Raw genomic sequence first — 57671 nt, 5'->3', positions numbered from 1 at the left:
TTAGTTCCTCTAATGGTGTCAAAACAAGGATGTTTAATTAAATTTCCGCTAAAGAGCAACCGAGTCTGTACATTATGTTCTTCAATATATTTAGTAACTTTGTTCCGTTCGATTCCAGTTTCAGGTTTGACGCTAATTAAAAATCCAAACCAAGATGGTTCACTATTGGTAGCAGCTTCTGGCAAAATAAGCTTATGTTGTACGCATTCTAGAGCTCTACGCAATCTCTCCCAATTATGACGCCGACGCTTGATGAAATCCGGAAATTTCTTCAATTGCTCACATCCAATAGCGGCTTGCATATCCGTAACTTTCAAATTATACCCTAAATGGCTATAGACATATTTATGATCATACCCTTTAGGTAATTCTCCATATTGCCCATCAAATCGATGACCACAAAAATTATCATGTCCTGACGGACAAATGCAATCACGTCCCCAATCTCGGAATGACAAAATTAAACGGTGTAATAAAGGATTATTTGTATACACACAGCCACCTTCTCCCATAGTCATATGGTGTGGCGGATAAAAACTAGATGTACCAATATCCCCCCAAGTTCCGGTATATTTAACTTCTTCTCCAATTGAATATTTAGATCCCAAAGCATCACAGTTATCCTCTATCAGCCAAAGATTATGCTGTTCACAAAATTCTTTGACCGTCTTTAAATCAAAAGGATTTCCTAATGTATGAGCGATCATAACTGCTTTTGTTTTATTAGATAACGCCTTTTCTAACTGAGTAACGTCTACATTATATTGCGGGACGGTAACATCTATAAATACCGGAACGGCTCCATATTGTATGATAGGAGTTACAGTTGTCGGAAATCCACAAGCAACAGTAATAACTTCATCTCCTTTTTTTATTTGGCGAGTGCCTAACTCTGGAGCAGTTAAAGCCATAAAAGCAATTAGATTAGCAGAAGACCCACTATTAACTAAATGAGCAAATTTAACGCCTAACCATTTTGCAAATTCACACTCAAATTGTTCTGCAAACCGTCCGGTAGTCAACCAAAAATCTAACATTGCATCAGTCAATGCACACATTTCCTTCTCATCAAAAACACGAGCAGCATAGGTAATTCGGTCACCTTCTTTATATTCTTTTTTATTTTCTTTAAATTCATGATAATATTCACTAACTAACGCTTTAATTTCTTCTCGTGCTTGTTTCTCATCTTGCCACTTTTTCATTTCTTTCATCCTTTCATAAGACCAAAAGCCTTAAATAAGTCATCATACACGTGATGGACCGATAAAATATCTTTAGGAATCTCAGAGAACCATCGCAAATTATGATTTTTTCTTAAAACACTATCAAAAAACTTTTCTTCATCCTTCATTTTACAAATATAGGGAATCGTAACATTATGTCCCCTCATATTAGGATAAACTAAAGAATAATTTTCACCTCTGATAACATCTCTTACCGTAATTGGCCCTTTACAAATATTTACATCCTGCCCTAGTTCTTTAATAGCGGTTTTATGTACTCGTTCTTCTAACAGCTCTCCAAACCGCATACATCCTCCCGGTATAGACCATCCTTGCCCAAAATATATATCGTCACGCCACGATAGCAACAATTCATTTTTCTTATTAAAAATGAAAAGATCAATATTTGCTACCGGTATAAGTGCTGATATCATTAAAAATACTTCTTCTGGCAATCCTTCTTTGGGAGTAGGACAGTGTTGCAATATATATTCTACATGCGCTAAAAGTTCTTCACTATTTGCCATTCATAAATTCCTCAATCTGTTTTTCCATAACTATAACAACATCATGATTATTTAAATATGCCTTACTCCATTCAACAGTATTTTTTACAGCGTCCTGGATATGCCAAACAGGCTGCCACTTTAGCTTTCTTTTTATTTTAGAACAATCTAATTTTAAAAATTTAGCTTCATGAGGAGCTGCAACATCACTCACATTTCTCCATACAGCATTTTCCCCCCAACAATTGCAGAACAAACTTACTAAATTGCCTGTCGTTACGCAATCAACATCATCAGGCCCAACATTATAAGTATCAGCTAACAACTTATCTTCATACTGTAGCATTGCCAATAATAAATAAGTATATACAGGTTCTAGTACATGCTGATATGGTCTTGTCGAGTATGGATTACGTACAGTAATCTCTGTTCCACGCTGCATAGCACGTACGCAATCGGGAATTATGCGATCTTTTGCAAAATCGCCTCCGCCGATTACATTCCCAGCACGACAAGTAGATATAGCAATATCTTTACCTTCAAAAAAAGCATTTTTATACGAACTCGTTACTAACTCTGAACAAGATTTACTATTAGAATAAGGGTCAAATCCGTTCAATACATCCGTTTCACGATACCCCCACTCCCATTCATTATTCAGATAAACTTTATCAGTAGTCACATTAACAACAGACTTTACACTAGGGCAACTCCTTATTGCCTCTAAAAGATTTATCGTGCCCATAACATTCGTTTCATAAGTATATACGGGATTTTGATAAGATTCTCGGACTAATGGCTGTGCTGCCATGTGAATAACTATATCAGGTTTAACCTCCAGCAATGTTGATTTCAATTTATCTAAATCTCGTATGTCCGCAATAACAGATTTTTTTAAACCTTTGGCAATATCAGCAAGCTCAAATAAATTAGGAGAAGTTGGAGGATTTAAAGAATACCCTATAACTTCAGCTTGTGCCATCATTAGAAATTTACACATCCACGAGCCTTTAAAACCAGTATGGCCAGTTATAAAAACCTTTTTTTCCTTATAAAAGTCAAACAAACTTTTCATCATATCTATTTATCCCACACTTTCCATGGCGCATTTCCCGAATTCCACATCTGTTCTAAGTTATCTTTTTCTCTCTTCGTGTCCATGCATTGCCAAAAACCTTTGTGTATGTAGCTCATGAGTTGTCCTTCCGATGCTAATTTTTCCAAAGGTTCCCTTTCAAATACACACGAATCACCCTTTAAATAATCAAATATTTCGGGCTGTAACACCATGAATCCCGCATTAATTGGAGCACTATCTAAAGCTGATTTCTCCCTAAAAGAATGTACTGAATGATCACTTTCAATATTCAGTATTCCCTTTGATTGGTCATACATTACTGCCGTTAACGTAGCAATTCTTCCATGCGATTTATGAAACGTAACCAACTTGTTTATATCAACATCACAAACTCCATCACCATATGTCATCATAAACGGCTCACTCCCAATATATTTCTGGATCCGCTTAATTCTCCCTCCAGTCATAGTATTTAAGCCGGTATCAACAACAGTAACTTTCCATGGTTCGCAGTGTTGATCATGCACAATCATTTTATTTCCTTGGGTAAAATCAAACGTAATATCTGAAGTATGTAAAAAGTAATCAGCGAACCATTCTTTAATTACATGTTGCTTATACCCTGCACAAATTACAAAATCATTAAAGCCATAGTGAGAATAACTTTTCATAATATGCCAAAGGATAGGCATCCCACCAATTTCTATCATAGGTTTAGGTTTATATTGACTTTCCTCACTAATTCGTGTACCAAATCCACCTGCTAATAAAACAACTTTCACAATATCCCTCCTATAAGCAAAAAAATAATAATCTGATAACTTATAATTTTTATTCTAAGCTTTTTTTATACATTCTACATACATCATTGGCACTACCTATGGCTTGCATCATCCCTTCCGACAACCACACCGCATAATCGCACATTTTTCGCACTTGCACCTCGTCGTGAGACACAAAAATCACAGTGGTTCCACCTGACATCATATCTTCCATTCGTTTGTAACATTTCTTCTGAAATTCATAATCCCCAACGGCTAAAATTTCATCAATAATAATGATATCTGCCCGGACAATAGTAGCAATCGAAAATCCAAGACGCGCAATCATCCCCGACGAAAAGTTTTTAATAGGTACGTCAATAAAACCTTTTAATTCTGAAAAGTCCACAATTTCGTCAAAGTGCTGTTCCATAACCTTTCGGCTATGTCCAAGAACGGCTCCATTTAAAAAGATATTTTCTCTGGCAGTCAATTCCATATCAAATCCAGCGCCTAATTCAATAAGAGGAGCAATGGTCCCACGAACTATAACATTACCATTTGTCGGCTTATATATGCCAGATATAACCTTTAAAAGCGTACTTTTGCCACATCCATTTTTACCAATAAGAGCCCAGGATTCACCTCTTTTAATATCAAAACTTACATCTCTTAAAGCATAAAATTCATGAAACTTCAATTTTCCTTTCGTCGCCATGATGACTAAATCCTTTAGCCCGGAAAATTGTTCCTGCGCCAAGTTAAACCGCATCGATACATTTTGGATACTGACGATTGGTTCATTATTCACTTGTCCAGCCTCCAACTATACATATAATAAAAATTTATTCTGCAATTTTCTAAATATTAGCATTCCCAAAATTAATGTTCCAACACTTAATTCCAAACACAATATCGTATCATCAAAGGTAGGTACCATGTTGTTCAATATAATTTCCCGAAAATATGAGACGATATATAATAAAGGGTTCCAAAACAACATCCATCGAAAATCATCTGGCACAATAGAAATAGGGTAAAAAATAGGCGTCAAATAAGTCCAAGCAGTCGTAAATACACCATATAAATGAAACATATCACGTAAATACACGGCAACAGCTGACACAATTAAACTGACCCCCAAGGAAAATATAAATAAGAAAAATAATGGCACCGGCAAAAGAAATAATGTTGGAGTCAACGCTACACCTGTCACTATCATAACGATAAAAATAGCTACCATGCTGAACAGCATCGTTACAAAGCTTGACATTACTTGCGCCAACGGAAAAATCGGTTTAGGCACATACACTTTTTTCAGTAAAGCTGCATTGCCTATAATCGAATACATAGCTGCCGTTGTAGATTCAGAAACAAAGCTAAATACAACCTGTCCAATAATTAAGTATAATGGATAGTTTGGAATATCAAAGCGAAATACATAAGAAAATACAATAGTCAAAATCCACATCATCAACAGCGGATTCATCAAACTCCAAAGATACCCTAAAAAAGACCGTCTATATTTGATTTTTAAATCCCGCACTACTAACTCTCTTAACAGCGGGATATATTTATGTAACTGTGATATATCGCTATTCACTTACTTTCCAACCTTTCTATGGCATAGTTTTCGTTGTATAAATTTTCCGCCTTTTTTCAGCCAATTTTGTTTTTCCAAAAAAGAAACCTTTTGCTCTACGTAGGGCACATGATTAGTTTCTAGCCATACATCCAATAAGCGTTCCGCAAGAAATCCATATACCCTAGCCTGATAGGTATCGTATTGGCTGATATTCAGCTGCTTTTCTAATTCAAAAAGCAAGCTGAACAGCCAAAAACAATATGCATCATAGTAGTCTCGGCGCATGACGAACATATTGAACCGATGGCCCCATGTCCGCTGCATCACTAGCTCAAATGCCGGGTCATACTGCGGACACTGCTGATGAAGTAATTCTTTGACGGCCTTTAAATCGCCAGCATAGTGGGCGTGTTCATACTGGCTCTGTGTCGTTTCGATAACGTAATTGCGCTTTCCCGGCACAATGATCGGTACATCCTGCAGAAGCCGCTGAAAATCGTCGCCACGGAGAATATTCCTTCGTTTAGCCTCTGTCGTCATAGCCCACTGGGTATGGGAAAAATAACGGCGGTAATGCACCAATCCAACGTAGTCTGCATCCAGATTTTTCCAAGCCCAATATAAGGCCGTCAATTCGCAGAAGTTTGGATTCTTCTCACTTATATTATCACCAGTATCATCCCTTGTATAGCCCAAATCGGCTTTTCCCGCCGCTCCGACATGGATCGGCAAGTACACGTCGTCATCAGGCATCCAGTATTTTTTATGGGCAGCAATCAAAATTTTTATATTCAACGGCACGTCTACCTTTCTTTTCAAAAGTGTTGTTTAACACATTAAATGTGTTGTTTAGCACACTAAATTTGTTGTTTAACACACTAAATGTGTTGTTTGACACATTAAATGCGTTGTTCAGCACACTAAATGTGTTGTTCAGTGTCTATGAGTTACCACATCTACTAACCTAATATGCGCCTTTTTTCCCTAGCACGACGCCAATCGTCCGCCAAATTAAGACAATATCAAACCAGACGTTCCAATTTCGAACATACCAAGTATCCATCTGAACTCGTTCGTCATAGGTCACGTCATTGCGGCCGCTGGTCTGCCACATGCCCGTAATGCCGGGGCGCACCATGTAGAAATCATTAATATATCGGCCGTATTTAGGGACTTCCGCTTTAATAATAGGCCGCGGGCCTACGAGGCTCATGTCCCCTTTCAGCACGTTGATTAGCTGGGGCAGCTCATCCAAGCTGGTCTTGCGAAGGAAGGCGCCGCTTTTCGTGATACGCGGATCGTTTTTCAGTTTAAATTCACTGTGCCATTCTTCTCGCGCTTTGGGATCAGATTCCAGCAGTTCCTCTAATTTTATATCAGCATCCATACACATGCTGCGGAATTTATAACAGGAAAACTCTTTTCCGCCCCGCCCTATACGGCGATGCTTAAAAATAACCGGGCCGGGCGAATCTTTATAAATCCAGAACGCAATCGCCGCCAATACGGGGGAGATACAAATCAAGCCTGCTATCGTGCAGATCAAATCAAAGGCACGCTTGAGAAATCTATTATACCACTGAGCCAGATTATTACGGAAGCTGAATGTAACGATATGCCCGTCAATCAAGCTCTCCATATCCAAGGTCGCCAAGGGCATTTTTCCCATGTCAGGAATAAAAGCAACTCTCTTTACTAATGGCTGCAGCCGGTATATAATCCCCTGAACATCTTCATTTTTAAGACCCGGCGCAATGACCAGCACATGCTTTACGCCGGTTTGCCTGATGACGTTCTCCGCATCAGAAAACGTCCCCAAATGAGGCATCATAGCCAATACCTTTTTTTCCGGTACGTTATCCTCTAAAAAGCCAATAAAATCATATCCTAAGCCGGCGTCTTTCTGCAAATATTCCAACACCAAGGCCGCCGTCTTTCCTGCACCCATGATTAAAATTGGAACTTGCAGCACCTTTACGTGGTTTAGTACTTTTTTTATGATATACCGGCCTATAACGAGAAACGTAAAAGCAAAAATACACAGTAGCCCGACGAATAACCGGGAGGTCTGCGACGCTGTTTGCGCGAGATACATGACAAAAACCAATAATCCAATAGAATATAGGTTGACACTAAAAATCTCAGACATAATCCGCCAGAACTGTGTGCGGCGAGTATATAATTCATGAGTCTGCATAAAAATAATGTACACAAACGGGATAATAACGTGTATGCTCAACCATGACAGGCGCAACGTCGTTTCCGGCACTAGGAGATTACGCAAATGAAAAGAAACCATTTCAGCGCATAAAATGGCCGCGTAATCAACTACCAGCAGCACCACTGGCATCAATATCGCGCTATGTTTATTTTTTATCGATATAGAAGAAGATAATTCATGTTTCTTCATGTCGGCTGCACTCACTTTAGCATAATTCAAAATTTATCAAATTACATTATACCTTAATTATACTCAGTCGTCTACGCCCCCCGCTGACTGCAACAAAACTGTAACAAATAAAGGAAACAAGGGAATTTAAATGTTTTAACTACACTCATATGACTATCACATTACTTAATTCTTACATTCCTTTTACACATGCCTGTCCGCTATAAGAGTCAATGTCATATTTTCATGCAGATGAACTGCTTCATTCGGCAAATTCATCATATCATTTTTCAAACCCTCTGCCACACTTTTCATCAAGACCACTTCACCACGTACGGTTTGATGCTGCAATATATTATAATAGAAAAAAAGAAGAACAGCCTGAGCCGTTCTTCTTTTATTTGTACTGCCATATTTCGTTGTCTTACTCTTCGTCTTCTACCATATCGCCATTGTGATATACGTCCTGGACGTCGTCCAGGTCTTCCAGGGCGTCGATGAGTTTTTCGAGTTTTTCTGTGCCTTCGGCGTCCAAGGTAATGGTGTTGTCCGGAACCATGGTGATGGATGCGTGTTCCGTTTCGATGCCGGCATCGGCCAAGGCTTTTTCTACGTCATCAAAAGCTTCGGGCGTCGTTACGATTTCGAATTCTTCGCCTTCGGTCTTGACGTCGTCGGCGCCTGCTTCGAGGGCTACTTCCATGATCTGGTCTTCGTCGGCGTTTTCCTTGCTTACGACGAAGATGCCCTTGCTCTTGAACATCCAGCCTACGCAGCCTGTTTCGCCGAGGCTGTTGCCGTATTTGGAGAATACGTGGCGGACTTCGGCGGCCGCGCGGTTGCGGTTATCCGTGAGGACGTTGACCGTTACTGCAACGCCGGCCGGGCCGTAGCCTTCGTACGTAATTTCTTCGTAGTTCTGGCCTTCTGTAGCGCCGGCGCCTTTCTGGATCGCCCGCTTAATATTATCTTTCGGAATGTTGTTTTCTTTTGCTTTTTGGAGAGCCAATTTCAAGCGCATGTTGCCGACCGGGTCCGGGCCGCCCATACGAACGGCAATGGTGATTTCACGGCCGATTTTCGTGGTGATTTTGCCGCGGATGGCGTCGTTCTTGCCTTTTTTGCGCTTAATATTTGCCCACTTCGAATGTCCAGACATTCTAATGCCTCCCTCTTATTTCCACCACTCCTCGCCGGCCAGGCGGTCTAAAATAATGGCCGCCGCCGAGCGTACTGACAAGTGGTTATACTCTCCTGCGCCGTATACGGGCTCCAGGATATAATCAAATTGCTCCATCGTCTCTTTCGTCATGCCGTAGCCTGTCCCAAAGAGCAGCAGCACCGGCGTATCGTCTTCTTCGCGCTTGCGGCGCAGCTCCTTATAGGAAATGGTATTGGCATAGGTCCGCGCGTCCGTCGTCACGACGTAAGGGCGCTTTCCCTCCGCCACTTCTACGGCCTTGACGGCTTCTTCAATAGACGGGCGGATGTCAACGATGTCGAAAGCCTGCGTACGGTAGGCATTGTATTTCCTGCCGGCCGGGCTTTCCCAAAAGTCCATGATCTTATGCACCATGTCCAGCTGTCCCGGCACATGATGGATAATGAAGTATTTTTTCACGCCATAGGTCTTGGCCGAACGGGATATGTCGTGGAGATCATAGTTCGTAATGGCCGTGGCTATGACGTTGAAATATTTGTCATATATGGGGTAGTGCACCAATCCTACGTACAGAGACGATTTCATCGGCTTTCTTCTCCTTCCAGCTCCGCCAATATGGCCTTGTCCTTCGCCGACAGGTCGCAGGTTTCCAGCAGGTCGGGCCGCTTCTGCAGCGTCCGCTCCAAGGATTTGCGGCGCCGCCAGGCGTCTATCTTAGCGTGGTCGCCGTTTCGGAGCACCTCCGGGACGGTCAGGCCGCGGAATACGGCCGGCTTGGTATATTGGGGATATTCCAGCAGAGAAGCGTAAAACGAATCGTCGGCCGCGCTTCCGGCTGCGCCGAGGACGCCGGGAATCATGCGGGCTACGGCATCGGTAATGGTCATCGCCGGCAGTTCGCCGCCGGTCAAGACGTAGTCACCGACGGAAATAGTTTCATCGGCCAGGCTTTCTTCTATGCGGTAATCTACGCCTTCGTAGTGGCCGCACAGCAGGATGAGCTGGTCGTACGTCGCCAGCTCCCTGGCCTTGGCCTGCGTGAAGGTTTCACCGGCAGGCCCCATGAGGATGACGCGCCGTTTCGGCACGTCGCGGCGCACGGCTTCTACAGCCGCAAAAAGCGGCCCTGCTTTCATAAGCATGCCGCAACCGCCGCCATAAATCGTGTCGTCTACCATATGATGACGGTCATAGGTGAAATTTCTCGGATTGGTTACATCCAGCTCCAGCAGGCCGGCCGCGCGGGCCCGTCCGATAATGCTATGCCGGTAAAAGGCCTCTATCAATTCCGGGAAAAGTGATATTATATCGATTCTCATTCGTCTACCCATTCAGGCGGGTCGAGCACCATTTTTCCAGACTCTTCGTCAATGGATTTTACGACATCGGGAATGGCTGCAAAGAGCATTTCCTTTCCTTCGTCGTCGGTCACGACGTATACGTCGTTGCTGCCCGTCCGCAAGACGTCGGTAACAGTCCCTAATTTCACATCCTGCAAATCGTAGGCCGTCATGCCGATGATGTCGAAGATGTAATGCTGGCCTTCTTTCAGAGGCATCAAATCTTCTCTCGGCACCTGGAGCTCCTTGCCCCGGAGCAGCTCGGCGGCATTGCGGTCGTCGACGCCGACGAACTTCATAAGGACGACGCGCTTATGGAGCCGCGCGGCGGCAACTTCGTACTTCCTGCCGTCGATGTAGCCGTATTTCATTTGCAGGAAACGCTTCGGAAAATCCGTATCGGGATAAATACGAACATCACCCCGCACGCCGTGCGGGGCAACTATTTGACCGATTGTAAAGAAATCCAATCCAGCCATCGTATTTTATTGGCGAATGGCAACGATCTTGTCGTCTTCGACCAAGATTTCCGTTCCCATTAATTTACCCAAATCATCGCCGACTTGGACGACTACGGTCTGTTCAAGCGTGCCTTGTCTGATTTCGGAACCGATTGCTAACTGTTCAGCTTCGTTTCTGTCATGCTGCGCTTTTGCTTTGGCAGCCTGGAGACGCTGTTTTTGTTCTTCTACGCGGGCCCGCAGGGAAATCAAGCCCTGGGCGTCGATTTTCGCCTGTTCGGTCATCATGCGTTTGGCCTGGAATTCCAGGTTCTGCATTTCCCGATCGATATCACTCAGCGCCTGGTCCGTATTTCTGAGGATTTTGTCCTTCAGTGCCTGGGTTACCTTGGCTTTTACGGCGACAGGAACGCGCAATGTAATCTGATCCATGGTTCCTCCTATACGATATCAACGGATACTTTCTTGTTCGCCTTCACTGCCGCAGCCTTGACAACAAGGCGCAGCGCTTTCGCGATTTTGCCTTGTTTGCCAATGACTTTGCCCATATCTTCGGGCGCGACATGAAGCTGATATACTTCGAGGCCTTTTTTCTGAATTTTCGTAACTGTAACTGCTTCGGGCTGTTTGACGAGCGCCTTGGCAATACATGCAATTAATTCTTCCATATGTCTCAGCCTCTCTTACTTCTTCTTGGATGCTTCAAACTGAGCCATGATGCCGGCTTTTTTGAAAAGGGAGCGAATCGTATCGGTAGGCTGTGCACCTTTGCCGAGCCATGCTACTGCTTCTTCAGCGTTGACTACCAAACGGCTGTCAACGTCTTTAGCCGGATCGTACGTGCCAATCGTCGCAACCGGACGGCCGTTGTTGCGGGCGTCGCGGGAATCAGCTACGACAACGCGATAAACGGGTTTCTTTTTAGCACCTAAACGAGCCAAACGAATTTTAATCATTGAAATTCACCTCCTCTATATGGTATCCCTATGGGGAATCAGCTATTTAAAAGGGCAAGCGGGGCAGGAAGCCGCGCCGTTTCCCCTGCTGTGCTTTCTTAGCCTGCTTCATCATTTTCTGCATCTCCGTAAACTGCTTGAGAAGGCGGTTTACATCCTGTACGCGGGTGCCGCTGCCCTTGGCGATGCGCCGCTTGCGGCTGTCCTTGATGAGCATTTTCGGGTTCGTACTCGCCCGTTCCTGGGCGGTCATGGACGTGATAATCGCTTCAATGCGCTTGAACTCCTTGCCGTCCATGTCGATTTTGTCGAGTTCTTTTTTATATTTGCCAATGCCGGGAATGAGGCTCATGAGGCTGCCCATATTTCCCATTTTCTTGATCATCTGCAGTTGGCTGAGGAAATCATCGAAGGTAAAGCTGCCGCTCTTCATGGTCTTTTTCATGTTGGCCATGGATTCTTCGTCGAAGGCGGCCTGAGCCCGTTCGATAATCGTTTCTACGTCGCCCAAATCGAGGATTCGCGACGCATAGCGGTTCGGATGGAATTCTTCCAAGCCGTCGAGCTTTTCGCTGACGCCGATGTACTTGATCGGCTTGCCCGTTACGGCTTTAATGGACAAGGCAGCGCCGCCGCGGGCGTCGCCGTCGAGCTTGGTCATGATCATGCCGTCGATACCGAGGGCATTGTCGAAGGCCGAGGCTGCTGTTACGGCATCCTGGCCGGTCATGGCGTCTACGACGAGGAGGATTTCATGGGGATGAACCTCTCCCTTGATGTTGACCAGCTCGTCCATGAGGACTTCGTTGATGTGCAGGCGGCCGGCCGTATCGATGATGACGATATCGCGGAGATGGCTCAAGGCGTAAGGAATGGCGTCCTTGGCAATCTTCACCGGGTCCTGGCATCCTTCTTCCGTATAGACAGGCACGTCCAGCTCCTGCCCCAATACCTGGAGCTGCGTAATGGCAGCCGGTCGGTATACGTCGCCGGCGACCAGCAGCGGGCTTTTGCCCTGCTTTTTCAGCCGCCGGGCCAGCTTGCCTGCCGTCGTCGTCTTACCGGCGCCCTGCAGGCCTACGAGCATGACGATTGTCGGCGGCTTGGACGCGATGGCGATGCGGCTCTGCGTCCCGCCGAGGAGCTCTGTCAGCTCGTCGCGGACAATTTTAATAACGGTTTGGGAAGCATTCAAACTGCCGAATACTTCTTCGCCTACGGCTTTTTCCCGTACGCGCTTGATAAAATCTTTCGTAACGGCAAAGTTAACGTCGGCTTCCAGCAATGCGCGGCGCATCTCTTTCAGCGCTTCGCTTACGTCTTCCTCCGACAGCTTGCCCTTGCCGCGAAGCTTTTTGAAGGCCGCTTGAAACCGTTCTGACAAACTTTCGAATGGCATAAAAAGCCTCCTTTATAGCTCGATTTCTTTCAATATATGCGCAGCTTGTTCAATCTGCTCGGCCGTCCCCTGCTCCAGCAAGGCTGCGGCCTGTTCCAGCTTTTCCCGGGCCGCGTCGTTCCGGGCCAGCAGGTGAAGCCGTTCTTCATATTCTTCCAGCGAACGCGATGCCCGGCGCAGCATGTCGTACGCGCCTTGTCTGGAAATGTTCAGCTCTTCGCCGATTTCTGTCAGCGACAAGTCCATTTCAAAATACATTTCCATACAGCGCCGCTGCCGCTCCGTCAAAAGAGGCCCGTATATATCAAGGAGCCGTCCCTTGCGCACTACATCTTCCAGCATGTTGTCACCGCCTCCGCATTCAGCGTACTGTGATAGTATACATAAAAAGGAGATGCCTGTCAAGTAGTTTTACTTGTCAGATGTGATTTTATCGGCAGTTTTATGCTGTCCCAATGCTGGGACTGCCTGCTGCGCCTTTTTCACGTTGACCCGGACATTATAAAAAGTGCTTCCCCGTCCTTTATCGCTCAGGCGCTGCGACGTCAGGGCGTTGACCGACCGGTCGCCCGGGCAGCGCTCAATCCACCACAGGCCTTCCGATACGACCTGCCCTGGAGCCGTCCGGTTCGTTATATGGAGGGTAAATAGGGCTTCGCCCCGGCTGTTCCAAGCGACGACCTTCTCGCCGTCGCCGAATCCCTGCCGGGCTGCGTCATCGGGATGCATGAATAATACCATCGTGCGAGAACGGGTCAATTCGTCCCGTTCGTTGAAGGACGAATCCAATACGCGCGGGTCCGTACCGTTGGTAAAGTAATAGTCGCCCTCTTCCTCACAGGCAGGGAAATAATCGGGCATCGCCGGCGTCTCCCCGTCGTTCTTGATTTCGATTTTTCCCGACGGCGTACCGAAGGTCAGCTTGTACCCCTCCGGCAGTCCCAGCTCGACGGGGTCGCCGCGGCGCAGGGCGTTCCTGTCGACGGGAACGGGCCAGGAACTCGTCGAATCGATAAGCGCCTCGACGAGATCGTCTTCACTTTGATGGAAAAACGGATCGTCTATTCCCATTGCTTTCGCCAAATCGCAGGCCACGCGCCAGTTGGACCGGCATTGCCCTAAGGGTTCGATGACGGCCTTTCCTCGTCCGACGACGTAGCTGCCGTATGAATAATAGAGGTCGTCATGCTCCAGCGACGTCGTCGCCGGCAAGATGATGTCAGCGTAGCGGGCCGTATCGGTCAGGAACCGTTCGTGGACGACGGTAAACAAATCTTCCCGGGACAATCCGGCGATGACTTGATTTTGGTCAGGAGCCGTGCAGGCCGGATTGGATGAATAGACAAAAAGGCTGCGGATGGGCCGCTCTGTCTGCAGCAGGGTCGAGCCGATTTCACACATATTAACACGCCGTACCGGCTTTTTCCACTCGTCCTTTGTCACGACGGACTGGTCGAAGGCCGTACTGCACGACGTCGACATCATCAGGCCGCCGCCCGTATATTGCCATGCGCCGCTGGCAGCAGGCAGACAAGCGATGAGCCGCACGGTCATGGCTCCGTTCGTATAGCGCGACAATCCCGCGCCGAGGCGAATAAAGGGAGCCTTCGCTCTGCCGTAAGCCGCGGCCAGCTCTTCCACGACAGCTGCCGGAACGCCTGTCGCGTCCTGCACATAGGCCGGCGTATACTTCGGCAGCACGTCCCTCTGCAGCTCCGTCCAGCCCTGCACGTATGCATGGATAAACGCCTCGTCGCACAGGCCGTCCCGCCGGAGACAATGCAGGACGCCCAAAGCCAAGGCCCCGTCGCTGCCCGGCCGGTCTGGATAAACCGGTCGGCCCGCCGCGCCGTCTCGGTAGCGTACGTATCAATGCACCAGACCTGAGCACCCCGCTTCTTCGCTTCCCGCACATCTTTGAGAAAATGGAGGTTCGTCGACAACATACTGATGCCCCAAAGGATGATGAAATCGCTGTGCTGCGCTTCCTGAGGCCTCATGCGCAGCGTATGTCCCATGACGCAGTTCCATCCGTAGTTCTTAGCGGCCGAGCAAATCGTCCGTTCCAGCTCAGACGCGCCGAGCCGATAAAATAGGCCGTGGTATGCATTATGCTGGACCATGCCCATCGTGCCGGAAAAAGAATAGGGCAATATGGCTTCACCGCCGTATACATTTAGTATGTGCCGCCACCTTTCGGCAATGTTTCGCAGCGCCTCGTCCCAGGACACCGGCTCAAATTGACCGGAGCCCTTTGGACCGGTCCGGCGCAGCGGCGTCAGCAGCCGCCTGGGAGAATACACTGTCCGCTCGTAATGAGCCATTTTCGGGCACAGCATGCCCCGGGTAAAGGGATGCTCAGGATTACCGGCCACCTTGACGACGACTCCCTTATCTCTGTAAGCCAACAGCCCGCAGGCATCGGGACAATCATAAGGACAAACGGTTTTGCAGATTTCCATAGTCTCACCTCGTATGCACTAGTCTATATCCGCATTGTATAAAACAGATGTATGTTTGTCAAAATCAACGAACCTTCTGTATACGCAAAAAGCGTTCTGCCGAGAGAACGCCTTTTATGTACATATATTATTGTATTAGAAGAAATCGTTTTTCTTTCCATATGTCAGCCAGCGTCACATTCGATATGGCGTCAAAAAGGCCGATATGGAAGCTGCCCATGCCCTTGGATTCCGCTGCCGCCTGCTCGCCGGCAATGCCCATAGCCGCTGCAGCCAGCACCGCAGCGTGCCACGGCTTGCGGGCCGACATGTACACCGCCGTCAGTACGCCGAGCATGCAGCCTGTGCCTGTCAGCTTCGCCAGGACCGGCGTGCCGTTGGCAATGCCGCAGGCTTGCGTTCCATCGGTTACGACGTCGACAGGACCGCTGGCCAATACGACAGCCCGATGGGCCGCCGCATAAGCGCCGAATTCTTCAGCCGCTGCGGCAAAGGTATCTGCCGTCACGGCATCGGCCGCGCCGGCGTCGACGCCCGAGCCATGAGAGTCTAACCCGCAGAGAGCGCGGATTTCCGAGCTGTTTCCCTTGATGACGGCCGGATGATATGTCTCGATAAAGTCATGGGCAAAGCGGCGGCGCAGGGTACTGCACGATACGCCTACGGCGTCGATGAGGATGGGTATGCCCAGCTCGTTGGCCCGCGCTGCTGCCCGCTGCATGCCTTCCATGCGGTCGTCGGCAATATTTCCCAAGTTCACGGCCAGTACGGAAGCCAGCGACACGAATTCCGCCGCTTCCTCCGGGTGAGACGCCATGTTGGGACTGGCCCCGACGGCCAGAACCAAATTGGCGCAGTCGTTCATCGTAATGGGATGGGTAATGCAGTGAATGAGCGGCTTCGTCTCTTCAACATGGCGAAGGATAGACGCAAAGGACTCATACAGATTATTTTCGTTTTCCATTTTCATATACCTGAATACCTAATTTCTGCTGGAATTCGCGGAGCGTGCCGCTGCGGGACAAGGCCATGAGCAGGCAAAAGGCGATGGAACCGCCGATGAGGGTCCCGCTGATGAACATGGGCACGTAGTACATCCACGACAGGCCCGTACGGCCGTAGAAGATTTCCATAACCGGGTAAGACACGACAGCGCCGATAATGCCCGTGCCGATGATTTCACCGATGACGGCGCCGATAATCTTGCCCTTCGACGCCCGGTACAGCAAGCCCGACAGGACGGCGCCAAAAACGGCGCCGGTCAGCGCCAGCGGCGGAATTCCCATGATCGTCATGCGGATAATGCCGATGAGAGTCGCGCACAGCAGGGCATACCACGGTCCCATGAGAACGGCGCAGACGATATTGATCAAATGCGCCATGGGGCACATGCCTTCAATACGCAGAATCGGCGAAATGACAACGCCCAGACCAATCAGCATAGCCAGCAGCACCAGCCGCAGCACTTTTTTATCTTTTTCCATAAAAAAACTTCACTCCCTTTAGTGTATTCCCGGCATATCTGCGGCAACACGAGGAGCGAAGTTTTTATGATTGCAGCTTAAATACACGGCTCCCGCCTGCAGACGCCAAGGCATCGGTCGGTACTCCCTAGTACCCTCTCACCCCGAAACACGGGTTCCCTCGCTATGTATTGAAAAAAGACTCAGGGCGCTCCCCCTCAATCTCAAGTCTTAGTATAGCAAAATCGAGGGAGATGTCAATTCTATATGCACAGATTCTCTTTTATTTCCAGAATTCCACTTCCGACAGGTTAAGGCCGATGGATTCGGCTTTGAAGACCGGATTCTTGCCTTCGGCGCGCTGGCGCTGGTAATCCTTCAAGGCTTTGACGGCGACGTTGCCCAAAATGAGGCAGGCCGGGATGTTGATAAGGCACATGAAGCCCATGAGAATATCAGCAATAGCCCATACGGCGGCCATAGACATGCCGGCGCCGACGAAGATGGCGACGACGCAGACGGCGCGGAAGGCCGTCATGAACTGCTTAGTCGGTTCGCCGCGGTGGATGAAGTTGATGCAGTTATCGACGTAGAACAGGTTGCCGATGAGCGTCGTAAAAGCAAATAATACCATGCTGAAGGTAATCAGCATCGGGCCGAAGCTGCCGTATGCCGCAGTGGCGGCCTGCTGAATGTATACGGCACCGGCCGCTTCTTCCGTAATGGGCACGCCGGAGCACAGGCCGAGGAAAGCCGTCGCGCTGCAGACGAGCATCGTGTCGATGAAGACGGACAGCATCTGTACCAAGCCCTGCTTTACGGGATGGCTGACGTGAGCCGACGCAGCGGCGTTCGGAGCCGAGCCGATACCGGCTTCGTTGGAGAACAGGCCACGCTTGATACCGTAAATCATGCACGAACCGGCGACGCCGCCCAGAATCGCTTCAAAGTCAAAAGCGTCGGCAAAGATCATGGCAAATACGCGGGGAATTTCACTGATATGGAACAATACGACAAACAAGGCCGCTAAAATATAAATCGCGCCCATGACGGGAACCATGACCGACGTCACCTTGACGATGCGCTTGCCGCCGCCCATGACGCAGTAGCCGACGAGAAGGGCGATAATGGCGCCGAGAATCCACGGCGTCGACGTCTGGTCATAAAAGCCGTATACGGCAAAGGTAGACTGGAGGTTGTACGAAGCCAGCATGTTGAAGCCGCCGGCATAGGTCAGAATCAAAAAGACGGCGAAGATGACGCCTAAGGTGCGGTTATGCATGGCCGTTTCGATATAGTACGCCGGGCCGCCGTAGCTTCCGCCCTGGCTGTCGCGCCGCTTGTACACCTGGGCCAAGGTACTTTCAATAAAGGCACTGGCGCCGCCGATAAAGGCCAGCAGCCACATCCAGAATACCGATCCCGGACCGCCCAGGCAGACGGCCGTCGATACGCCGATGATGTTGCCCGTACCGACGCGGGAAGCTGTAGAAATCATGAGGGCCTGGAAGGAGGAAATAGCTCCCTTTTCCACAGGCGCTTCCATGACGACGCGCACGCTTTCGCCGAACATGCGAATCTGAACGAGTCCCGTCTTGGCCGAAAAAATCAAGCCGGCTACGCTGAGGACGACAATCAGCACGGGATAGTACATAAAGTCATCTAAGGCTAATAATAAATCCATACTGCGTCTCGCACTTCCTTTCTCTTTGACATCTCGGCGCATCTTGTCTATCCCGGGAGTGCAGACGATAGGACAGTACGGCCTGGTCAATCAAATAATAAAATCTTTTTTCACTATACAAAAATCGTAATACGTTTTACGATGATTGTCAATAATTATACAAGAATAACCTATATCAAATTGATATGTGCGATGCTTTTCCATTGCGTATTGCATATCCTATACAAGCGGACAAGAGGCTGAAAACTTGTAAGTTTATGACCGCCTTCGTAATTTATAGTTTCCAAAGTGCGGTTCCATTTATTTTCTTTACTTCAGCCCTGTAGTATAATAAAAAAAGAAAGAAAGGTGATTATATATGTCCTTACTGCCAAATCTCATTGCGCAAGCCATTGCCTTCGACCGAGGCGACGCCCGGCGCATCCACCATTTCCTCAAGGTTTACGCCTATGCCGACACGATCGGCCGCTTGGAAGGCCTCCCGGACGACGTGCAGGAAACGCTCGCCGCGGCGGCAATCCTCCATGACATCGGCATCCACGCCGCCGAAGAAAAGTACGGCAGCTCCAGCGGCAAATACCAGGAGCTCGAAGGACCGGCGCCGGCGCGGCGTATCCTCTCGTCTTTAGGCTGCGGTGAAGGGCGCATCGACCGCGTCTGCTACCTCATCGCCCATCACCATACGTACGACGGCGTAGACGGCATGGATTATCAAATCCTGCTGGAAGCAGACTTCCTCGTCAACGCCTACGAAGACAACCTGCCCAAAGATGCGATCCGCACGTTCTGCCGCAAGGTTTTCCGTACAGAAAGCGGCATTCGGCTGCTGCGACAAACATTTGATATACAGGATATATAAAAGGAGGAGTTTTCCATGACCAACGTAGACAAGTTCATTGATATGGTCCAACATTCGGATAATATCGTATTCTTCGGTGGCGCCGGCGTATCGACGGAAAGCGGCATTCCCGATTTCCGCAGCGTCGACGGCTTATATAATCAGAAATATAAGTACCCGCCTGAAACGATCTTGAGCCATTCCTTTTACGTCAGCCAGCCCGAAGAATTTTACCGGTTTTATCGCGACAAGATGCTTTGCCTGGACGCCCAGCCCAACGCCGCCCATATAAAATTGGCCGAATTGGAACAGGCCGGCAAGCTGAAAGCCATCGTCACGCAGAACATCGACGGCCTCCATCAAAAAGCCGGCAGCAAAAACGTCCTCGAACTGCACGGCAGCGTGCACCGCAATTTCTGCCAGCGCTGCCATAAATTCTTTGACGCCGAATACATGCTCCACAGCGAGGGCGTGCCGAAGTGCGATGCCTGCGGCGGCCCCATTAAGCCCGACGTCGTCCTGTATGAAGAAGGACTGGACAACGACGTCATCGAACAGTCCCTGTACTATATCAGCCATGCCGACATGCTCATCATCGGCGGCACATCCCTCGTCGTCTATCCGGCAGCCGGCCTGGTCCGCTACTACGGAGGCCATAAGCTGGTCCTCATCAACAAATCAGCGACGGATATGGATAAGTCGGCCGATTTAGTCATCAACGAGCCTATTGGCGAAGTATTCAGCCGCATTACTGTATAAGCAAAAGACAAGGGGCTGTTACACTTCTGATTATGTGCAACAGCCCTTTTTCGCTGTTTCAAATACCTCTTTTATCACTTAATGATCAATCAGGAGATATATCTATGGAAACCACAATAATCACGTTAACGGACGATTTATTTATCGGCAAAGGGTATCACAAAAAATGCTATCGCCATCCCCATGATCCCGGCTTATGCATAAAAATGGCCTACAGTGACGAGGGACAAAAGGATTTAGATAGAGAAATTAAGTATCTAAAAGTCCTGAAACGCAAAAATAAAAATTATGATATCCTGCCGGCCTATTATGGGCCTATAGAAACCAACCTAGGCACAGGGCATGTATATGAGTTCATTCAGGATATTAATGGAGGCCAATGCAAAACTTTAACAGACTATTTGCAGGATCCAACATTATTAAATTCCAATGTATCCATGTTAATAGAAGAACTTCAAAAATTAAAAACAGACTTAATTGAAAATGAAATCATTACGATGGATATTTTTCCCACAAACATTCTTGTCCAATGGAGGGGGGAATCCAATTATCGTCTCAGAGTCATCAACGACATGGGCAGCCCAGCACTGATTCCACTAGAATATTATTTTAGTTCCATTGCAAAGGCTAAAATTATCCGCCACTGGAATCGATTCATACAGCATTTGGAACGTAACTATTCCGATCCCGCCATACTTCCACTTATCCAGGCAATAAAATGATAAATTAAGAGCTAATGCACTTTTCCGCAGTTCTTTTATCATATCTGTTTGGCAGCAAAGATAAAGGAGACATGTCCTCTTCGGCTGTCTCCTTCTTTTATGCATACGCACGCATTATTATGAGTTGTAATTCCATTTCAGCAAAAAGGCCGAGTTGACGATGACTATAACCGAGCCGGCATTGTGCACTAGGGCGCCGACGACGGGGTTTAATATGCCGACCATGGCTAAGGCGACGGCAATGAAATTCAGGGTCATGGAAAAGGTCAGGTTGCATTTAATCGTAAACATCATCCGTTTCGATAAGGCCACTAAATGGGGCAGTTCTTTGACTTCATCGTCTACGAGGACGATATCGGCGGCGTCGATGGCGATGTCGCTGCCAATGCCGCCCATAGCGATGCCTACATCGGACTGTTTCAGGGACGGCGCGTCGTTGATGCCGTCGCCAATCATGCAGATGCGTTCCTGCCTGTTTTGGTAATCCCGAATATGACGGAGCTTGTCTTCCGGCAGGCATTGGGCATGTACGTCCTGAATCCCTAGCTGGGACGCGATGGCCTTCGCGGCGTTTTCATTGTCCCCAGTCAGCAGCACCGGCTGTACGCCTAATCTTGTTAAATCCTGCATCATGGCTGCACTTTCCCTGCGCACCGTATCGGTCAGGGCCAAGAAACCGGCAAATGCGGAGTCAACGGCAACGTATATGACCGTACTGCCTTGGGCAATATGCTCTTCGGCCCTATCTTTTGCTTCTTTCGATAGGACAGCGCCAACCGCTTCCATCAGGGATTCATTACCAGCACAAACCTTTTTTTCCTCTATGCAGGCCGTTACGCCGGAGCCGACAATCATGTGAAACTGCTCCGCCCTCGGCAAGGCTGTGCCGTAAAGCTGCTGGAATCCCCGCACGACGGCTTTGCCCAAGGGATGTTCCGACGACGCTTCCGCTGCAGCTGCCAGCCGGTACAGCTGTTCTTTGCCAATAGCCGTTCCTGCCGCCCAGACAGCTGTCACCTGCGGCATTCCATACGTCAAGGTGCCGGTCTTATCAAAGGCTATTTTCGATACGCCGGCCAGACGTTCCAGGGCATCGCCTTCGCGGACGAGGAACCCGTGCTTCGTCACGTTGCCGATACCGGCCATAATAGCTGTCGGCGTAGCCAATACAAGGGCGCAGGGACAAAATACGACGAGAATCGTAACGGAACGGATTATTTCCCCAGTAACAAACCAGGTTGCAGCGGCAGCCGACAACGCGGCGACGACAATCCATGTCGCCCAGCGGTCAGCGATGCCGACGATCTTGGCCTTTCCGGCGTCAGCCGACTGGACGAGACGGATCATGCGCTGAATAGAGCTGTCTTCGCCGACCTTCTTCGCTTCCATCGTAAAAGCGCCGAATTGGTTTACCGTACCGCTCGCCACAGTATCGCCGGCTTTTTTATCTACCGGCAGGGATTCGCCGGTCATGACGGCCTGGTTCACTGACGTCTGGCCGGACAGGATGACTCCATCGACGGGAATCGTTTCGCCGGGAATCACGCGCAGGATATCGCCGACCTGTACATGACTGGCTTCGATGAGTTCTTCCCTGCCGCCGCGCAGCACCCGGGCCGTCTGCGGCGTCAAGCGGACGAGCTTTTCAATTCCAGCCCGGGCTTTGGAGACGGTCATTTCTTCCAGCAGCGCGCCGAGCTGCATGATGAAGGCAACTTCACCAGCGGCAAAATCTTCGCCGATGATAACTGCCGCGACTAAGGCAATCGATACGAGTACGTCGGCTTTAATGTCAAATTTCGTAATCAGCCCAATACAGGCCTCTAAGATAATCGGCACGCCGCACAGTACGATAGCCACCCATGCCGGCTCAAAGGGCAGGGACCATAGATCAAAAATGCTGACAACCAGGGCAATCCCCGATATAACCAGCAAAACAATATCCTTTTTCATACCGCCTAATTCCAAAAACCATTCGAGTCGCTCAACCATATCATATCCCTCCTAAATAGGTATACCCCTATATGTATATCTTTTATGTGTTCATTATACATATAGGGGTATAGGCAGTCAAGTAAAATAAAAAAGAGACAGCGCGTCGGAATCTCTCCTTCACGCTATCTCTTATGGTTTTCTGACAACAAGTTTACGCGTGGGCGTTCGTCGTCGCCGCTACGTGTTCTCTCGTCTTTTCTACGGCAGCTTTTGTTTCGGCATTTTTAGGCATGGACCATACGATGACGGCAGCCAGGAATACCAATACGGCAAAGATGTACATGCCGGCATCGCGGCTGTAGTTCTGAATCATGTAGCCCAGCAGCATGGGAGCGAAGAAGCCGCTCAAATTGCCCAGGGCGTTGATGGCTCCGCGGGCACCGCCGGCCACTTCGGGCTGGAAGGTTTCGGCGACGATAGTCCACAATACGGGATGGCCCGACAGCCAGAAGAAACCGCAGAGGCACAGGAAGGCAAAGGACAGCCAACCCGAATAGGACGCCGTAAATACGGAAGCGATGATGCACAGGCCGACGCAGACGTACGGAATGATGCAGTACTTGCGGCGGTTCTGGCTCTTATCAGCCATGCGGCCGAAGAAGACGATGCCCAGGGCAGCGGCGATGTTCGGCAGCGCCGACAGCCAGCCAACCATACCGATATCAGCTTTCAGGATATCCTTGATAATCGTCGGCAGCCAGAAGCTCAATACGTAGAAGGCGCAGCAAATGAGGAAGTATACGGCAACCATTTTCCACAAGTTAATATCGAAGACCAATTCTCTGTAGCTCGTCTTCGTCGCGCTCTTATTCGTGGCGGCAGCGGCTTTTTTCGCGGCCGCTTCGGCAGCCAGTTCACTTTCAATCCAGTTGCATTCTTCTGCGCTCAGCCATTTCGCCTTGCTCGGACGGTCGGCGATGAGGGGCATCCACAAGAAAATCAAGGCGATGGAAGCTACGCCTTCGATGATGAACATTTCACGCCAGCCCCAGGTCGCGATGAGCCAGCCCGAAATGGGGCCGGAAATAATAGCCGATAAGGGGAAGCTCAGCAAGAAAATCGAATTGGCGCGGGCTCGTTCCGCCGGCGGGAACCAATGAGAAATAATGACTAAAATCGCCGGAAAAATACCGCCTTCAGCGATGCCCAAAATAAAGCGCACGACGTTGAATTCAAAGGACGTGCTGATAAATCCGCAAATCGTCGCGCAGCCGCCCCAAATGACGATCATGGCCGCAATGAAATGCTTGGCGCTCTTCCGTTCCGCCAAATGGCCGCCCGGAACCTGCAGGAGCAAATACCCCCAGAAGAAAATGCCGATTGCCATGCCAATCGCCACAGCGTCAAGCCCCAAATCTTCCATCATACCGCCGGCCATGGCAAAGGAAATATTGGCACGGTCGATGTTGGCCACAATATATACCAGCACTGTCGCCGGCAAAATGCGCCACCATCGCGTGTTTGGAATCTTCGTTTCGTTTGTCATACTACCATCTCCTTCAAACTCTCTGTTCTTCCTATAGTACAACTCAAAATAAAAAAATCTTTCATCTCACAAGAGACGAAAGATTTACTCACGCGTTACCACTCTAATTCACGCCATACGGCATGCCCTCAGCAGGTACGGACAATGTGTCGATACCCTCCTGTCTGTTAACGGCCAGGCCCCGGCTCCGCCTACTGCAATGTTCAGGGAGCTGCTTAGAGACGAGTTCACTTCCATTCCGTTGCCGCTTCCCACCAGCCAGCGGCTCTCTGCAAACTTTCTGGAACTTACTATTTCTCTTCAACGCATTTTTATTTTGACTTGATGTATGCATATTACCACAACTCATGGCCTTTGGCAAGCAGTTTTTTGAAATTTTTCAGTAAACTTTTAGGTTAATCGTTTTATTTATCTTGCCTATTTTAAGTTAATCGTTTAAATAATAAAGAAAGCCGCGGCAAAGGCCCTTACTGGACACGGGCTCCGCTGCGGCTTTTCATGTACTTTTTATTTAATATTAGCAAACCGTTCGACGGCTTTCGTAAACTTTTCGATGGTCTTGTCCGGGTCGCCGTGGGCAATGCCGTCGCGGACGCAATGGCGGATGTGACCTTCTAAAATAACCTGTCCGCACTTATGCAGGGCCGATTTCGCCGCATTAATCTGCGACAGGATATCTTCGCATGGAATATCTTCGTCGATCATGCGGTCGATAGCCTGTACCTGGCCGATGATCTTCTTCAGCCGGCGGTGCAAATTCTCTGCATCCATGCATTGTTTCATGTAGCATTCCCCCTTATGTGCTGACTAAAAATATACGAGCGTTACGCCGGCGCCGCCGCCTTCTACGTCGTCGAGGGCGTACTTCTTGACGAAGGGCTGGCCGTCTAAAAACTCGTGGATTTGACGGCGCAGGGCGCCGCTTCCCTTGCCGTGGATAATGCGCACCGGGCTGAATCCGGCAGCCAAGGCCTGATCCAGGAATTTTTCCACGTCCGGCAGCGCTTCCTGATAAGTCTTGCCGATGATATTGAGCTCCGTTGCAACGCTGGCCGTGCGGATAGGCCGGAAGGAAGACGAAGCGCTGGCCTTGCGTTCCGCCTGCTCTTCCCTCTTGATTTCATCCAGATAGGGGGCGCTGACATCCTGCAGCTTGACGCGAACCGTCATGCCCCGGACCGATACGGTCAGCTTCTTGCCGTTGATTTCCGTGACCGTACCCAGTCCGTCCAGGGAATTGATAAATACACTTTGGCCTACTTCAAGCTGCGACGGGTCGACAGGATCGCGGCGCGGCTTTTCCTTATCGGGCAGGGAAATCTGCTGAATCGCCCGGCGGGCCTGGTCGATAGCCTTGGCCTTTTCCTTGTCGGAGCTGTCCTTGGACTGCTGCTTGAGCTTGCGGATGATCCGTTCCGCTTCGACGCGGAGATTGCGCTTCAAATCAAAGGCTTCGCGGCGGCTCGAGTCGATAATATCCTGCCGCTTGGCCGATACCTTTTCCTTTTCCCGGCGCAGCTCGTCTTCTATGCGGCGCACGTCAGCCAGCTTCTGTTCCAGCTCGGCCTGCTCTTCGTCCATGCGCTTGGACTGGCTGTTGAGCTTGGTTAAAATAGCTTCCATATCGACGTCCTGGGCCTTGCTGCGGAGCTCTTTCGCCTTAGCCAGTATCTCCGCCGGCATGCCGAGGCGCTCGCTGATGCTGAAGGCATGGCTGCTGCCGGCGGCACCGATGCGCAGCTTATATGTCGGCCGCAGCGTTTCTTCGTCGAATTCTACGTGGCCGTTTTCAATGCCCGGCGTATTGTAAGCGTAGTTTTTCAAGTCGTTGTAATGGGTCGTCACCATGACGTACGCCCCTTTCCGATACAAGGCGTCCAGTACGGCGATGGCGATAGCACTCCCCTCGGCCGGGTCCGTGCCGGAGCCCAGTTCGTCGGCCAGAATGAGGTCGTCGGCCGTGCAGTGGCGCAGGATGTAGACGATTTGCTTCATATGGCTGGAGAAGGTACTGAGGTTCTGGGAAATATCCTGTTCGTCGCCAATATCGGAAAAGACGTCGCGGAAAATGGGCAGCTCCGAATCTTCGCCCACAGGGATGAACAGACCAGCCTGATGCATGAGGACCAGCAGCCCCAGCGTTTTCATCGAGACGGTCTTGCCGCCCGTATTGGAGCCCGTAATGAGGAGAATGCGGTATTCACCGCCGAGAATGATCGTATTTGGCACGACGGCCTTCGCGTCGATGAGAGGATGACGGGCCTGGACGAGGCGGACGATTCCCTTCGGCGAAACGGCCGGCCGGCAGGCCTTCATCTGCTGGGCCAGCTGCGCCTTGGCAAAGGTGAATTCCAGTGTGGCGACGCATTTCGTACTGTCCATGAGGTCGTCATACTGGCCGCTCACAAGGGCTGTCAGGCGGCGGAAAATACGCTCGATTTCCTTTGTCTCGCCGATGCGTGCAGCCTGCAAGTCGTTGTTGGCGTTGACGATAGCCAAGGGTTCGATGTACAGCGTCGAGCCGCTGGCCGACGTGTCGTGGACGATGCCCGGAAAGGCATGGCGGTATTCCTGCTTGATAGGCACGACGTAGCGGTTGTTGCGGACCGTTACCAGGGCGTCCTGGAAATACTTTTGATATTCTTTATTCTGCAGCACGCCCGTTACATACCGCTTCGTCTGCCGTTCCAGCTCGACGATGCGGTTTCGCAGGCGCATGAGCTCCGGCGACGCGTTGTCGCGAATCTGGTGATTTTGGTCGAACACGCCGGCCATTTTATGAGAAATAAGGGAAAAATCGCCGATACCTTCGGCTTTCTCTGCCAGCTGGGGATATTCCTCCCCCTTATCCATGAAATACTGGCGGATGTCGCCGTACCGCCGGACGTTGTTCCAAATATCGATACAGTCCTGCCCTTCGAGCGTCACGTCGCGCCGGGCCTTTTCCAAGGCCGGACGGATGTCGACGATGCCCCCCATCGGTACGGACGCCTCGCTCTGCAGACAGCGATAGGCTTCTTCCGTATCGTTCAGGCTCCGGGCTACTTCCTCTGCCTCACATACCGGCTTGAGCCGGCGGGCAATCTCCTTGGACATGCGCGACGGCGCGAGGCGTACGAGCATGTTTTGTACTTGATAAAAGCCGAGAATACGCAAACTTCGTTTATTCATCTATTTTTGTTACTCCTGATTTATAAAATACCGCGGAAAAAATGGCCTCGCGTAACGCCGCGGTCTTCCTTGCCGAAGACCATCGTTTCCAAGCCGTCGCGGAGACGAACATACTGCTTCGTCGTGCGGCCTATCCATTCGGGAGAGCATCCCCGTCCTTCAATGCGCAGTACAGAAATGCCGGCCCGCTTCAGCTCGTTGAAATAGGGAACCATATCCAGCTCTTTGCTGTTCAGGATATGGCTGCGGCAATACTGGTCCGTCACGACGGGAAATTGTTCATTCCGCCGGTCTTCCAAGGCAAAGCCGCCTTTCATGCAGGGAGCGGAACAGCCGGTCTTGCGGCCCGTTCCGGCGAAGGCCGCGACGGCGCACGATTCGGTAATCATCATTTCCAGCCGTCCTGCTGCAACGGCTTCGACGGGGCAGCGGACAGCTTCGGCTATCTTCCCTATCTGCCGCAGCGTCGCTTCGGCAGACACGGTAATGCCGGCGCAGCCCAGCCGCACGTATTCGCCTGCCGCCGCGCTGTTGAATATATTTAACGGCCAATCGGCATATACGGGTATATGGGCCTCCATATCCCGCAGCATGGAAAACACGCTCATAGAACCGGCGTACACGCCGTCAACGCCGCTCTGCAGGGCCTGTTCCAGCTCACGCCGCACCAACCCGTTGTGCCGCTGCGACACGACGCGGGGCGTCGCCGCCCACAAGGAAACGCCCCGTTCATGAGCAATGCGGACGGCTTCCAGCCATTGGGCGGCAGAAAACGAATGGTGATGGTACGATTCACCGCCGAAAATCACCCGGTCGGCGCCGCTGTCTGCGGCAGCCTGGACGGCGTCTATGGAATCGCAGCGGACGGCTATGGATAAGGGTATGGGCTGCCCATTGCCTGAGGCTTGGACAAAGCAGTCGTCAGACGGCGTCCCGGCCGACGGGCGGACGTACTCCGCCAGAATATCTTCGGTCAGCTTGTCGGCACATTGGCGGCGCAGCTCGTTGAGCACGCTGGCCGGAATCATATACGATTCATCCCAAATCCCAGCGTCGGCCAGCATAAAAGGCGTATCGCCGAGGCGATCGAGCTGGCTCTTCACCCATTCAGCCGTGGCTGGACGCTTTTTAGCCTTCTGCACGACATAGTCCGATACGACGTCCGCCGTATGACCTGCTTCATCCCAGCCTGTCAGCCGCAGCCGCCCTTCGCCGTCTGCATCGACGTGGCAGTACAAGGCGATGCGCCGCTGCAGCCCTTCGGCATGGCTCTGCCGGTCTTCCTTGCGGGCCAGCCGGTATATGGCGCCGGTCAGCAAATCGCTGCGGCGCATTTCCAGGACAAATTGCTTCTTATTGGAAAACGTACCGACGGCAGAGCGGACTTCATCGATACATTCCCGTCCGTCAGGCGCGACGATTTTGATCATATCGCCGGCAGCCAGCGGCTCGTCCAATACGGCGTCGACGACGTTATCCCTATACGCCGAGGCCATACCGACGCGCCGGCCCTGATTGCCACCACTCTGCTCGGTAAGGGTATGGCGGCCTACCGTTCCGGCGAGGAAATCGTGCTGATACGTACGGTTAAAGCTTTCCGCCGTCAGCTGTACAGCGTCAGCCATAGCATGTTTTCGCTCCTGAGCCGAGCGGCAATGGCTGTCCATGACGCGGCGGTAAGCCTGCACGACGGAACGGACATAGCCCAGCCCCTTCATGCGGCCTTCGATTTTAAAGGAAGACACGCCGGCGTCCATGAGTGCGTCGATATATTCGAGGCTGTTCAAATCCTTCAAACTCAGGATATAGGCGTCCTCCTTCAGCAAGGGGCTGCCGTCTTTCGTCAAATTGTACGGCAGGCGGCACGGCTGGGCGCAGGCGCCGCGGTTGCCGCTGCGGCCGCCGATAAAGCTGCTCATGAGGCACTGTCCCGAATAGGACATGCACGACGCGCCGTGAATAAACACTTCGATAGCCATCGTCGTATGCCTGCATATTTCCCGGATTTCATCAAGGGATACTTCCCGGGCCAGGACGGCCTGCGTAAAGCCGAGTCGTTCCAAAAAGCGTACGCCGTCCAAATCGGCGACGGTCATCTGCGTACTGCCGTGCAGGGGCAGATTGGGCACGACCTTGCGGGCTATGGCGGCAACGGCCAAATCCTGCACGATGATGCCGTCTACACCGATAGAATCCAAATATTTCAAATAGCCCGTCAGAGCCTTCAGCTCCTTATCGGCCATGACGATGTTGACGGTCACATATATCCGTACGCCGAACACATGGGCAATGCGCACGGCTTCGGCTAATTCCTCATCGGAAAGGTTATGGGCAAACTTGCGGGCGTTAAACGACTTGCCGCCTAAATACACGGCGTCCGCCCCGGCGTCAATAGCCGACAGCACATGATCCAGCGAACCTGCCGGCGCTAATAATTCTGCCATGAGTCCTCCTTTACAAGCCAATCCAAGTAATACATATAGGCTATTATATCATAGATTATGTAAATAGGCTGTACGTTATTTGTCAGCAAACATTCACAAAAAGAGTGATTGCCCGCCTCTCAGGCAATCACCCTCTCCTATCGTTACATATATTATCTTCGTATAGCCTGGTAGATATCAGACACTACGCCGGCCGTCACGTCATAGGCCGTAGCCTTTACGGAATTTGTCTTCATCGTCATGGCCGTGAATTTCGCAACGTCTTCGGCGCTTAACTCCACGGCGTCGGGCATGAGGTCTTTCATAAAGGCTCCAAAGTCTTCGGCGTCAGAAAATCCCAGGATTTCCCATACCCGTTCCGCCTTGTCGGCCATGGATTCTTCCATGAGCTTCATGTACTGCGGCAGGAGCAGGCCGTTGGCCCGGCCGTGGGACAGGCCTTTATAATAGGTCAGGGGATAGCCCATGCCGTGAACCAGCGTCGTGCCGGCCTGAGAAATGACGATGCCGGCCAAGGTCGAGGCGTACATGAGGTCTTCGCGGACAGCGTAAGGCAAGTGGCCGCGCAGGTTCATCAGATGAACGCCGAGGAACCGCATGGCTTCTTCGGCCCACACGTCGCTGACCGGCGTCGAAGCTTTAGCCATATAGCCTTCTATGGCGTGGGATAAGGCGTCGATAGCCGTATCGATCGTGACAGCTTCCGGCACCTCCATCGTAAAAGACGGGTCAGCCAGGGCCAGCTTCGGATATAAGAGCGGCGACTTGACCGATTGTTTCGTGCCGGCGCTGTGATTCGTCAGCACGCTGATCTTCGTCACTTCGCTGCCAGTACCCGACGTCGTAGGCACGGCGACGATCGGCAACGGCGCTTTATACGGACCTCTGAACAGGGCCGCGTCATCCAATTCATTCGTACACAGCAGGGCAATGACCTTGGCCGCATCCATAGGCGAGCCTCCGCCGATGCCGACGACGAAATCGACGCCCTCCTGCCGGCCCAAAGCCGCGCCCTTGCGCACCGTTTCGACAGACGGATTGGCTTCTACGTCGTCAAACAAGACCCTTTTGATGCCCAAGGATTCCAGCAGGGATACGACGGCAGCCTGGGAGCCGTTTTGCTTTGCCGAACGGCGGCCCGTAACGAGCAGGGCCTTGCTGCCCAAGGCTTTGACGTCGTCGCCGGCTTCGGCTACGCAGCCTTTGCCAAAGTATAGTTTTGTCGGCATCTCATAGGAAAACATAGTTTATTCCCCCTGTATCTTCTTGTATTCTGCCCCTAAATCAGCATACAGCTTGACCTCGCTTTGTACGCCGTCGACTTCTTCCTGCGACAGCTCGCGGACTACCTTGGCCGGCATGCCGTATACGAGGGAACGGGGCGGAATGACCTTCTTTTTCGTAATCATCGTGCCAGCGCCGATGATCGATTCGTCGCCGATTTCCGTAGCGTCCATGAGGATGGAACCCATGCCGATCAGGCAGCCCTTGCCAATCGAATGGCCGTGCAGGATGACGTTGTGGCCGACGAGGGTATTGTCGCCGATGATCATGGGCAGGGCCGGATAGGTGTGAACCGTCGAATTGTCCTGAATGCTGACGTTTTCACCGATGATAATCTGGCTTTCGTCGCCGCGAATCACGGTGTGGGGCCAAATATTCGCGCCGGCTTTAATCGTAACGTTGCCAATAATGACAGCCGATTCGGCAATATATGCCGTCGGGTCTATCTGCGGCGTATGTCCGCCGAACGAAATAATCTGTGCCATAGTCTGAATCCTCCTCAAAGAAATATTACTTCCCTTCATCCGCCGCCATATGGCTCCAGGCGTCGGCTACGTCGGCAAATTCCTGCAAGCTCATCGTTTCGCCGCGGCGGCTGCCGTCTATACGGCTGGCTTCCAATATGCCGGCAATCTGCTCTTTCGACAAGCCCGCCGATTTAAGGGTATTGGAAAAGGTCTTGCGGCGCTGGGAAAATGCCGTCTTGACGACCTGGAAAAACCGTTTTTCGTCCTGCACCTGCACGGGCGGCGTCTGCCGCACATCCATGGATACGACGGCCGACGTAACCTCCGGAGCAGGCATAAAGCATTTCGGCGAAATTTCAAATAACATCCGGGGATCCGTGTAGTATTGGACCGACACGGACAAGGCCCCGTATATCTTGCTGCCCGGCGCGGCTACCATCCGTTCGGCAACCTCTTTCTGCACCATGACGACGATTTTTTCAATGGGAAGCTTCTGCTCGAGGAGCTTCATGATAATCGGCGTCGTAATGTAATAGGGCAGATTAGCGCAGACCTTAAAAGGCTTATGGTTCATCGTTTCGGCAATGTCGATGCGCATGATATCGCCGTGGACGACGCGGACATTATCGTAATGCTCCAGCGTCTTGTCCAATACGGGCAGCAGGTGGTCGTCCAGCTCAACGGCGGTTACAGCCGCCCCCGTTTCGGCCAGCGCCTGGGTCAGGGTGCCGATGCCCGGCCCGATTTCCAGCACGGGATCGCCGGGCTTGAGCTCCGCCGCTGCGGCGATATCGTCGACGACAGCGTGGCGGATGAGAAAATTCTGGCCCAGCTTCTTGTTCATGCGCAGGCCGAAGCGATTGACGACGTAGCGTACTACGTCGGGATTGGACAAATCAACGTCTTTCACTGTCGTCTACCTCCTCTATCTTGGCGAGGGCCTCTTCCCATTCGGCGCGGGTAACACCGTAGTGATTGAGGCGCTTTAAAAATTGCTTGGCATTGCCGTAGCCGATGCCAAGAATGGCCCCGACGGCAGCCCGGCGGTCCGCCGCTTCGGGAGAGCCGTTCAAATCAGCCAATACGACGTCGGCCATCGTAAACTGTTCTTCCGGCTCGTACACGGCGCAGCGCGTCTTTTCCAAGGCCAGGCGAATCGCTTCGGGCGACGCCTGTTCTACGCCCAGGTCGCCGTTGGCGATGGCGTCCTTGCGGGGAATGAAGGCATGCTTGGCGTCGGGAAAGCGCTCAGTCAAATACTTGCGGATGCGCTCGCCGGCGCTGTCCGGGTCGGTCAGGATGATGATGCCCCGCTTTTTATAGGCATACTGTATCTGCCGGATCGTATCCGGGCGCAGGTTAAACCCATCGGTCGTAATCATGTCGGCGTCGATGCCGCTGGCCTGAATGCGGGCCACGTCAGAGCGGCCTTCGACGACGAGGACTTCCTTAATCATTCCGTTCTCCTTCGGCATGGTCGCTGATATACTTGGCAGCGCTCATGACGGCCAATACGTTGTGTTCAAAGACGATGCCGCCCTGAAGATAAATCATATAGGGCTCGCGAATGGGACCGTCAGCCGATAATTCAATGGACGAGCCCTGTACGAAATCGCCGGCAGCCATGATGATCTTGTCAGCATAGCCGGGCATGTCGTCGGGAATCGGCGTGACATGGGCGTCGACTGGCGAGAAGGACTGAATTCCCTGGCAGAACAGGCACATGTTCTGTTCATTTTCCAGGTAAATCGTCTGAATCAAGTCGTACCGTTCTTCTTCTGGCAGCGGAGATACCTTGAATCCCAGCTGGGCGAAGACGGCTGCCGCGAAGACGGCTCCTTTAATGGCTTGGGCCGTCACATGGGGAGCCATGAAAAAGCCCTGGAAGAACAAGCGGTAGCCTGCCGCATAGGAGCCAAGTTCATCGCCCAGTCCCGGCGCTGTCAAATAGTCTGCCGCCGCCGAGACCAAATCTTCCCGGCCGGCAATGTAGCCGCCTGTCGGCGCGATGCCGCCGCCGGGGTTTTTGATGAGCGAGCCGGCGATAATATCGGCGCCGGCTTCAATCGGTTCTTCTTCGGCGGCGAATTCGCCGTAGCAGTTGTCGACAAAGCAGATCGTCTGCGGGCTTACGGCTTTGACGGTCTGAATGATTTCGCGGATGTCGGAAATCTTCAAGGACGCCCGCGTGCTGTAGCCGCGGGAACGCTGAATCAGCACCAGCTTCGGCTGCGCCGCCCCTACTTTTTCCCGGATGCCTTCCAAATCATAGGCGTTGTCCTTCAAAGGCACTTCATCATATATGACGCCCTTTTCCTTCAGGGAATGCGGCGTTTCGTGGGCATAGCCGATAACGCTCTGCATCGTGTCGTACGGCGCGCCGATGAGGGATATCATCGTATCGCCGTGCTGCAGGAGAGCGCACAGCACCGTAGCCAGGGCGTGGGTCCCCGATACGAAATGGGGCCGTACGAGGGCTTTTTCCGCCTTAAATACGTGAGCGAATACTTCGTCCAGCTTTTCCCGTCCCATGTCGCTGTATCCGTATCCGGACGTACCTGCAAACTGATACGACGAAATCTGGCATTCTCTATACGCCTGCAGTACCTTCTGCGTATTATGCAGGCAAATCGCGTCAATCCGTTCAAACTGAGCGGCGCAGGCCGCCATAGCCTGCTTTCTGATATGTTCCAAATCGATAGACAAAAACTCAGATCCTTTCTCCTGCTGCGTTCCCTGCATCCTGTCTTTGCTCTTTGCAGGAACGATTCTAATTTATTCTCACAATATGTATATATTATCTGCCTTCAATCCAGGCGATGACGTCGTCAGCCAGCGCCGCTTCCGAAGGGTACTGTTCTTTTTCAAACCAGCGTATATAGGGCATACGGCGATACCAGGTCATCTGCCGCTTGGCAAAGCGCCGTGTCCGTATCTTAATGCGCTCCGCCGCATCTGCCAGCGTCATCTTTCCCTGGGCGTACAATGCCAGCTCTTCGTAGCCGATGGCCTTCATGGACTGGCACTGCGGCGATACGCCGGCGTCCAGCAGCCCTTTGACCTCTTCGGGCCAACCCGCTTCCAGCATCAAATCGACGCGCCGTTCAATGCGCTCGTACAATTCGCTTCGCGGCAGGGACAAGCCGACGACGAAAGCGTCGTACACGAGGCCTTCCGCCTTTCCGGCCCGCACAAGCTGCCGGCCTTCGCCCTTTTCAATCGCCGCCATGAGGCGCACGAGGCGGTTCGTATTCGACAGCAGCTCATGCCAGTCCGCAGGCTGCCACTCCGTCTGCTCCGCAATATAAGCTTTCAGCTCCTCTTCCGGCAAAGCGGCGATGCGCTCTCTGGCCTTCTGCCGCAGCGCCTCGTCGGCGCCGGAGCTGTCAAAGCTGTAGCCTTCCAGCAAGGCCTGGACATACAATCCTGTACCGCCGACGAGAATGGGGATGTTCCCCTTCGCCGCTACGTCGGAAATAGCCTTCCGGGCCATCTGGCAGAACAAGGCCGCCGAATAGGGCTCGTCCGGCTCGGCGATGTCGACGAGGTGATGGGTATAACGGCGCAGCTCGCCGGCCGTCGGCTTGGCCGTACCGATGTCCATGCGCTTGTAAATCTGATAGGCATCGCCGGAAATGAGCTCCGTATGAAAATGTTCGGCCAGGGAAAAGCTCAGGGCCGTCTTGCCGACGGCCGTCGGGCCGATAATTGCAATTACTTTCTCCATTTATGCCTCCCCGTCTAAGACGGCGTAGCCGACGCGGCTGTATTTGCCGCCGTACCGCTTCATCTGCGGAAACGCCTGTTCCAGCTCGCGGAAATACCGGCCCTTGACGACGACGCGCCGCCGCGCTTTTTTGACGGCCAGCCGCAGGGATTCCACCGTCAGCGGCTCGTGATCCATAATAGGCCGCACGGGCTGGAATTGGCAGCTCGACGCCACGGGCCGGCTGAACATAGGGTCAAAATACAATACGTCGTACGGAGGGGCCGACTCGTCTTCTAAATACTCTTTATAATTTCCCCGCCGCACCTGGATGCGCCGCAAGGCCGCCGTCACATCGTCCATTTCATGACAAAAGTACCGGCATCCCCATTCCGTCACGGCTTCCAGCAGCGGCGAAGCTTCCAGCCCATGGACGACGGACCCGGCAGGCAGGGCAAAGGACGCCGTAATCGCGTCGGCGCCAAAGCCGCAGGTGCAGTCGAGGAGCCGTATCGGCCCTTCCGCTCCGATAGCTTCGAGCAGATGATCTGTCTGCCCCCTTCGAATATGCTGAATGCGAAGCTCTGCCATATTCAGACTGAAAAAGTGAGTGCCCTCAGCCCTCTTGAGCTGCGGCCCCCGCGACGTATACACGAGGATATCTTCTCCGTACGCAGCCTGCAATTCTTCCATCGTCCGGCCCCGGCGCGGCACGAAGGCGGCGCCGATTTCATCGGCCCAGACGCGGGCTTCCTTGGTCAACGTATCTTTTGCCTTCAGCGAAGGCGTTACATATATTTTTTCCATCGCTACGTCCGTTTGAATAATTTCGCCAGCTCGTCCGGCGTAAAGCGCACGATAATCGGCCGGCCATGCGGGCATACATAGGGCTTATCCGTATGGAATAAGTCTTCCAGCAGCTGCTTCATCTGGCGGATATTCAGCGCGTCGCCGGCTTTGATCGCGCCGTGGCACGATAAATACGCCAGGGAACGATGGCGCAGCGCCGCCTTGTCCACGGCGTCGTTTTCGTGAAGAGCCCGGCAGATATCCTCGAGAGAATCGGCTATCTGGCTCGTCGGCAAGTCGCAGGGAACCTCTTCCACGCGCAGCGTCGACGGCCCCGCCTCGGAATAGGTATAGCCCAAATCGGCGAATACGTCCGGCCGTTCCAGAAGCAAGGTCATGTCGTCGCCGTCGACTTCCACGAATTCCGCCGTCAGAAGCTGCTGGCTGGGCATTTTCTCCGCCCGCCGGCAGAATTTGTCGTATCGTATCCGTTCATGGGCTGCATGCTGGTCTATGATGTACAAATCCTGGCCCTTCTTGGCGATAATGAAGCAGTCGGCTACCTCGCCCAGAGGAATAAATACGTCTTCATCGCCGTCGAAGGTAATGACCGGCGCGTCGTCCTGCGCCGCCTGCCCCTTCGACGCCAGTTCGCGGCTAAAGGCGTCCCAATCGTCAGCTGAAGACCGGGAGGGCTCATATGTATTGGCCGACGACCGCGCAGCCGTTCTGCCCGTCTCGTCCTGACGGCTGTATACGGGAGTCACGACATCTCTCGTTTCCCACACGGGCATACGCCTCGGTTCCTGTACAGCGTCGGCGCGCCGCTGCGGCAGGGGCGAAAGGTCCTCAAAGGGAAGTTCCTGGGCTTGTGCCGGCGGAGCCGCCGTCTGCTCTTTCAGCTCCAACGCCTCTTCCTCCGCTTCCCTGCGCTGTATCTGCTGCGGCGGCATATCGATGTTCGTCGCAATGTCTTCCGGCTTTTCCTGGGCTACCAGGGCCGTAATGATACTGTGGTATACGGCCCGATACACGGCCTGTTCGTCGGCAAATTTTATTTCCGTCTTGGCCGGATGGACGTTGACGTCTACCGCCGCCGGGTCCATGTGAATGTGAATCATGGCGAAGGGGTAGCCCGATTTGGGCAGCATGGCGTGATAGGCGTTTTCCACGGCCTTAAATATGAGGGGGTTGTGCACGATGCGGCCATTGACGATGCAGGTTTGCCAGGCCCGCGTGCTCTTTAATACCGACGGCTTGCCTACGTAGCCTTCGACGGCGATGTCGCCGTCGTCATGGGAAATGGAGAAGATTTCCTTCGCCAGCGCCGCGCCGTAAATATTGGCTATCGTTTCCTTCAGCTCGCCGCCTCCGCCTGTATGCAGCGTCGTCCGGCCGTTATTCGTAAAGGTAAAGGCAATGGACGGATGCGATAAGGCCAGCTTGGTAATCATTTCGCTGATCTTAGAGCTTTCCGTTCGCTCGCTCTTCAAAAATTTGCGGCGGGCCGGCGTATTGTAAAATAAATCGCTCACTTCCATCGTCGTGCCTACAGGCGCGCCGATCTGGTCTTCGCTGGTAATTTCGCCGCCGTCGAGAAGGAGATGCGTAGCAAAGTCGTCGTCGGGCCGGCGCGTCGTAATCTGCATATGCGATACGGCGGCGATGCTGGGTACGGCTTCGCCGCGGAACCCCAGCGAGCTGATGGCAAAGATATCTTCGACGGCGCTGATCTTGCTCGTCGCATGGCGGATAATGCACTTGCGCGCGTCTTCGGGACTCATGCCGCAGCCGTCATCGGTAACGCGCATATACGACTGACCGCCGTCGGCTATTTCCACTTCAATAGCCGACGCGCCGGCGTCGATGGCGTTTTCCACCAATTCTTTGACGCACGACGCCGGCCGCTCTACGACTTCGCCGGCGGCAATTTTATTGCGCGTCGCCTCGTCAAGCAAATTTATAATAGAACTCAATTCATGCCGCTCCCTTCTTTAGCTTCTTTCTGCAAGGAGTAGAGAAATGAAATCGCTTCAATAGGCGTCATACTCGACACGTCGACGGAGAGCAGCCGCTCCAGCACGGGGTCGGTAAACAGGCTGTCCGCCGGCGGACGGCTTTCTTTTTTAGCTGCCGGCGCAGGCGTCGCCACGGCTCCCTGGGACTCCAGTTCCGACAGGATGACGTCGGCCCGCTTCAGCAGGCTTTCGGGAAGGCCGGCCAGCCGGGCTACGTGCAGGCCGTAGCTGCGGTCGGCGCCGCCGGGAATGATGCGCCGCAAAAATTTTATATTCTTGCCCCGTTCCTTTACGGCTACGGTGTAATTCTTTATCTTTTCCGACGTGTCGGCCATGTCGGTCAATTCGTGATAATGGGTGGCGAAGAGCGTCAGGGCGTGAATATGCTTCAGACAATACTCGATGACAGCCCGGGCGATGGACATGCCGTCAAAGGTACTCGTGCCCCGGCCGATTTCGTCGAGGACGAGGAGACTGCGCTCCGTCGCGTGGCTCAAAATATAGGATACCTCTTTCATTTCCACCATGAAGGTGCTCTGGCCGCTCAGGATGTCGTCGCTGGCGCCGATGCGGGTGAAAATACGGTCTACCGGGCAGATAGACGCCTCGCGGGCCGGGATAAACGAGCCGGTCTGGGCCATGAGTACCAGTACGGCGACCTGCCGCATGTACGTTGACTTACCGGCCATATTGGGGCCAGTAATGACCAGGATTTCATGGCTGCTGTGGTTCAGCGTCACGTCGTTCGGCACGAACAGCTCGTCCTTCAGGAATTTTTCAATAATCGGATGGCGGCCGTCCTTGATCTGCACGGCCTGCTTCGTATTCAGGCCCGGCCGTATATAGTGGTTGTCATGGGCGGCGCAGGCCAGGCTGTACAGGCAGTCGACGCGGGCAATGGCCCGGGCGGTCTGCTGCATTTCCCGGATATGGCCCTGTATGTCCCTGCGGAGCTGGCCGAAAAGCTGGTATTCCAGCTCCAGCATCCGTTCCTGCGACGTCAGCACCTTGACTTCAAACTCCTTCAGCGCCGGCGTGATGTACCGTTCGGCGTTGACCAGCGTCTGCTTGCGCACATAGTAATCGGGAATAGGCTTCGTATTGGCGTGGGAAATTTCGAAGTAATAGCCGAATACCTTCGTATAGCCGATTTTCATCTTGATGCCTGTCTTTTCTTTTTCCTGCTCTTCCAATTCCTTCAAATAGGCCTTGCTGTTGGCGGCAATAGAGCGGATTTCATCAAGCTCAGCCGAATAACCGTCGCGGATGACGCCGCCGTTGCGGATAACCAGTCCCGGATCGTCCTTGATGCTGCGGCACAGCAGGTCGTACATATCGTCGTGCGTCTGGATCCGGCCGCACAGGCGCTGGAGCAGTTCCGAGCCGGCCTGCTCCAGGATATGCCGGAGCTGGGGTATCGCCGCTAAAGATTCCCGCAGAGCCACCAGGTCCTTCGGGCTGGCCGTCCCCGTTTCAATACGGGTCAGGATGCGTTCGAAATCGTAAATCCGGTCCATCGTATCGGCCAGGTCCTGCCGCATGATTTCATGGCTGAGAATCTCTTCGACGGCGTCCTGCCGCATCGTAATATCGGCCATGTGCACCAGCGGCGCTTCCAGCCACTTGCGCAGCAGCCGGCCGCCCATAGCGGTCTTCGTCTTGTCCAAAATCGACAGGAGCGTGCCCTTGCGGCCGCCGTCGCGGACGTTCTGCGTAATTTCAAGATGGCGCAGGCTGGCGGCGTCAATGACCAGACGACGCTCGTTGTCAATGCGTTCCAGCGAGTTGATATGGCCGATATCAGACTGCATGACTTCGCCGACATAGGTCAGGAGCATGCCGATGCAGGCCGCCGCGCCCTTCGCTTCCTCTACCGCTTCCGCCCCAAAATACCGGACCGCGACCGCTTCGTAGTCGGCGGCATCGTCAGCCGCAAAAGGCGTCACTGCACACTGGGCCAGCCGGCTGCGCAGATAAGCCTGGACAGCGTCCATATATTCGTCCATATGGGCGTATATGAGCTCGCTCGGCTCATATACCGAAAAAATATCAAACAGCACGTCGTCCATGGCGCCGGCGTTGCATAGGGACCACAGGCATTCTCCCGTCGTCACGTCCATCAGGGCGACGGCAATCGACGTGTCGCGCGCGCAGACGCAGCTGATATAGTTGTTCTTTTTCGAGGCTACGGCGTTTTCCAGGGTAATTGTCCCCGGCGTGATGACCTTGATGATCTTGCGCTTGACGATGCCCTTGACCGTTTTCGGGTCTTCCATCTGCTCGCAGATCGCCACCTTGTAGCCCTTGTGGACCAACCGCTCGATATAGGTGTCGGCCGAGTGGAAGGGCACGCCGCACATGGGAACCCGTTCCTTATTTCCGACGCCCCGTCCAGTCAGCGTCAAATCCAATTCCCGCGATGCCGTCAAAGCGTCGTCGTTAAACATTTCATAAAAATCGCCAAGCCGGAAAAACAATATCTTATCCGGACATTGAGCCTTGACCTCCAAATACTGCTTAAGCATAGGAGTCAACTTTACTGTATCAGCCAACGCGCTGCCTCCTTAATGAATTAAATGTCCTTTCAATACCCAGGTCTGCCCCTTATCGACGGCGACCTTTACGGTGTCGCCTACGTCTGCGGACCCGTCGTGTTCCCATATAATCATCTTATTGCCCGTCGTCCGGCCAAACCAGTGGTTTTCGTCGTTTTTAGTCGGCCCTTCGACGATGACTTCGTATTCCTTATGCTCCATAGCCTGATTCAGCTGCAGGCTGTATACGTTCTGCACGTCCATGAGGCGCTGCAGGCGGCGGCTCTTTTCCTCCTGAGGAATCTGATGCTCCATCTTGGCTGCCGGCGTTCCCGTGCGGGGCGAATAAATAAAGGTGTAAGCCATGTCGTACTGAACCCGTTTCAGCAGGCCTAATGTCTGGCAAAACATCTCTTCCGTTTCGCCGGGAAAGCCGACGATGATGTCCGTCGTCAGCACCAGGTCGGGAATGCGCTCGCGGGCGTACTCTACCAGTTCCATATACTGGTCTACCGTATAGCCCCGGTTCATCTTTTTCAGCAGCTCGTCGGAACCGCTCTGAATCGGCAGGTGCATGTGGTTGACGACCTTCTTGCTGTCGGCGATAGCGTCGATCATGGCGAAGGTCATGTCCTTGGGATGGCTGGTCATATACCGCACCCGTTCGATGCCGTCGATACGGTCTACAGCCTGGAGAAGGGCCGAAAAATCGGTGCCGTCCTTTAAATCCAGCCCGTACGAATTGACGTTTTGCCCCAGCAGGGTAATTTCCTTATAGCCTTCTTTGGCAATCTCCTCGATTTCCCTGACGATGTCGGCAATAGGCCGGCTTACTTCGCGGCCCCGCACGTAGGGAACGATGCAGTACGTGCAGAATTTATTGCAGCCGTTCATAATCGGCACCCAGGCGAAGAATTTCTGGAACCGCTTCGTCGGCAAATCGTGAAAGGCCGGTACGGTCATGTCGGCTTCCAAATAATGGCCTGACTTAGCCTGCCGTTCCCGAATGAGCTCGACGAGCTTGTGTATATTATGCGTGCCGATGACCAAATCGATGTGCGGCGCCCGTTCAAACAGGCGGTCCTGCCATTCCTGGGCCATGCAGCCTGCGACGGCGATGATGAGGTTCGGATTATGCTGCTTGACGTGCTTGAGCTCGCCGATTTTTCCCAGAATCTTTCCTTCGGCAGTCTCGCGGACGCAGCAGGTGTTGAGCAGGACGACGTCGGCCATATCCATGTCTTCCGTCCGGCGATATCCCAGCGATTCCAGCTGGCCGGCGTAGCGCTCGCTGTCGGACTCGTTCATCTGACATCCGTATGTAAGCAAAAAGTAGAATTTATTTTCTATAATATCCAATGTAGGTTCTCTCCGTTTCCACGAATATATCTGCAATGACGCTCCATCAGGGCTTGCGTTATGGCAAGGATGCCCCATTGAGGTTTACATTATATAATACCATAGGGGCCGCAGAATAAGCAACAAAAAATAGGCCCGGCAGTCCGTACAAAGCAACGTACGTCCTGCCGCGCCTATATTGAGAACCTGTATTTAGCGGCCCATCCTCAATGGCCTGCTGCCGAGCCTATTCGAATAGATATTCTACGCGCTTAACGACCTTTCCCCCTTGAATATACACGCGGGGGACGCGGCGGTTAATATTGCAGAGAATTTCATGATCTATCGTGCCGATCAATCCGGCAATTTCTTCCAACAGAATCGCTTCGCCGCCCTGCTGTCCGAACAACACGACTTCGTCGCCGATTTGAACGCCGGGAATGTCGGTCACGTCGATCATGCACTGATCCATGCAGATATTGCCGACCTGCTGTGCCCGCCGTCCATGGACGAGGACCTCAGCCCGATTGGACAAGACGCGGGGATAGCCGTCGGAATATCCCAGCGGCAGCGTCGCAATGACCGTCGGCCGCTTTGCCGTAAAGTGACGGCCATAGCTGACCGTATCGCCTGGTTCAATCGTCTTGATGTGAGTCACGCAGCACCGCAGGGACATGACCGGCCGGGGCGTAAAAGACGGGACCGTCACTTCGTCGGACGGATTGTATCCGTACTGGATAATGCCGGGCCGCACCATGTCGCAGCGGAAATCGGGATACACTGCCGTGCCGGCGCTGTTGCAGCAATGGCGGACGTTAACGAGAACGCCTTCTTCCTCCAGCCGCCGGCAAAACCAGGCAAAGGCTTCGTACTGCTTTTTCGTATAGCCCACCGACTCGTCGCCAGCCATATCGGCGACGGCAAAGTGTGTAAACAACCCCTCAATGGCTACATGAGGCAAGGCTGCGATCTTCTTGATTTCTGCGATGCTTTCTTCACTGGGCCTGTAGCCGATGCGTCCCATACCCGTATCGGCGGCGATGTGAACATGTATCGTCTGATTCTGCCGCTGCGCTTCTTCGGAAAACAGGACTGCATCCTGATAATGAAATACGGCGGCGTCGATGCCGTACAGCACGACGTCCCGCGCCCGGCGGCCGTCCGTATGGCCCAGGATGACGATGCGCGCCGTAATGCCGGCCCGCCGCAGCTCTACGGCCTCACTGACGCAGGCAACGGCCAGCCGATCCGCTCCATTTTCCAAAAACACCTTCGCCAGCTCTACCGCGCCGTGGCCATAGGCGTTGGCCTTGACGACGGACGTAATCAGCGTATCCGGCCCGACGGCCTGACGAATATGCTGCATATTATACGCCGCCGCGTCTAAATCAATTTGGGCCCACACAGGCCGTTTCGTAAAATGCTCCGTTAATTCCAGTACATCCATGGGTTGTCACCATCCTGTCTAAAAAGGAACAGCAGCCGCCAGTCGTCCTGACCGGCAACTGCTTTCCCTACGTTGCTTATATGATTTCTACTATAACTATACTGCACGCTATCGTCTTTTTCAAGATTCGGGCCTACCGGTTGGACGGGTCCACGGCGTCTCCCTTATAATGCTCGAAACGGATTTTTTCCGCCTTATGAACGCCCGTGCCGTAATAGACGAGCAGCAAGGCCGCTACCCACACGATCGTCGCAAAAATGGCGATGCGCGTCGTGGCGTCGAAGGCCGCCGAGATGACGACGACGACGAAAAAGAGGAGTGCAAAATAGTTAGAATACGGCGATAAGGGCATTTTATAGCGAATAGATTTCCGCTGTTCCGGACTCAGCGATTTGCGATAGCTCATCTGGCTGAACAAGATGAGGCTCCACGTAATCATGCAGGCGAAGGAGCTGATAGACGTAGCGATGACGAATACCTGCGCCGGCAGGAAATAGTTCATGGCGACGCCGATAAGCATGAACAATACGGATACGAGTATGCAGCGGTACGGCACCTTATGAGAGCTGACGACGCTCAGCGACTTGGGCGCCTTCCCCTGCAGGGACAGGTTGTACAGCATGCGCCCCGTACTGTAAATGCCGGAGTTGCACGAAGACAGAGCCGCCGTAATGACGACGAAATTGATGATATGAGCCGCGCTGCTGATGCCTAATTTTTCAAATACCATGACGAAGGGGCTTCCCTGATGGCCGAGCTGGTTCCAAGGATAAATAGCCATGATGACCAATAAGGCCAGTACGTAGAACAAAAGGATTCGATACAGCACCTTGTCGATCGCTCCGGACAGGGTCTTCGCCGGATTGTGGGCTTCGCCGGCCGTCACGCCGATGACCTCGATGCCGACGTAAGCGAAGGAAATCATGACCAGCGTGCCGAACACGCCTTCCCAGCCGTTGGGGAAGAAGCCGCCGTGCGCCGTCAGGTTGCTGAGGCCGACAGCCACGCCGTTATTTCCGAAGCCGAAGAAAATCATGGCGCCGCCCGTAATGATAAGGAAGATGATGGTAATAATCTTGATAAGGGCGAACCAGAATTCAAATTCCCCGTAAGCCTTGACGGAAATCAAATTGGCACAGGTCATGATAGCCAGCGCAGCCAGGCAGGATATCCACTGGGGCAAGTCGGGATACCAGAAATGCATGTACACGCCGACGGCCGTAATCTCAGCCATGCAGGTAACAATCCAGAAATACCAGTAATTCCATCCGGAAATATATCCGGCCAAGGGATTCAAGAATTGATAGGCATGGGCGCTGAAGGAGCCCGATACGGGATACTCGACAACGACTTCGCCCATAGCCCGCATGACGAAGAAAATAGCCAGGCCGCAGATAATGTAGGCTACGACAACGGCCGGACCGGCCTTTTCAATAGCCGACGCCGACCCTAAGAACAAGCCGACGCCGATGGCCCCGCCAAAGGAAATCAGCTGGATGTGCCTTTCCTGCAGGCCGCGGTTCAAATCTTCACGAACGACTTTCGCATTTTGTTCACTCATACTACGTCACCTCTGTCATCATAAATTTTCGGCGGCATATGCCCTGAAACGGCTGTTCGTCAGGAAAATACACTACCATTAACCATCGCATGCGTTCCGCTCAGTATACCTTTTTCGCATACATCAAATTACAATACTTATTATAAACTTCTCACTTTACTTATGTCAATGTTTATCTGCTTGTTGTTTGATATTTTTAAAGAGATTCCTTTTATTAAATTTATTTATTTAAATCAAATACATAACTTCATTAAAGGCAGCAAAAAAACAAGCAATTCCTGAAACCTTCTGCTTCCTCCCCTATTCGTCATGCTTATTCGTGCAAATGTCCTTTCTAAACGCATATTTCCCAGATATGCTATAATAAATACCAAGATATACTAGTTTTCCAGAAAAGGACGGTACGATTATGACATACTCTGACATACATCTTTCGCAGCGCCTGCTGCATTTTATCAGCCAAGCCACTTCGCCCTATCACACCGTAAAAGCCAGCGCGGCCATCTTGAAGGAAGCAGGGTTCCGGGAACTGCGCTGGAACGAGCCCTGGCAGCTGGAGCCTCGTCAGGGATATTATATTTCCCTTTACGATTCCAGCCTCATCGCCTTTACAATTGGCCCTGACCCGCGGGCTAACCTGCGCATCGCCGCAGCCCATACGGATTTTCCCTGCCTCCGCGTCAAACCGGCGGCGGCGCTGGCGCAAAAAGGCTACGGAAAGCTCAACGTCGAAATTTACGGCGGCATGATCCGCGAATCGTGGCTCGACAGGCCCCTGTCCCTGGCCGGCAAGGTAGCCGTGGCCAGCGACGATCCCTTCAAGCCGGCAGTACATCTGATCGACGCCAGGCGTCCCCTGCTGACGATTCCCCGCCTGGCCATACACATGAACAGCCATGTCAACGACGGCGTAGCCCTGAATCCTCAAAAAGACATGCTGCCTCTCATGACATTGACGGGGCCAGGCGACGACGCCTCCTATTTTCTCCAATTTCTCGCCGACGAATGCCATTGCCGGTCCGAGGATATCTTATCTTACGACCTTACGGTATACCTGTGCGAAGAAGGCTGCCTGATGGGTCTGAAAAACGAATTCATTTCCTCTCCCCGCCTGGATAACCTGACATCGGCCTACGCCTGCGTCGACAGTCTGATCCGAAGCAAGGGACACGACGGCCTCCACGTCGTCGCCCTGTTCGACAATGAAGAGGTTGGCAGCCGGACGAAACAGGGCGCCTTGTCCCAGGCCTTCCCCGCCCTATTGGAAGAACTCTACGCCTCCCTAGGCTATACGCGCCGGGAGTATCGCATCGACACGGCCGACGCCTTCATCCTGTCCATCGACGTCGCCCACGCCATGCATCCCAACGTACCGGAAAAGTGCGACCTTACCAACATGCCCCGCCTCGGCCAAGGTGTCGCTCTCAAAACGGCGGCCAGCCAGTCCTACGCCGGCGACGCCGAAGCGTCAGCTGCTGTCGTCGCCTTATGCCGCAGGGCCCATATTCCCTGCCAGCGGTTCGTCAATCGCTCCGACATGCCCGGCGGCTCGACTCTCGGTTCCCTCTTATCAGCCAATCTCCCCCTCCGGACCATGGACGTCGGCATTCCTATCTTAGCCATGCACTCTGCCCGGGAACTAATGGGCGCAGCCGACCAAAAAGGCCTCCACGATTTAGTATATACTTTCTTTTCAATATAAATTATATTTATCGTATATATAATATTTTATTATTAACAATCCCAGTGTTTATGCTTTATTTGTGGAATTTTTATTCATATATATGCATATTATATAATTTAAGTGTAAATAGTTGCAGTAATAGAATTTATCTTATCTTTTAAATATTCAGATATTTTTTGACAAGATTAAGAAATATGCAATTTTTGTATTGACTTGCATTTCTATTCACCTTATAATAAGGGCAGTACACTATAACGTATCATTTGTTCACACTGGGAGATTACATTATGACACTAGGACAAGAAATCAGGTATTACCGCAAGAAAAAAGGCTTGACGCAGACGGAATTCGGAGCACTGTTCGGCATGTCCAAGCAAGCCGTGTATTCATGGGAAACGGGCTTGTATTCCCCTGACATTTCCGTATTGCTGCGAATGGCCGACTTTTTCCAAATCCCTATCTGCATCTTAGTCGGCAGGCCGGGAATGTTCTGTCAGGACGATAAGGAACACGAATCGGACTGTCAGTACTGCGCTTCGATTTCCGAAAAGGACAGCCGCATCATCCGGGCGATCCACGCCTTGCCGCAATCGCAGCAGCAAGCCATCGAAACGCTACTGAACATCGAAGACCTGTCGATGCGGAAATAGCGCTTCCCCTTTGTCAAACGCCGCCAAATGCGATATGATAAGAGAAAAGTATAGTGCAAAGGACAGATTATCTATGACTACTTCTTTTATCACGTCCGTATACGGCCGGACCGAAACGGAATACATCGTAAAAAAATCCCGCTTCATCGCGACGCTGGCAGAGGTCCGCAGCGAAGCAGAAGCAGCGGCGTGCATTGAAAAACTGCGCAAGCAGTATTGGGATGCCAATCATAATTGCTACGCCTACCAAATCGGCGTCGACGGCGCCCTGCAGAAATCGAGTGACGACGGGGAGCCGTCAGGAACGGCCGGGCGGCCTATGCTGGAAACGCTGAAAAAAAGCGGCGTTACCAATACGGTCGTCGTCGTTACGCGCTACTTCGGCGGCGTCAAGCTCGGCGCCAGCGGCCTGATCCGGGCCTACAGCCACGCCGTCACCCTGGGGCTTCAGGCAGCGGATATCGCCGATTACAAGCCCTACGACATTGCCGACGTTACCGTCTCCTACTCCTTCGTCAGCACGCTGGAACGGATGACTCCGTCCTTCGATATCCTCGTCGCCGACCGCGCCTTTTCCGACACCGTAACCTTTACCCTGCAAATTCCGCAGGAACGGACGGAAGCTTTCAAAGCAGCCCTCATCGACACGACGAACGGAACGGCTCACTTTATCGATAAAGGAAGCCGGACGATACCCATTATTCGGCCGAAAAACCCGCAGTAACAGCGAATACTATCTCGCGTTACTGCGGGTTTTCTCATGTGTTTTCCCTTATTTCTTATATCCAGTGGCGAAATCGACGACGTTTTCCAGCGCCTCGCCGGCCAGGAAATGACGCAGGTTGGCAGCGGCAATGCGGACGATGTTGTCGTGCGTAGCCTGCAAATGGTATCCGCCCGATACGTGAGGCGTAACGTAAAGCCCCGGCGTGTGCCACATCGGGCTGTCTGCCGGCAGCGGCTCCGGCTCCGTCACGTCGACGGCAGCGCCGGCCAAGTGCCCGCTGCGGACAGCGGCGCACAAATCGTCCTGCACGACGTTGCTGCCCCGGCCGACGTTGATAAAATAAGCGCCCTTCTTCATGGCGTCGAAGCGTTCCTTCGTATACAAGTGATACGTTTCCGCCGTGTTGGGCAGGCACGACGCTACGATATCCGCCTTGGCCAGATACTCGTCCAGCTTATCCATCGTACCCATTTCATCGGCTTCAGTCGGCACGTCGCCACTACGGCGGCGCATGCCGACGACATGAGCACCCATGGCCTTCATGCGCTTGCCGAACTGGCGGCCCAAATCGCCGAATCCAATGACCAGGACCGTTTTTCCGTATACCGACTCTACCTGGCCTTCGTCATGCCAGTCGGCGTTTTTCTGATTGTCGTAGTATCGGTACAGCTTTTTCATCATGGCAAAAACCAGGGCCGTCATATGCTCCGCTATGGCCAGGCCGAAAGCGCCTGTCGCATTCGTAAGGGCCGCTCCGGCCGGCATGACGCCGTCCTTGCAGTATGCGTCGGCGCCGGCGCTGCTGAGCTGAAGCCAGCGCAGCCTGCGGGCATGGCGCAGCTGGGCAGGCACAACGTTGCCGATGATAACGACGGCCTTGGCTAATTCTTCTTCTGATACGCTGGCGCTGACCAGCCCCTTGACGGGCCAATACACGACCTCATGGCCCTGCGCGGCCTCTTCAATCCAACGCACATGTTCTTCATGGACTTCCATTGCCACTAAAATTCTCATGCACTATCCCCCTCTATATCCTATTAAAAGATTCATATATACACTATCAAAAATTCTCCGTCTTGTCGAGGCCCTTTCCGAAGCAGGAACGCCTTTCTTCCCTGAGGCCTTGTGCGCCTTCATCGGTCATGGTATAGTAAAACAAACTCACACAGGAGGGATCGCCTATGATTTCCGGCGTCAGCCACATGACATTTATCGTTCAGAATCTGGACAAAGCGACAGAATTTTTTCAGACCATCTTTTCCGCCCGCATCGTCTACGACAGCGGCAGCCGTACCTTTTCCCTGTCGCGGGAACGATTTTTCCTCGTCGGCTCCTTATGGCTCGTCATCATGGAAGGGCCGTCCCTGCCGGAACAAACGTACAACCACATTGCCTTCCAAATCAGCGACGGCGAGTTTGAGGCCTATAAAGAGCGGCTGACGAAGGCCGGCGTTCCCATGCGGGAGGCGCGGAGCCGCATCCCCGGCGAGGGCCGTTCCCTTTATTTTTACGACTACGACAACCACCTGTTCGAGCTTCATACGGGCACGCTGGAAGAGCGTCTGGCAGCGTACAGCCGCCGTCTTCAGGAAGAAGGAGAACGGACTGAACAGCATTCCTCTCGGTAAAATGAAAACACACCCTGTACGGCGCGATTTCGCCTGAAACGCGCTGTGCCGGGTGTGTTGCATATATCGGCTAATTATGAGAATATCTTACCAGTCCAAGGTCCCTGTAATCAAGTAGACGAGCAGCCCTTTTTCGGCGTGGCGGCGATTTTCCGCTTCGTCGAGAATGGTTTCCATATGGGCCTCCATGACGTCCTGGGAAATTTCAAAGCCCGGATGAATGGGCATATCATGGAATACCATCGTATCCGTTCCTTCGAGCAGGTCCGCGTTAATCTGGTACGGCATCATCATATTGATGATAGATTCTTTCTTTTCCTTATATTCGGGATTGGTGAAAAATTCCATATCTACCCACGTATCGGTATATACGCAGTCTACGTCGGCGACGATTTTTTTCAAGTCGGCCTGGGAAATATCCGTCGGCACTTCGACATAATGGCCCGTCTGCTTCAGTTCGTCGTAAAATTCGCCGCCTACGGCCATGACCTGGCTGAACGGCGTCAAGCCGTACATCGTGCCGCCCAGCTTGGCAACGATTTCGCTCAGGGAATTGTACGTATTGTTTTTCGCGCCGATGTACAGTACCTTCACGTCAAAGCGGCCCGTCTTTTCATACAGGGTCAGCATGTCGGCCAGGGCCTGCGTCGGATGGAACGTATTGTCGCAGCCGTTGATGACCGGAACGGTGGCGTTCTTCATAAAGCCATGCGTCGTTTCGGCCTTCTTAAACCGGCCCATGATGCAGTCGACGTTGCGGCAGACATATTTTACCTCACTGCCCAAATCGCCGATGGTGAAGTTGCTGTCCGCCCATTTCTGATTGTAATGACGACCGCCTAATTCTTCCATGCCGATGGCAAAGGACAGGTAGGTCCGATTCGATGTTTTTTCAAACAAGGTGTATAATTTCTTGCCTTCCAGAATATGAGAATAAGCTTTCTGATTCTGTTTGATTTTTTCGGCTAACAATAAGATTCCTTTGATTTCATCTGCCGTATACTCAGCAAAACTATTTGCGTGTTTCATTCTATGCATCCTCCAAACTTGAAAAACAATACTGTCTGTGCATATCATAGCACAGACAGTATAACTTTTCAAGTTTTTATGCATATTTTATACAAATTAATGCATTTATCAACTGACATATAGCTATAAATCCGCATGATTACGCCGATTATTCCATACGCAGATAAATGGTTGCAGTATATTTTTTTACCGGCACAAGATACAAATCGTTTTCTCTTTTCCTTATGCCGCCAGTGCAGCTTGCCGCCTCTTGACCTAGAAAAACCTATCTTGCGACGGGCATATAAAAAACCGGCAACAACAGGGTCACCGGTTAAAAGGTCGATTTATGAACTTGGTTTTGTGAACGCTATTACGCTTTAACTACGTTAGCAGCCTGAGGTCCACGAGCGCCATCAACGATTTCGAAGTCAACTTCCTGACCTTCCGTCAAGGATTTGAAGCCTTCTTCCTGGATAGCCGAGAAATGTACGAATACATCGCCGCCATCTTCTCTTTCAATAAAGCCATAACCTTTTTCTGCGCTAAACCATTTTACTTTTCCGTGCATAACGAAATCCTCCTAAAAAAACAATTCCAGCTAGCTTCTAGCTCTTGTGTTAGTGTAACATAACCGATAAGCAATGTCAACCAAATTTATGGCTGTATTATGCCATATATTTACGGCGTAACCTATAATGCATCCCTCTCCTGCATAGGGGATATCACAGTCCGCCGCCGCACGGCAAGACGCCGCCTCGCAGGGCAAGCAGCATGCAATATTTCGTATAGCCGCATATGCTATTGTTACGTCAGGCGCCGGAACCATTCGTAATAATACCAGGCAAAATACCCATGGATGAGGTATACCAATAATTCAGATAATTCTTCCACGTTGGCGTCCATATACGAATGAAACAGCAAGCCCTTATCGCCGCATGACGCCAGCATGGCCGCTGCCGCCAAGACGCAGAATAAAAAGGTGGGAAAGGGAATATCATGAAGAATTTTCTTCCAAGGCATACAAGCGACGAGAGAGCAAAATACGACGGCCGTGTATACGCCGATAGCGGCGTGTATTATTTCATGGCCGGGAATCGAATTCATGGACACAAAGGTTGGGCCGTGGCTGTCCATTCCCGTCGGGAAAAAGACTCGTCCCCAGCTGAGCTCCCGCCCCAGAAGCAGTAAAAAATATCCGGCTGCCGCCAGCCACAGCCGGTGAATAGATTTTCCGCCCATTCCCGCCGTCTTGCGGAAAAAATAGGCCGCCAAACACATATCGCCAAATAAGACTATGTTTTGGAGCATTTCCAATACCCCGTTTTCCCAAGCCAAATAAGGCGGCATGACATAGCCAAGGGGCAGCAGCAGGACAGCATATACGGCAGCACCGCGCTGCATAGCCGATACGTACAAACGGCGGCGCATGTCTTCTTGCAACACAATACATCACTCCTATAAATCATAAACTTACAGCACGCAGGCTCTGGTACTATTTTACTATGTTTCAGTACCATTCTCAATAGGAAGTTTTGCAGAAACGCTGCGGCGCCGCCTTGCCATGCCGCTTCTTATTCTATTTTCTGACATAATGGACAAACGCGAAGTCATGCCCCTTTCCTTCTTCGGCCGTATGCTCTTCCCGCTCGCAGATCCGCCACTGGCTCCTATCGAATTCCGGAAAAAACGTATCAGCCGGAAAAACGTCGTCGATTTCCGTCAAATACAGGCTGTCAGCCTTGTCCATAAACGCTTCGTACATGGCCGCGCCGCCGATGATGAAATACTCTTCGCCGTCGGCCATGAGGCGGCAGACCTCGTCGACAGAATGGCAGACCTGAATGCCTTCATGGGCCTCGCCATAAGCGGCTTGTCTCGTCACAACAACGTGAGGCCGGCCCGGCAACAGGCCCGGAAGGCTTTCAAAGGTCTTGCGGCCCATGACGATGGTATGTCCCATCGTCAGCGCCTTAAACCGCTTCAAATCAGCCGGAATATGGCACAATAAGCCGTTGTCCTTGCCGATGCCCCCGTCGCGGGCTACGGCAGCAATCATATGTATCATTTACACAGCCACCTCCATGGGCAGCTTTCCTAAATGCCGGTAATTATCCAGGGCAATATCGTCGGGCGTAAAGGCGTAGAAGTCGGTAATATCCTTAGCGATGACGAGCTTCGGTGCGTCCATGGCTTCGCCGCGGCGGGCCAGCTGCGTTTTGAGGGCTTCTACGTGGTTTTCATAAATATGGGCGTTGTTGATGACGTGCGTAAACAAACCCGGCTGCAGGCCGACGGACTGGGCAATGAGATGAATCAGCACGGCATACTGCGTCATGTTGAACGGCACGCCTAACCCCATGTCGCCGCTGCGCTGGATGAGCATGCAGTTCAGGCGGCCATCCGTCACGTCCCACAGCGTCTGGAAGGCGCAGGGCTGCAGCGCCATATCCGGCAGGTCTTCAATATTCCACAGCGATACGATCATGCGGCGGTTCTGCGGGTCGTTGCGCAGCATGTCGAGGAGCTTGTCTACCTGCTTGTATTTCCGTATCTGATAGCCGTAGGCCTTGCCGATGGTGCCGTCGGGCCGCATCCATTCGTCCCACACGTGGCAGTTCATTTTCTGCAGTTCCCTCACGTCGTTGCTCTGGAGCTGCCAAATCCAAAGGATTTCCTTGACAGCCGTCTTGAAGGCGACGAATTTCGTCGTCAAGATGGGAAATTCTTCAGCCAAATCAAACTGCATGATTTGATGGGGCAGCTTATATGTCGGTACGCCCGTGCGGTTGTTGGCGTAATAGCCCCGTGCTAAAATGTTTTCTACAATATTTAAATACTGCGTATCAGCAGTGCTCATGAGTATCACCTCTGGTTCTGTATGTACGATTCGATAACGTGAATAAACTGATTCCCGTACTTGTTCAGCTTAAAATCGCCGACGCCCTTGATCTGCGCCATGGCCTCCAGGCTTAGGGGCTTCTGCGCCGCCATTTCCCACAGCGTCGCGTCAGAAAAGATGACAAAGGGCGGAATATGCTCGCGCTGCGCCAATTCATAGCGCCTGGCCCGCAAGGCGTCGAATAAGGGCCGTAAGGCGTCTTCGTCGATAACGGAGGCTTTCTTTTTGACCTGCCGTTTCGGAAGGTCTACTTCCGCTTCCGGCGGCGCGACGACCCGCGCTTGTACGACCTGACAGTTGCCGGCCAGCACGTCCCGTCCCGACGCAGTCAGGGAAAGAACGGGATATTTTCCCTCCGACTGCTCCAAGTATCCGTCTTCGACAGCCTGCTTGACCATATCGCGAATTTCCGGTCCCGAATAGGACTGCAGCAGGCCGAAGGACGATTTATTCTGAAACCCGTAGCGCTTGACCTTGGCATTTTGGCTGCCCTTCAAGATATCGCAGACCATCGTCAGGCCAAACCGCCCTTTCAGCTCGTCGACGCACTGGCAAATGTTGCGCACTTCAAAGGTTCGGTCTTCTTCTACAGTCTCCTGGTCGCAGTTGCCGCATTTTTCGCAGCGCTGCCACGACGGCTCCTCGCCGAAATACGTTAAGATGTAGCGGCGCAGGCAATGCCGTCCTTCGCAGTACTGGACCATGCGCTGCAGCATGTGGAACTCCTTGTCCTGCTGCTGCGGATCCTGGACGGACATTTCAATGAGATACTTTTGAATCATAATATCCTGCCGGCTGAACAACAGGATACACTCGCCCGGTCCGCCGTCCCGTCCGGCCCGTCCCGCTTCCTGATAGTAGCTTTCCAGATTTTTCGGCATCTGGTAATGGATGACAAAGCGGACGTTGCTCTTGTCGATGCCCATACCGAAGGCGTTCGTCGCCACCATGACGTCGACGTTGTCATAGGTAAAGTCGTCCTGGGCCTTTCGCCGCGCTTCGTCGCTCATGCCGGCGTGATACTTGCCGACGCGCACGCCCCGGCGGCGCAGCTCGCCGTACAGCCGCTCCACTTCCTTGCGCGTCGCCGCATAGATGATGCCGCTGTCCTGCTTGTGCCGCTGCAAATACGCTAGGATAAACATCGTTTTATCTGCAGGAGATACGACGCGGAAATATAAATTAGGCCGGTCGAAGCCGCCAATAAATACCCGCTCGTTCTGCAGCCCCAGCAGATTCATCATATCGGCCTTGACCTTTTCCGTCGCCGTCGCCGTGAATGCCCCGACGACAGGACGGCGCGGCAGCTGAGCCAGCCAGTCCTTCACGGCGCAGTAGCTCGGGCGGAAATCATGGCCCCATTGCGACACGCAGTGAGCCTCGTCGATGATGAGCATCGCAATCGGCATAGTCTGCATAAAGGACGAAAAGAATTCGTTCTGCAGCCGTTCCGGCGACACGTATACTAATTTGATCCGCCCAGCCCGTATGGCCGCAAAGCGCTGCTTCGCCTCATCGAAGGAACACTGGCTGTTAATATACGTCGCCGGAATCTGCTGATTGACCAACGAGTCGACCTGATCTTTCATCAAGGAAATGAGAGGCGACACGATAAGCGTAATCCCCGGCAGCAGCAGAGCGGGCACCTGAAAACAAATCGACTTGCCGGCACCTGTCGGCATGATAGCCAGACAATCCCGCCCTTCCAGCAGGGTATCAATGACCTTCTCCTGGCCGGGCCGAAAGGACTCGTAGCCAAAATATCGTTTTAATATATCAATAGGCCGCGCCATACTCTCCTCCTTGTCCAACACTTACATAATACAGTTTATTGTATCATGCATTAGGGTTCAGCACAATGACAGGCATAAAAAAGGCACATGCCATAAGACATGTGCCTTTTGTTATATGACAATCTTATTTTGCCAATTCTTCCTTCAATACGTCGCCCAAGCGTTTGATACCTTCGACAATGCGGTCTTCCGGCATGTTGGAGTAGTTCAGGCGGAAATGGTTGGCATTGCCGCCGTTAGGATAGAAAATACCGCCCGGAACGTAAGCAACGTCCTTCGCCAGGCATTTCGGCATTAATTCCTTCGCATCCATGCCTTCGGGCAGAGTAACCCAGGTGAACAAGCCGCCCTTCGGATAGGTAAAGGTAACGCCTTCAGGGAAGTATTTTTCCATGGACTGATACATGAGGTCGCGGCGTTTCGCATACAATGCCGTAATTTTAGCGATATGCGCTTCCATGTCGAACATCTTGAGGAAGTATGCCGCCTGACGCTGACCGAAGGTAGACGTGCCGAGGTCGACGGCCTGTTTGAATTTTACGAATTTATCAATGATTTCCGGATTTGCTACAATCCATCCCAAGCGCAGGCCCGGCATGAAAATCTTGGAGAACGAGCCGAGGAAGACAACCTTGCCCTGCGTGTCCATAGATTTCAAAGACGGCAGCTTTTCGATATCGTAGCGGATTTCGCCGTACGGGTCGTCTTCCAATACGACGACGTCGTACTTATTGACGATATCCATAAAGGCTTTGCGCCGTTCTACAGGCCAAGTAATGCCCGTCGGGTTCTGGAACTCCGGAATGACGTAAATCATGCGGATAGAATCATCGGCAGCCAAGATCTTTTCCAATTCTTCCGGAACGATGCCCTGATCATCTGTCGGAACTTCCGTATATTTCGGTCCGACAGGGTCGAAAGCCATGATAGCGCCCATGTAAGACGGGCTTTCCATCAAAATCGTCTGGTCCTTGTCTACCAAAATCTGAGCCAGAATAAACAACGCCTGCTGCGAACCTGTCGTGACGACGACGTCTTCAGGCTTGCAGTCTACAAAGAATTTATCCTTCATGCGCTTGCAGATTTCTTCGCGCAGAGGCACGTAACCTTCCGTCGTGCCATACTGCACGGCTTTACGGCCTTCTTCATTGTAAATGGCTTCGTCGACCTTTTTCATTTCTTCAATCGGAAATAATTCCGGAGCAGGCAAGCCGCCGGCAAAGGAAATCACTTCCGGTTTTTCTGTCAACGCCAGTAATTCAGCAATATCGGACGCCTGCAGCGTCTGAGCAAAACTAGAAAATCTTGTCATAATACTACACCCCTTAAATCGTAGTTATCAAATTTCCCCAGTGCATAGTATTATATCACTTTTATGCTTATAATGCAATTAAAACGATTGCTAACGATATAAAACGCTTAAAAAACTAAATCGTTTGACCCGATTTTCATATACAGGAAAATGGAAAAACAGAAAGGAATCTATATAAAAAGAATACCTACTTGATTAATATGTTTCCTGCAAGGCATCAAGTTGGCACACTCGATCCGTAGGTTAAATATCTTGATGTTTTGTTTATTCCGATTTTAAGTAAGCAACTTCACTACCGTTTGCGCATCTCTTTGCTCCTTCAAACGGTGTTCCCTGCTTATGCTTATCCCAGGGCAAGTTCTTTGGCATCGGATGGGAAGCCGCTATATATATAACATAATACGTCTCCTGCTAGCGGTCGTCTCACCTATCAGTCGGGTCTGCACACATGAATACTTCTTCATGACATGTGCTGCTTACGCACGGACCCGACATAAGCGATTCGCACAGTTTTGCGCGTCGCTGCCGCTCCTTCAAAACTGGCTCTCTGCTTATCCCAGGGCAAGCCCTGGGTAGATTGGAGGGCGTTGTATACAAAAAGAGAGCAGTGCATTAGCACTGCTCTCTTTTTGTAATCAGCGGCTTCCTATCCTCCCAGGGGGCCTCCCCCCAAGTACTTTCGGCGTTTGCGGGCTTAACTGCTGTGTTCGGCATGGGAACAGGTGGATCCCCGCAGCTATCGCCACTGAATTTCCTAAGGGCCCGTGCCCTTACAACTGCATAAAACGAACTTCCTTAACGAGCCTCCACTCTGTTTACGGTTCCTTCCTCAGAACCTGCTTCCAGATTCCCTCACCCACTCCCTTCGGGAGTAAGCGACTCGCTCCTGTTTGTGCGTCGCTTCTCAGCTCCTTCAAACAGGGCTCCCTGCTTAAG

The 57671-nt window shown here is 52.1% G+C and carries 52 protein-coding genes, 1 rRNA gene, 1 pseudogene and 1 other annotated feature (1 of these 55 running past the window's edge); of the genes and pseudogenes, 7 read left to right on the top strand and 47 right to left on the bottom strand.

Features of this window, described 5'->3' with window-relative positions:
- From rfbH to CJ260_RS05265, 21 genes and pseudogenes are all read right to left on the bottom strand, one after another.
- On the bottom strand, positions 1 to 1205 hold the 5' portion of the coding sequence (rfbH, locus tag CJ260_RS05365; protein ID WP_095629461.1) for a lipopolysaccharide biosynthesis protein RfbH. Its footprint begins 145 nt before the window's first position; 1205 of the gene's 1350 nt are visible here — the first part of the coding sequence; its start codon is at positions 1203 to 1205; the stop codon falls past the left edge of the window.
- Positions 1206 to 1210: 5 nt separating this feature from the next.
- A complete protein-coding gene (locus tag CJ260_RS05360) occupies positions 1211 to 1753 on the bottom strand; it encodes a hypothetical protein (RefSeq protein WP_095629460.1) in 543 nt (180 codons plus the stop codon).
- Positions 1743 to 2810 (bottom strand): CDP-glucose 4,6-dehydratase, encoded by a 1068-nt coding sequence (rfbG, locus tag CJ260_RS05355; RefSeq protein ID WP_198947401.1) that lies wholly within the window; start codon positions 2808 to 2810, stop codon positions 1743 to 1745. The genes CJ260_RS05360 and rfbG overlap by 11 nt, the downstream gene beginning before the upstream one ends.
- A gap of 2 nt (positions 2811 to 2812) precedes the next feature.
- Entirely contained in the window at positions 2813 to 3592 is a 780-nt protein-coding gene (gene rfbF / locus CJ260_RS05350) for a glucose-1-phosphate cytidylyltransferase (RefSeq protein ID WP_095629459.1), read from the bottom strand.
- 49 nt (positions 3593 to 3641) lie between these two features.
- Complete coding sequence (locus CJ260_RS05345) at positions 3642 to 4382, bottom strand: ABC transporter ATP-binding protein (RefSeq protein WP_095629458.1); 741 nt, start codon at positions 4380 to 4382, stop codon at positions 3642 to 3644.
- A gap of 15 nt (positions 4383 to 4397) precedes the next feature.
- Entirely contained in the window at positions 4398 to 5174 is a 777-nt protein-coding gene (locus CJ260_RS05340; RefSeq protein WP_095629457.1) for an ABC transporter permease, read from the bottom strand.
- Entirely contained in the window at positions 5175 to 5975 is an 801-nt protein-coding gene (locus CJ260_RS05335) for a DUF4422 domain-containing protein (RefSeq protein WP_353935757.1), read from the bottom strand.
- A gap of 145 nt (positions 5976 to 6120) precedes the next feature.
- Positions 6121 to 7566 carry an undecaprenyl-phosphate galactose phosphotransferase WbaP gene (wbaP, locus tag CJ260_RS05330; protein ID WP_095629456.1) on the bottom strand — a complete coding sequence of 482 codons (1446 nt, stop codon included), beginning with the start codon at positions 7564 to 7566 and terminating at the stop codon, positions 6121 to 6123.
- Positions 7567 to 7969: 403 nt separating this feature from the next.
- A complete protein-coding gene (locus tag CJ260_RS05325; RefSeq protein ID WP_087478293.1) occupies positions 7970 to 8704 on the bottom strand; it encodes a YebC/PmpR family DNA-binding transcriptional regulator in 735 nt (244 codons plus the stop codon).
- A gap of 15 nt (positions 8705 to 8719) precedes the next feature.
- Complete coding sequence (locus CJ260_RS05320) at positions 8720 to 9292, bottom strand: RNA methyltransferase (protein WP_095629455.1); 573 nt, start codon at positions 9290 to 9292, stop codon at positions 8720 to 8722.
- Entirely contained in the window at positions 9289 to 10026 is a 738-nt protein-coding gene (trmD, locus tag CJ260_RS05315) for a tRNA (guanosine(37)-N1)-methyltransferase TrmD (protein WP_095629454.1), read from the bottom strand. The genes CJ260_RS05320 and trmD overlap by 4 nt, the downstream gene beginning before the upstream one ends.
- Positions 10023 to 10526 (bottom strand): ribosome maturation factor RimM, encoded by a 504-nt coding sequence (gene rimM / locus CJ260_RS05310; RefSeq protein WP_095629453.1) that lies wholly within the window; start codon positions 10524 to 10526, stop codon positions 10023 to 10025. The genes trmD and rimM overlap by 4 nt, the downstream gene beginning before the upstream one ends.
- Positions 10527 to 10532: 6 nt before the next feature.
- Positions 10533 to 10940, bottom strand: coding sequence for a YlqD family protein (locus CJ260_RS05305; RefSeq protein WP_087478289.1), 408 nt, complete (start codon positions 10938 to 10940; stop codon positions 10533 to 10535).
- An 8-nt stretch (positions 10941 to 10948) separates the two neighbouring features.
- Complete coding sequence (locus tag CJ260_RS05300; RefSeq protein ID WP_087478288.1) at positions 10949 to 11176, bottom strand: KH domain-containing protein; 228 nt, start codon at positions 11174 to 11176, stop codon at positions 10949 to 10951.
- 15 nt (positions 11177 to 11191) lie between these two features.
- On the bottom strand, positions 11192 to 11464 hold the full coding sequence (rpsP, locus tag CJ260_RS05295; protein WP_095629452.1) for a 30S ribosomal protein S16: 273 nt from the start codon (positions 11462 to 11464) through the stop codon (positions 11192 to 11194).
- A gap of 46 nt (positions 11465 to 11510) precedes the next feature.
- On the bottom strand, positions 11511 to 12863 hold the full coding sequence (gene ffh, locus CJ260_RS05290; RefSeq protein WP_095629451.1) for a signal recognition particle protein: 1353 nt from the start codon (positions 12861 to 12863) through the stop codon (positions 11511 to 11513).
- Positions 12864 to 12875: 12 nt separating this feature from the next.
- Entirely contained in the window at positions 12876 to 13205 is a 330-nt protein-coding gene (gene ylxM, locus CJ260_RS05285; protein WP_095629450.1) for a YlxM family DNA-binding protein, read from the bottom strand.
- A 72-nt stretch (positions 13206 to 13277) separates the two neighbouring features.
- A pseudogene (locus tag CJ260_RS13400) lies at positions 13278 to 15293 on the bottom strand (molybdopterin-dependent oxidoreductase); the annotation flags it as partial.
- A gap of 159 nt (positions 15294 to 15452) precedes the next feature.
- The gene (gene thiM, locus CJ260_RS05275) at positions 15453 to 16295 is read right to left on the bottom strand and encodes a hydroxyethylthiazole kinase (protein WP_095629449.1); all 843 of its coding nucleotides are present in this window, start codon (positions 16293 to 16295) and stop codon (positions 15453 to 15455) included.
- A complete protein-coding gene (thiW, locus tag CJ260_RS05270) occupies positions 16273 to 16809 on the bottom strand; it encodes an energy coupling factor transporter S component ThiW (protein WP_095629448.1) in 537 nt (178 codons plus the stop codon). Before thiW ends, thiM begins: the two co-directional genes overlap by 23 nt.
- 262 nt (positions 16810 to 17071) lie before the next feature.
- Positions 17072 to 18472 (bottom strand): sodium:alanine symporter family protein, encoded by a 1401-nt coding sequence (locus tag CJ260_RS05265; protein ID WP_095629447.1) that lies wholly within the window; start codon positions 18470 to 18472, stop codon positions 17072 to 17074.
- Between the two features lie 358 nt (positions 18473 to 18830).
- Between CJ260_RS05265 and CJ260_RS05260 the strand changes: the two genes are divergently transcribed.
- The 3 genes from CJ260_RS05260 (at position 18831) to CJ260_RS05250 (ending at position 20791) form a co-directional block, all read left to right on the top strand.
- A complete protein-coding gene (locus CJ260_RS05260; protein ID WP_095629446.1) occupies positions 18831 to 19331 on the top strand; it encodes an HD domain-containing protein in 501 nt (166 codons plus the stop codon).
- Positions 19332 to 19346: 15 nt separating this feature from the next.
- On the top strand, positions 19347 to 20069 hold the full coding sequence (locus CJ260_RS05255) for an NAD-dependent protein deacylase (protein WP_095629445.1): 723 nt from the start codon (positions 19347 to 19349) through the stop codon (positions 20067 to 20069).
- Positions 20070 to 20173: 104 nt separating this feature from the next.
- The gene (locus CJ260_RS05250) at positions 20174 to 20791 is read left to right on the top strand and encodes a YrbL family protein (RefSeq protein ID WP_158221368.1); all 618 of its coding nucleotides are present in this window, start codon (positions 20174 to 20176) and stop codon (positions 20789 to 20791) included.
- 117 nt (positions 20792 to 20908) lie between these two features.
- Here CJ260_RS05250 and CJ260_RS05245 read toward each other — a convergent pair whose 3' ends face one another.
- The 17 genes from CJ260_RS05245 to CJ260_RS05165 form a co-directional block, all read right to left on the bottom strand.
- Positions 20909 to 22783, bottom strand: a complete 1875-nt coding sequence (locus CJ260_RS05245) for a cation-translocating P-type ATPase (protein ID WP_095629443.1) — start codon at positions 22781 to 22783, stop codon at positions 20909 to 20911.
- Between the two features lie 154 nt (positions 22784 to 22937).
- The gene (locus tag CJ260_RS05240; RefSeq protein ID WP_095629442.1) at positions 22938 to 24272 is read right to left on the bottom strand and encodes an MFS transporter; all 1335 of its coding nucleotides are present in this window, start codon (positions 24270 to 24272) and stop codon (positions 22938 to 22940) included.
- Between the two features lie 68 nt (positions 24273 to 24340).
- Positions 24341 to 24585 (bottom strand) — a binding site (T-box leader).
- Between the two features lie 194 nt (positions 24586 to 24779).
- Positions 24780 to 25055, bottom strand: a complete 276-nt coding sequence (locus CJ260_RS05235; protein WP_087478275.1) for a metal-sensing transcriptional repressor — start codon at positions 25053 to 25055, stop codon at positions 24780 to 24782.
- Between the two features lie 24 nt (positions 25056 to 25079).
- Positions 25080 to 27443, bottom strand: coding sequence for an endonuclease MutS2 (locus CJ260_RS05230; RefSeq protein ID WP_095629441.1), 2364 nt, complete (start codon positions 27441 to 27443; stop codon positions 25080 to 25082).
- 20 nt (positions 27444 to 27463) lie between these two features.
- The gene (locus CJ260_RS05225; protein ID WP_095629440.1) at positions 27464 to 29887 is read right to left on the bottom strand and encodes a DUF3656 domain-containing protein; all 2424 of its coding nucleotides are present in this window, start codon (positions 29885 to 29887) and stop codon (positions 27464 to 27466) included.
- A 152-nt stretch (positions 29888 to 30039) separates the two neighbouring features.
- Entirely contained in the window at positions 30040 to 31131 is a 1092-nt protein-coding gene (locus CJ260_RS05220) for an iron-containing alcohol dehydrogenase family protein (protein ID WP_095629439.1), read from the bottom strand.
- Between the two features lie 3 nt (positions 31132 to 31134).
- Positions 31135 to 31656, bottom strand: a complete 522-nt coding sequence (locus tag CJ260_RS05215) for a gamma carbonic anhydrase family protein (RefSeq protein ID WP_095629438.1) — start codon at positions 31654 to 31656, stop codon at positions 31135 to 31137.
- Between the two features lie 25 nt (positions 31657 to 31681).
- On the bottom strand, positions 31682 to 32548 hold the full coding sequence (gene rsmA / locus CJ260_RS05210; RefSeq protein WP_095629437.1) for a 16S rRNA (adenine(1518)-N(6)/adenine(1519)-N(6))-dimethyltransferase RsmA: 867 nt from the start codon (positions 32546 to 32548) through the stop codon (positions 31682 to 31684).
- Complete coding sequence (rnmV, locus tag CJ260_RS05205; RefSeq protein WP_095629436.1) at positions 32535 to 33095, bottom strand: ribonuclease M5; 561 nt, start codon at positions 33093 to 33095, stop codon at positions 32535 to 32537. Before rnmV ends, rsmA begins: the two co-directional genes overlap by 14 nt.
- A complete protein-coding gene (locus tag CJ260_RS05200) occupies positions 33088 to 34338 on the bottom strand; it encodes a methionine gamma-lyase family protein (RefSeq protein ID WP_198947402.1) in 1251 nt (416 codons plus the stop codon). The genes rnmV and CJ260_RS05200 overlap by 8 nt, the downstream gene beginning before the upstream one ends.
- 97 nt (positions 34339 to 34435) lie before the next feature.
- Complete coding sequence (gene miaA, locus CJ260_RS05195; RefSeq protein WP_095629434.1) at positions 34436 to 35365, bottom strand: tRNA (adenosine(37)-N6)-dimethylallyltransferase MiaA; 930 nt, start codon at positions 35363 to 35365, stop codon at positions 34436 to 34438.
- On the bottom strand, positions 35366 to 36151 hold the full coding sequence (locus CJ260_RS05190; protein WP_095629433.1) for a class I SAM-dependent methyltransferase: 786 nt from the start codon (positions 36149 to 36151) through the stop codon (positions 35366 to 35368).
- Positions 36152 to 36153: 2 nt separating this feature from the next.
- A complete protein-coding gene (mutL, locus tag CJ260_RS05185; protein ID WP_087478265.1) occupies positions 36154 to 38109 on the bottom strand; it encodes a DNA mismatch repair endonuclease MutL in 1956 nt (651 codons plus the stop codon).
- Entirely contained in the window at positions 38106 to 40676 is a 2571-nt protein-coding gene (gene mutS, locus CJ260_RS05180; protein ID WP_095629432.1) for a DNA mismatch repair protein MutS, read from the bottom strand. The genes mutL and mutS overlap by 4 nt, the downstream gene beginning before the upstream one ends.
- 39 nt (positions 40677 to 40715) lie before the next feature.
- Positions 40716 to 41993 (bottom strand): tRNA (N6-isopentenyl adenosine(37)-C2)-methylthiotransferase MiaB, encoded by a 1278-nt coding sequence (gene miaB / locus CJ260_RS05175; RefSeq protein WP_369831707.1) that lies wholly within the window; start codon positions 41991 to 41993, stop codon positions 40716 to 40718.
- Between the two features lie 277 nt (positions 41994 to 42270).
- On the bottom strand, positions 42271 to 43470 hold the full coding sequence (alr, locus tag CJ260_RS05170; protein ID WP_095629430.1) for an alanine racemase: 1200 nt from the start codon (positions 43468 to 43470) through the stop codon (positions 42271 to 42273).
- 133 nt (positions 43471 to 43603) lie between these two features.
- Positions 43604 to 45031, bottom strand: coding sequence for an amino acid permease (locus CJ260_RS05165; RefSeq protein WP_087478261.1), 1428 nt, complete (start codon positions 45029 to 45031; stop codon positions 43604 to 43606).
- A gap of 409 nt (positions 45032 to 45440) precedes the next feature.
- On the opposite strand from CJ260_RS05165, the gene CJ260_RS05160 reads away from it, so the two are divergent.
- From CJ260_RS05160 to CJ260_RS05150, 3 genes are all read left to right on the top strand, one after another.
- Positions 45441 to 46733, top strand: a complete 1293-nt coding sequence (locus tag CJ260_RS05160; RefSeq protein ID WP_095629429.1) for a M18 family aminopeptidase — start codon at positions 45441 to 45443, stop codon at positions 46731 to 46733.
- Between the two features lie 269 nt (positions 46734 to 47002).
- The gene (locus CJ260_RS05155) at positions 47003 to 47365 is read left to right on the top strand and encodes a helix-turn-helix transcriptional regulator (RefSeq protein ID WP_095629428.1); all 363 of its coding nucleotides are present in this window, start codon (positions 47003 to 47005) and stop codon (positions 47363 to 47365) included.
- A gap of 73 nt (positions 47366 to 47438) precedes the next feature.
- The gene (locus tag CJ260_RS05150) at positions 47439 to 48089 is read left to right on the top strand and encodes a YigZ family protein (protein WP_087478258.1); all 651 of its coding nucleotides are present in this window, start codon (positions 47439 to 47441) and stop codon (positions 48087 to 48089) included.
- A gap of 48 nt (positions 48090 to 48137) precedes the next feature.
- On the opposite strand, the gene CJ260_RS05145 is transcribed toward CJ260_RS05150, so the two are convergent.
- Positions 48138 to 49106, bottom strand: a complete 969-nt coding sequence (locus CJ260_RS05145) for a D-2-hydroxyacid dehydrogenase (RefSeq protein ID WP_095629427.1) — start codon at positions 49104 to 49106, stop codon at positions 48138 to 48140.
- A gap of 167 nt (positions 49107 to 49273) precedes the next feature.
- Here CJ260_RS05145 and fosX point away from each other — a divergent pair, with 167 nt between their 5' ends.
- Positions 49274 to 49720 (top strand): FosX/FosE/FosI family fosfomycin resistance hydrolase, encoded by a 447-nt coding sequence (gene fosX / locus CJ260_RS05140; RefSeq protein WP_095629426.1) that lies wholly within the window; start codon positions 49274 to 49276, stop codon positions 49718 to 49720.
- An 87-nt stretch (positions 49721 to 49807) separates the two neighbouring features.
- Here fosX and CJ260_RS05135 read toward each other — a convergent pair whose 3' ends face one another.
- The 8 genes from CJ260_RS05135 to rrf form a co-directional block, all read right to left on the bottom strand.
- Positions 49808 to 50749, bottom strand: a complete 942-nt coding sequence (locus CJ260_RS05135) for an ornithine carbamoyltransferase (protein ID WP_095629425.1) — start codon at positions 50747 to 50749, stop codon at positions 49808 to 49810.
- 352 nt (positions 50750 to 51101) lie between these two features.
- A complete protein-coding gene (locus tag CJ260_RS05130; RefSeq protein WP_087478254.1) occupies positions 51102 to 51299 on the bottom strand; it encodes a cold shock domain-containing protein in 198 nt (65 codons plus the stop codon).
- 236 nt (positions 51300 to 51535) lie between these two features.
- Positions 51536 to 52174 carry a hypothetical protein gene (locus tag CJ260_RS05125; protein ID WP_095629424.1) on the bottom strand — a complete coding sequence of 213 codons (639 nt, stop codon included), beginning with the start codon at positions 52172 to 52174 and terminating at the stop codon, positions 51536 to 51538.
- Positions 52175 to 52307: 133 nt separating this feature from the next.
- A complete protein-coding gene (locus CJ260_RS05120; protein ID WP_095629423.1) occupies positions 52308 to 52796 on the bottom strand; it encodes a dihydrofolate reductase in 489 nt (162 codons plus the stop codon).
- Complete coding sequence (locus tag CJ260_RS05115) at positions 52797 to 53588, bottom strand: thymidylate synthase (protein WP_095629422.1); 792 nt, start codon at positions 53586 to 53588, stop codon at positions 52797 to 52799.
- Positions 53589 to 53593: 5 nt separating this feature from the next.
- The gene (gene recQ, locus CJ260_RS05110; protein WP_095629421.1) at positions 53594 to 55423 is read right to left on the bottom strand and encodes a DNA helicase RecQ; all 1830 of its coding nucleotides are present in this window, start codon (positions 55421 to 55423) and stop codon (positions 53594 to 53596) included.
- Positions 55424 to 55547: 124 nt separating this feature from the next.
- A complete protein-coding gene (locus CJ260_RS05105) occupies positions 55548 to 56735 on the bottom strand; it encodes a PLP-dependent aminotransferase family protein (RefSeq protein WP_087478865.1) in 1188 nt (395 codons plus the stop codon).
- Positions 56736 to 57368: 633 nt separating this feature from the next.
- Positions 57369 to 57485 (bottom strand): 5S ribosomal RNA (rrf, locus tag CJ260_RS05100).
- Positions 57486 to 57671 lie beyond the last annotated feature (186 nt).

Origin of the sequence: Megasphaera sp. ASD88 (genome assembly GCF_002287425.1) — a bacterium.
In the GTDB taxonomy this organism is placed as follows: domain Bacteria; phylum Bacillota; class Negativicutes; order Veillonellales; family Megasphaeraceae; genus Megasphaera; species Megasphaera stantonii.
The sequence above is the reverse complement of the archived record's forward strand: the minus strand, read 5'-3'. Positions and strand labels throughout refer to the sequence as shown.

What these genes read in the sequence shown, in the direction of transcription:
- CJ260_RS05360 (WP_095629460.1), bottom strand. Translation starts at nt 1,753, where the DNA reads ATGGCAAATAGTGAAGAACTTTTAGCGCATGTAGAATATATATTGCAA.
- rfbG (WP_198947401.1), bottom strand. Translation starts at nt 2,810, where the DNA reads ATGATGAAAAGTTTGTTTGACTTTTATAAGGAAAAAAAGGTTTTTATA.
- wbaP (WP_095629456.1), bottom strand. Translation starts at nt 7,566, where the DNA reads ATGAAGAAACATGAATTATCTTCTTCTATATCGATAAAAAATAAACAT.
- CJ260_RS05325 (WP_087478293.1), bottom strand. Translation starts at nt 8,704, where the DNA reads ATGTCTGGACATTCGAAGTGGGCAAATATTAAGCGCAAAAAAGGCAAG.
- CJ260_RS05320 (WP_095629455.1), bottom strand. Translation starts at nt 9,292, where the DNA reads ATGAAATCGTCTCTGTACGTAGGATTGGTGCACTACCCCATATATGAC.
- trmD (WP_095629454.1), bottom strand. Translation starts at nt 10,026, where the DNA reads ATGAGAATCGATATAATATCACTTTTCCCGGAATTGATAGAGGCCTTT.
- rimM (WP_095629453.1), bottom strand. Translation starts at nt 10,526, where the DNA reads ATGGCTGGATTGGATTTCTTTACAATCGGTCAAATAGTTGCCCCGCAC.
- CJ260_RS05305 (WP_087478289.1), bottom strand. Translation starts at nt 10,940, where the DNA reads ATGGATCAGATTACATTGCGCGTTCCTGTCGCCGTAAAAGCCAAGGTA.
- CJ260_RS05300 (WP_087478288.1), bottom strand. Translation starts at nt 11,176, where the DNA reads ATGGAAGAATTAATTGCATGTATTGCCAAGGCGCTCGTCAAACAGCCC.
- rpsP (WP_095629452.1), bottom strand. Translation starts at nt 11,464, where the DNA reads ATGATTAAAATTCGTTTGGCTCGTTTAGGTGCTAAAAAGAAACCCGTT.
- ffh (WP_095629451.1), bottom strand. Translation starts at nt 12,863, where the DNA reads ATGCCATTCGAAAGTTTGTCAGAACGGTTTCAAGCGGCCTTCAAAAAG.
- ylxM (WP_095629450.1), bottom strand. Translation starts at nt 13,205, where the DNA reads ATGCTGGAAGATGTAGTGCGCAAGGGACGGCTCCTTGATATATACGGG.
- thiM (WP_095629449.1), bottom strand. Translation starts at nt 16,295, where the DNA reads ATGAAAATGGAAAACGAAAATAATCTGTATGAGTCCTTTGCGTCTATC.
- thiW (WP_095629448.1), bottom strand. Translation starts at nt 16,809, where the DNA reads ATGGAAAAAGATAAAAAAGTGCTGCGGCTGGTGCTGCTGGCTATGCTG.
- CJ260_RS05265 (WP_095629447.1), bottom strand. Translation starts at nt 18,472, where the DNA reads ATGGATTTATTATTAGCCTTAGATGACTTTATGTACTATCCCGTGCTG.
- CJ260_RS05260 (WP_095629446.1), top strand. Translation starts at nt 18,831, where the DNA reads ATGTCCTTACTGCCAAATCTCATTGCGCAAGCCATTGCCTTCGACCGA.
- CJ260_RS05255 (WP_095629445.1), top strand. Translation starts at nt 19,347, where the DNA reads ATGACCAACGTAGACAAGTTCATTGATATGGTCCAACATTCGGATAAT.
- CJ260_RS05250 (WP_158221368.1), top strand. Translation starts at nt 20,174, where the DNA reads ATGGAAACCACAATAATCACGTTAACGGACGATTTATTTATCGGCAAA.
- CJ260_RS05245 (WP_095629443.1), bottom strand. Translation starts at nt 22,783, where the DNA reads ATGGTTGAGCGACTCGAATGGTTTTTGGAATTAGGCGGTATGAAAAAG.
- CJ260_RS05240 (WP_095629442.1), bottom strand. Translation starts at nt 24,272, where the DNA reads ATGACAAACGAAACGAAGATTCCAAACACGCGATGGTGGCGCATTTTG.
- CJ260_RS05235 (WP_087478275.1), bottom strand. Translation starts at nt 25,055, where the DNA reads ATGAAACAATGCATGGATGCAGAGAATTTGCACCGCCGGCTGAAGAAG.
- CJ260_RS05230 (WP_095629441.1), bottom strand. Translation starts at nt 27,443, where the DNA reads ATGAATAAACGAAGTTTGCGTATTCTCGGCTTTTATCAAGTACAAAAC.
- CJ260_RS05225 (WP_095629440.1), bottom strand. Translation starts at nt 29,887, where the DNA reads ATGGCAGAATTATTAGCGCCGGCAGGTTCGCTGGATCATGTGCTGTCG.
- CJ260_RS05220 (WP_095629439.1), bottom strand. Translation starts at nt 31,131, where the DNA reads ATGTTTTCCTATGAGATGCCGACAAAACTATACTTTGGCAAAGGCTGC.
- CJ260_RS05215 (WP_095629438.1), bottom strand. Translation starts at nt 31,656, where the DNA reads ATGGCACAGATTATTTCGTTCGGCGGACATACGCCGCAGATAGACCCG.
- rnmV (WP_095629436.1), bottom strand. Translation starts at nt 33,095, where the DNA reads ATGATTAAGGAAGTCCTCGTCGTCGAAGGCCGCTCTGACGTGGCCCGC.
- miaA (WP_095629434.1), bottom strand. Translation starts at nt 35,365, where the DNA reads ATGGAGAAAGTAATTGCAATTATCGGCCCGACGGCCGTCGGCAAGACG.
- CJ260_RS05190 (WP_095629433.1), bottom strand. Translation starts at nt 36,151, where the DNA reads ATGGAAAAAATATATGTAACGCCTTCGCTGAAGGCAAAAGATACGTTG.
- mutS (WP_095629432.1), bottom strand. Translation starts at nt 40,676, where the DNA reads ATGCTTAAGCAGTATTTGGAGGTCAAGGCTCAATGTCCGGATAAGATA.
- miaB (WP_369831707.1), bottom strand. Translation starts at nt 41,993, where the DNA reads ATGAACGAGTCCGACAGCGAGCGCTACGCCGGCCAGCTGGAATCGCTG.
- alr (WP_095629430.1), bottom strand. Translation starts at nt 43,470, where the DNA reads ATGGATGTACTGGAATTAACGGAGCATTTTACGAAACGGCCTGTGTGG.
- CJ260_RS05165 (WP_087478261.1), bottom strand. Translation starts at nt 45,031, where the DNA reads ATGAGTGAACAAAATGCGAAAGTCGTTCGTGAAGATTTGAACCGCGGC.
- CJ260_RS05160 (WP_095629429.1), top strand. Translation starts at nt 45,441, where the DNA reads ATGACATACTCTGACATACATCTTTCGCAGCGCCTGCTGCATTTTATC.
- CJ260_RS05155 (WP_095629428.1), top strand. Translation starts at nt 47,003, where the DNA reads ATGACACTAGGACAAGAAATCAGGTATTACCGCAAGAAAAAAGGCTTG.
- CJ260_RS05150 (WP_087478258.1), top strand. Translation starts at nt 47,439, where the DNA reads ATGACTACTTCTTTTATCACGTCCGTATACGGCCGGACCGAAACGGAA.
- CJ260_RS05145 (WP_095629427.1), bottom strand. Translation starts at nt 49,106, where the DNA reads ATGAGAATTTTAGTGGCAATGGAAGTCCATGAAGAACATGTGCGTTGG.
- fosX (WP_095629426.1), top strand. Translation starts at nt 49,274, where the DNA reads ATGATTTCCGGCGTCAGCCACATGACATTTATCGTTCAGAATCTGGAC.
- CJ260_RS05135 (WP_095629425.1), bottom strand. Translation starts at nt 50,749, where the DNA reads ATGAAACACGCAAATAGTTTTGCTGAGTATACGGCAGATGAAATCAAA.
- CJ260_RS05130 (WP_087478254.1), bottom strand. Translation starts at nt 51,299, where the DNA reads ATGCACGGAAAAGTAAAATGGTTTAGCGCAGAAAAAGGTTATGGCTTT.
- CJ260_RS05120 (WP_095629423.1), bottom strand. Translation starts at nt 52,796, where the DNA reads ATGATACATATGATTGCTGCCGTAGCCCGCGACGGGGGCATCGGCAAG.
- CJ260_RS05115 (WP_095629422.1), bottom strand. Translation starts at nt 53,588, where the DNA reads ATGAGCACTGCTGATACGCAGTATTTAAATATTGTAGAAAACATTTTA.
- recQ (WP_095629421.1), bottom strand. Translation starts at nt 55,423, where the DNA reads ATGGCGCGGCCTATTGATATATTAAAACGATATTTTGGCTACGAGTCC.
- CJ260_RS05105 (WP_087478865.1), bottom strand. Translation starts at nt 56,735, where the DNA reads ATGACAAGATTTTCTAGTTTTGCTCAGACGCTGCAGGCGTCCGATATT.